Here is a 57,671-nt window from a genome sequence, read left to right as displayed (position 1 = left end):
TGTTGTTTTTAAAATAGCGGAATAAATTAGATTTTGATATAATGGGCCTATGCTAAAAATGTACTCTTTTTTCTTTGGAATCTTGCAAAAAATCATGTTACTTGTGTGCTTGCATTGGTTTTTTACTGCGATTATTCATCTAGGGACAATTTCTAGTCTGGCTTTGATTGGAGTGACAATACTAGCGTTTCTGGCTTATCGTTATCTAGAAAATTTTAAAAAATGCTACCACTACCTGATGAAGCACAAAGTTGCTATTATGATAGCGGTGATTATATTTCAGTTAGCAATGCTTTTGTCTGCTCAATTGTTGATTCGGCGAGATGCAGCAGTTGTTTTTAACGGCGCTTTTAAGTACTTAAAAGAATCTTCTATTTCCAGCTATTTGACACGCAATCCGAATAATCTGTTTCTCTTTTTGTATGAGCGCTTTTTTTATAATATCTTTGGAAGCTCAGCTTTATGGATTTTGCAGGGATTAAATATATTTTATGCCGATATAACGGCACTCATTTTGTACAAGGGAATGAAAAAATATGTGAGTGAGTCTGCTGCTGATGTGACATTTAGTTTGTATGTGTTGCTAGTTGGCTTTTCACCTTATTTTTATTCGATGTACACGGATATATGGCCTCTTCCGCTCATTGCTTTACAAATATTCTTACTTTTTGATTTACTTGGGCTTCGATGGCAGGATAAGAGGGTACTCTTCATAAAGACAATCAGATTAGGTTTGATAAGTGGGCTTGCAGTGCTGATACGACCAACTGTGTTGATTGTTATTATGGCAGGTTTTATTTTGCTGTTGTTCAAAAAGGAATGGAAGAAATTTATCCTAATCTTTTTCACCTTTCTCCTATCGTTTGGCGTAACTTCTATCGGCGGAAACTATCTGAAAGCGACGCAAACAGAAGTGACATTGATACAAGAGAAAGGATTGTCTAAAAGTCCTCTGCTCTTTATTGACTTAGGGTTGACTTTTATTGGACACGATCAAGAAGACATGAAAGAGGGTTTGCTTCAATACATTGATGTGGATCAGAGAGAACAGTATAATAATGGAATGTTTAAGCAAGAAAATGTAAAAAAAGAAATCAAACGACGTTTAAAAGAGTATTCATTTTTTGGATTTCTCAATCATCTTTACTATAAGCATTCATTAACTGTTTCAGAAGGAACTCTAGGCTGGTTGTATCGAGATGTGGAATATGAAAAAACGCCCTATATTTCTCCTCTTTATCCTTATACAAAAAAGAATCCTGTGGCGCAGTTTATCAGAACTTATTTTCTGAGTGTCGATAAGAATGAGTATCGGTATTATGAGATTGTGAAGCAGGTTATTTGGATTGTGATGAGTCTGGGACTTGTTTTTGCCTTGTGGAAATATCGTGCAAATGATAAATTGAATTGTATCAGTCTTGCAGTTTTTGGAGGTTTGTTGTTTTTGCTCATTTTTGAAGGTGGAAAGACGCGGTATTTGATTCAATTTTTACCCCAAATCATCATATTGTCTGCATTAGGTTTGACTGAATATTTACCAGATTGGTTAAAAAGTAAGAAAGGAGAAAAGATAGAATGAGAAAATCGTTTTACACTTGGTTGATGACGGAGCGTAATCCCAAAAGCAAAGCGCCCAAGGCAATACTCGCCGATTTAGTTTTTCATGAACCGACTTTTCCTAAGCATACGGATGATTTTGATGAAGTTAGCCGCTATTTAGAAGAGCATGCTGACTTTTCCTTTAATCTTAGCGATTTTGATGTGATTTGGGAAGAATATCAGGCTCATTAGTTCAGAGAAATGATAGAATTTTCCGAGTTACTTTGCTATAATAATAGTAAATAATGTGAAGAAAGAGGTTCTTTATTTGCAAGAACATTCAGTAGAAATTACCTTACAGCATCCGGATGATGCTTTTCATCTTTTTGGTTCCAATGAACGTCACTTGCGTTTAATGGAACAGGAGTTACAGGTAACTATTCATGCAAGGACGGAGGTTGTCCAGATTATCGGTAGCGAAGCAGCTTGTGAGGAGACTCGCCAGGTGCTTCAAGCTCTGCTAGTTTTGGTGAATCGCGGGATGACGATTGGGACACCAGATGTAGTGACGGCTATTACCATGGTCAAAAATGGTGAAATTGATAAGTTTGTGGCTCTGTATGAGGAAGAAATTATCAAAGATTCTTATGGCAAGCCCATTCGTGTCAAGACCCTAGGGCAGAAAGTGTATGTCGATAGCATTAAGAATCATGATGTTGTCTTTGGGATTGGACCAGCAGGGACAGGGAAGACCTTTCTTGCGGTGACCTTGGCGGTGACAGCTCTCAAACGCGGTCAGGTCAAGCGGATTATTTTGACTCGCCCGGCGGTTGAAGCAGGGGAAAGTCTTGGTTTCTTGCCAGGAGATCTAAAAGAAAAAGTAGATCCTTATCTGAGACCCGTTTACGATGCACTCTTCCAAATTCTTGGGAAAGAACAGACTACGCGCCTTATGGAGCGAGAAATCATTGAGATAGCCCCTTTAGCTTATATGCGTGGACGAACATTGGATGATGCCTTTGTCATCTTAGATGAAGCGCAAAATACGACCATTATGCAGATGAAGATGTTTTTGACCCGACTTGGTTTTAATTCCAAGATGATTGTCAATGGAGATATTAGTCAGATTGACTTGCCGAAGAACAGTAAATCAGGCCTCATTGATGCGACAGAGAAATTGAAACATATCAAGCAGATTGATTTTGTGTATTTATCTGCAAAAGATGTTGTGCGTCATCCTGTGGTTGCAGAGATTATCCAAGCTTATGAACATTCTACTGAAATGGCGCATCATCATTTTTCTAAAGAAGAGAATTCAAGTTTAGCTAGCCACGAAATCGTCGGCGAGCCAGTCAAGGAGTCGGAAGATGATGAAGGGCTATCTCTTGACTAATCTGAACAAGTTGCACACGACTAATTTTGGGGAAGTACGCTTGCAAAAGAATCTGCTACGTGACTGATGGCTATCAATGCATCTTCCTATGTCATAATCACAGGACACAGAAAGTAAGAATTAAAAAATGATTGACCAACTATCTAAGCATTACAGCTGTAGAATACTAACTGAAAAGGATATTCCAAGTATTTTATCTTTATATGAAAGCAATCCTCTATATTTTCAGTATTGTCCACCAAAGCCAAATTTGGCAAGTGTAAAAGAGGACATGCTTCGTCTACCTGAAGGTAAAGCTAAGGCTGATAAGTTTTATGTTGGCTTTTGGGATAGCTCTAACCTTGTAGCTGTTATGGATTTTGTCTATGCCTATCCTGATGAGGAGACAGTTTTTATTGGTCTATTTATGGTTAATCAGACCTATCAAGGGAAAGGTATTGGCAGCCAGATTGTGACAGAAGCGCTAACCTATTTTGCTAAAAACTTTCGAAAAGCACGTTTGGCTTATATCAAGGGGAATCCACAATCTCAGCATTTTTGGAAAAAGCAGGGCTTCAAACCAATTGGAAGTGAGGTCAAGCAAGAACTCTATACGGGTGTTATCGTTGAACAGAGCTTAAGAGGTTAGAAATGGCATCAAGTAAAAACTATTTGGAATTTGTTTTGGAGCAATTATCGGGATTAGATGATGTGGCTTACCGTTCTATGATGGGAGAGTATATTCTTTACTTCCGTGGTAAGATTATTGGTGGTATTTATGATAATCGCTTTTTAGTTAAACCTGTGCAAGCAGTTTTAGATAAGATTGACCAACCTTCGTTTGAGTTTCCATACGAAGGTGCCAAAGAAATGATTTTAGTGGAAGACCTTGAAAATAAGGTGTTTCTAGAAGATTTAATTTTAGCCATGTATGATCAACTGCCAATGCCCAAACCTAAAAAGAAAAAGCAAATGTGAACAAAGCAACAAAGAAGCCTGCTAAGGGCTTTTTTGTTATGGCTAAAAAAGGAAACCAATTTACCAGATATAGCTCCGAATTTAAATGATAGGTGGTGGAAGATTACCCCAGTGGATAAAACGTGGAAATGCATTTTTTATCTTATCAAAGTTTCAAAAGCTAAAAACATTTCGCTTGATGACTTTGAAGAGGTTGTTGCTAGTCTCTAGCTTAGCGTTGGGGTATGGGAGTTCAAGAACGATGTTAGTATTGTTTTGGCCTTTCAGAAAGTTCATAATCTCCAGTGGACTTACTCGTTGTATGAATTTTATAGCACTTTTATTGTTTTGTTTCGTGAAATAGTCTTAATTACTTTATTCTTATCATAATAAAAATAAATCAAAGGGTGACAATCTGTCAAGAAAACTTCCTTAAAAGATATGTTTTTTTTAACTGATTTGAAGTATAATAGTAATTGTAGTATAGTATTGAAATTTATACTATTAGCTTATAAAAAATTAGAAAAAGGAGAAATTAATTATGAAGACAAAGAAGTGGATAATTTTCTTTTTATCTTTATTCACGGTCTTTACTGTTATAGGTTTCTGGAACGTCCAGCGGGTTTCTGCTGTCGACGTTACCGATAAGGCTAAAATCGAGGACTTGAAGATTACCATAGCATCTACAGGAAGTGAGACTGAAGGAATTCATGGTTCAAACGATACTTTGATGAAATTGAAATATTCAGGTAAATTCTCATTTCCCAATGTGGCAGCTAATGAAATCGAGAATGGTGATTACTTTATCGTAAAGGCTCCAGATAACTTGAGTTTGACAGATAGTAGTCTGGATCTCATCGATAAAAATTCAAATACAAAGATGGGAACTGTGAAGGTAGAAAGTGCCAACCATCGGCTAGTATTTACCTTCAATGACAAGGTGAAGGACAAGCAAAATATCCGTGGGGACTTTGTTGCAGAAGCAACTGAAACGCTCAAAAAAGAGGGGAAAACGGTTACCTATGTTTTACCAGATGGTAAAAAACAGACCATCACGTATAAAGTGAATAAATATCAACAGACTGAAGTGATTGGAGAAACTATTACAAAGTACGGTTATAACGATAACAATAAGGCGAGGGCACATTTTCAAATGAAAATTAATCGCGCTAAGAAAGATATGACTGGACATGTGGTAAAAATTACGGATGATGTTTCAAAGGGAGCCTTCGCTAACTATGTGGAAGATACTTTCTATATGTATGAAGCAGAATTTGAGACGACGAATACGAATTCATCTGCTCTTAAACATATAGGTGATAAATACGAAATCACAACCGATCCGGAGGCATACAAGGCTGACTCAGATAAAAAGGCTTTGTTGACCTTTGTCAATGGGAAACGAGGATTTGAGTTGCTCATGCCGACCAATATGGGAACAAAGAGCTTTTTCTTAACGTATGATACGTCCTCACCAGCAGATACTTCAACGATAAGTAACTCAGCGCAGTACTTGATTGATAACCAACCACAACTTATTTGGGAAAAATACGGAGGTAGTACTGGAACCAAAACAGAAGCAACGTTTAATGTAAAGACGGTTAAATCTGTAGGTGCAACTGTTACTGCTGATATTGCTGGAAAGATCAAAATTACTAAATTCGATGAAGCTGATGCAGATGTTAAGTTGAAAGATGTTAAATTTGACATTATTGATAAAGCGACTAATAAAGTAGTTGATACAGTGGTAACGGATGAAAACGGTATTGCTCTTTCAAAGGCTCTCAATGATGGGAAGTATATTGTCAAAGAAAAGAAAACGAAGTCGGGTTACATTGTTAATAGTCAAGAGTTTGAAGTAGAATTGAAAGAAGGAAAAGGTGTTCCGCTCAACATCTCTAATAAACGTGTGACAGTTGATTTTAAAGCAACCAAGACTTGGGTAGGCGGAAAGAAAACTGACTACAAAGAAGTCAAACTTGGCTTGTATGTCCACAAGAAAGGACAAACTGTTGCAGATTCAAAACCTGTCTCAGGGAACTATACTCCTGAGGTAACTGAGTCCAATGGTGTTTATACTTACGAGTGGAAAAATCAACTACCTAAGTATGATGTAGATGGAACCACAGAGTTAGTCTACTCTGTTCGCGAACTTCAAGATGAGACAGCTTTGCCTTTGGAAGGAAATGAAAAAGTCGAAATAGGTAGCCACAACTACGTTGTCTCTTACAATGACGAGATGACCAAAATCACCAATACTTATCTTCCTCCACAGACAAATGTGACTGCTAAGAAAGTCTGGACTGGTGGTAAGGCTGATGCCCGTCCAAAATTCTATTTCAAACTGTATCGTACATTAGAAGGTGGAACTGAGGAAGCTGTAGCTGATGCTGAGAAGAAAGAAGTTCCAAAGACAGATGGAACTGTTGAATGGACCAATCTTCCTGCGACAGATGCAAATGCTACGAAGTACACTTATAGTGTTAAAGAAGTAGATGCTCAGGAAAAACCAGTCACTACCGTAGGCGGCTACACAGCCAATCAAACAGATGCTACGACTGTCACAAATACATATAAATTATTACCAACTAAAACTGATATCTTCGTTGATAAAGAATTGACTGGTAATCGTCCGACTCCTCTTCAAGCAGATGAATTTGAATTCATCTTGAAAGATGAGAAAGGAACCGAAGTTCAACGCGCTAAAAATGATGCCAATGGTCATGTTGTCTTCAAGGATATTCCTTTCGACAAGGAAGGACAGTACAAATTCACTATTGTTGAAGCTCATGCTGGTCAAACGATTAACGGTGTGACTCACGATTCAAGAAGTGTTCACGTCACCGTTTCTGTGTATGATCCTGGACAAGGTAAACTTGTTGCAACCCCTCTTTATAACCAGATTTCTGCTTTAATAGCTCCTTTTGCGAATTTCGCAAGTTCTGACTCATTGCTTCCTCCTGGAGCCATTTCTGTCATTGATAATGGTGGAATTCAGAAATTCGTAAATACTTATAAAGCAACTAAAGTGAAAGTTCCTGTTGCTGCAACGAAAACGTTGATCAATAAGAACACAAATGAACCGATTCAGCTTCAAGGTGACGAGTTTGAATTCACTTTGACTGACTCAAACGGTGTGGTTCAAGATACTAAGAAGAATGACAAGGACGGAAAAGTTAAGTTTAAAGAGTTGACCTTCAATGAATCAGGCACTTATACTTATAAGATTGCTGAGAAAGCGGGTAATGCTACAGGTATCAAGTACGATACTAAAACCATCACAGCCACAGTGACTGTAGTGGACAATGGTAAAGGTGTCCTTAAAGCAACTGTTGCTTACGACGATGAAAAAGCATTCGAGAATACCTACACTCCAGCAGGTACTACATCAGTTACTCTTGGAGCGAAGAAAGTTCTAAAAGATAAAGCGCTAGAAGCAGGTAAGTATAGTTTTGTTCTAAAAGAAGGTGACAAAGTCCTTCAAACAGTCACTAATGAAGCAAATGGCAATATCTCATTTGCCCCATTGACTTACGACGAAAATCAAGTTGGTACACATAAGTACACCGTTTCAGAAGTTTCTGGAAATGAAGCGGGAGTAACTTATGATTCAACGGTTTACGAAGTAGAAGTCAGGGTTGAAAAAGTCAGTGCTACTGAATTAAAAGCAACCGTTTCTAAACAAGCCAGTGACCTTGTCTTCACGAACAAATACACTCCAGCTAAAACACAAATTCCAGTGAAAAAAGTATGGAATGATGCCGATAACCAAGATGGCAAACGCCCAGCTTCTATCACAGTAAAACTCCTCGCAGATGGCACGGATACTGGAAAAACACTTGAATTGTCAGAAGCTAATGGCTGGGCAGGTAGCTTCACAGATTTAGATGCAGATAAAGGCGGAACTTCGATTGATTATAAAGTAGTTGAAGTTAGCTCAGTAGCTGGTTATACAAGTGAAATCAGCGGAGATGCAGCAACTGGCTTTACAATCACGAACAAATATACTCCAGAAACGATTGACATTAAAGCCACAAAGAACTGGGATGATGCCAATAACCAAGATGGCAAACGTCCGAAATCGATTACGGTCAACCTCTTGGCTGACGGTGAAAAAGTAGCTTCCAAAGAAGTGAAAGCGGCAGCTGACGGCGCTTGGTCTACAGTCTTTACAAAACTTCCTAAATTCAAAGCAGGCAAGGTGATTAAATATAGCCTGACCGAAGAAGTCGTTTCTGAATATACTAGCGAAATCAATGATTTCAATATTACCAACAAATACACACCAAAAATGATTGATTATCAAGTGACGAAAACTTGGAATGACAATAATAACCAAGATGGCAAACGTCCAGACCATATCACGGTTCACTTGATGAAGACAGTTGGTGGTGTGACTACCGAAGTTGAGAAATATGATATCAAAGTCGCTGAAGCAGACCCAGCGAATGGCAATGTTTGGAAACATACCTTTACTAATCTTCCAAAATACGAAGCAGGTCAAGAAATTGTCTATTCTGTCAAGGAAGATGCTGTAGCAGGATATGAAACATCTATCAAGGGTCAAGAAATCACAAACACCCATGAACCAGAAACAATCGTCATTTCTGGTAAGAAAGTCTGGGAAGATGCTAACAACCAAGACGGCAAGCGAACCAAAACAGTCAAGGTTCAAATTCTGAAAGGCGGCACAATCGTTGATGAAGTTGAAACTTCAGAAGAAAAAGGTTGGGCTTTTGAATCCAAACCATTACCGAAGTATGAAAATGGTAAAGAAATCGAATATGATGTCAAAGAAGTTGCCGTAGAATCTTACGAAAAGCCAATAGTTGAAAAATCTCAAGACGGCAAATACACAATTACCAACAAGCGTACCCCAGAAAAGGTAAACTTGACAGGTCAAAAGACTTGGAATGACAGTAATAACCAAGACAGAAAACGTCCTACTGAAATCAAAGTTCGCTTATTGGCAGATGGCAAAGACACAGGTAAAGTAGCAACAGCGAGCGAAGCAACTGATTGGAAATACAGCTTTGAAGGTTTGGATCGTTACAAGGATGGCAAAGAAATTGTTTACTCTGTTAAGGAAGTAGATGTACCAAAAGGCTATACCTCTAAAGCAAATGGCATGAATCTTGTCAACAGCTACATTCCAGCTACTACTTCAGTTAGCGGTCAAAAGACTTGGAATGACAGTAATAACCAAGACAGAAAACGTCCTACTGAAATCAAAGTTCGCTTATTGGCAGATGGCAAAGACACAGGTAAAGTAGCAACAGCGAGCGAAGCAACTGATTGGAAATACAGCTTTAAGGATTTGGATCGTTACAAAACTGGAAAAGAAATTGTTTATTCTGTTGAGGAAGTAGATGTAGCAAAAGGCTATACCTCTAAAGCAAATGGCATGAATCTTGTCAACAACTACACTCCAGCTACTACTTCAGTCAGCGGTCAAAAGACTTGGGAAGATGACAATGACAAAGACGGTCTTCGTCCAAAAGAGATTCAAGTAAGATTGCTTGCAAATGGTAAAGATACGGGCAAAGTAGCGACAGCAAGCGAAGCAACTGGATGGAAATATAGTTTTGAACAACTTGCCAAATATGAAGCAGGTAAGGAAATCACTTATACGGTGGAAGAAGTTGCGGTACCGAAAGGTTACACACCGAAGGTAGATGGTATGAATATCACGAATCGTCATACACCAGAGAAGCCACAAATTCCACAAACCCCACCAAGTACACCAGAGAAATCGAAGAAGAAAATTCTCCCTTCAACAGGTAGTCAAAATTCATTCTTTGCATTACTTGCAGGTCTGTTCACCTTAAGTGGAGCTGCTTACTTGTTAAAGAAGAAGGTGTAATTCTATCATCAGATAGAACAATGAAAGTCCATTAGAGAAATCTAGTGGGCTTTTTCAGGCTCATTGTCAACTGTAGTGGGTGACTAGATCTAAGATCGAGAGAGGGACGAAGTTCTCTCTTTTTGCTTGTTTTCACTCTGAAGCGACAGGGAGGCTACCAAGAGGGTCAGAAGGGAGCCAATAGAGGAAAGAATAGAGATTAGCAGTCCAAAGCTTCTTCGTTCATGATACTCTAAAGAGGTAAGAACAAGGAAGGAGAAGGAAATGGAGTTCAAGGAGTTGTATAGGAAGGTAAGGGGGATTGTTATAATAATGCTTTGTGTGAAAATTTCCTCTCACACTTCAAAAGTAAGTCCTTATGGTTACATCCACCGTTAGACAGAGAGGAACTGCTCAACCAAATCAAAAGTTAGACTGGTATAATAATGATAGACCATAAGAAAGATTAAAAGGTATGACTCCTAGGGAATATCAGGAGTCATACCTTTTAACAGTTACTTTTTTATCTGTCCATTTTAGATGGGGATTGACACCAAGAGTTTTTTATTATACAGACTCAATTTTTATATAAAAAGAGTCTAAGACACTATTTTTCTCAGACTCAAATTGTTCTTATAATAAAAGCAATGGTAGGTGATTATACAAAGCATTACTTTGAGGTGGTGGGTAGGACTTGGCGAAGCCATCCTTTTCGAAATTTATACTAATAAATCATTGATATCGGTGTAGTCACGCTTAAGCCCTTCTGCGACAGGTCGGTTAGTAATATATCCTTTATAAGTAGTAACTCCTTGTTGTAGACCCAAATCATCTGCAATAGCTTGTTCAAACCCTTTGTCCGCCAAAGCTTCAATGTAAGGAAGTGTTACATTTGTTAAAGCAAGAGTTGATGTGCGAGCAACAGCACCAGGTATGTTGGCAACTGCATAATGAAGCACGCCATGTTTTTCATAGACAGGTTCATCGTGAGTGGTTACACGATCAGCAGTTGCAACAACTCCACCTTGGTCAACGGCTACATCCACAATAACAGATCCAGGTCGCATTTTACTGACCATTTCATCAGTAACGAGCTTGGGAGCTTTGGCACCAGGGATTAATACTGCTCCAATCACTACATCGGCCTCTTTGACACTTTCAGCAATATTGAAAGAATTAGACATAAGGGTCTGGATTTGGTGGCCAAAAAGGTCTTCGAGTTCGGACAGGCGTTTAGCGCTGATATCAAGAATAGTGACCTGCGCTCCCAGTCCTAAAGCGATGCGAGCTGCGTGTGTTCCAACAACGCCCCCTCCAATGATAGTGACTTTTCCTTTAGGAACACCTGGCACACCGCCCAGTAGTACACCAGAACCACCTTCTTGTTTGGTTAGAAAGTGAGCTCCAATCTGTACAGCCATACGTCCTGCCACTTCACTCATGGGCACAAGCAAGGGGAGATGCCCCTCTTGGTCACGAACGGTTTCGTAAGCAATTCCTATTGTCTTGCTAATCGTCATAGCATCAGCTAATTCAGGTGCAGCAGCCATGTGCAGATAAGTGAAAAGCAAGAGATTGTCACGTAAGAAAACATATTCAGCAGCTAAGGGTTCTTTGACTTTGACAACTAGATCAGCTGTCCAAGCTTCGGCTGCAGTTGTAACAATTGTCGCTCCCTGTGCTTTGTAGTCAGCGTCTGTAAATCCAGAACCAAGACCAGCTTTGGTTTCAACCAAAACCTGATGACCTTTTTGGACGAGACTGTGAACGCCAGCTGGTGTTAAAGCAACACGATTCTCATTGTTTTTAATTTCTTTTGGAATACCGATTAACATAGATTTACTCCTTTTTTGAGATGTTTTTATTGTATATGAAAACGTTTTAAAAATCAAGGAAAAATTAGAAACATTGATTTCAGTGAGTATTTATGTTATGCTATGAGGCAACATAGGAGGTTCGTGCAAAATGGAAAGTATTTATCTAAAGCTAGCTGAAAACCGAACTTTGGAAACAGAGCGCCTGCTCCTACGACCTGTGACCTTAGATGACGCTGAGGCTATGTTTGAATATTCTTCTGATGAAGAAAATACTCGCTATACTTTTTTACCTAATAAAGATTTGGAAGAAACTAAAAATATTATTGCTCGTTTGTTTATGGGTCGACCACTTGGAAATTGGGGGATTGAGCTGAAGGAAAGTGGTAAACTGATTGGCAGCATTGACCTACACAAGCTGGATCCGGTCCTCAAAAAGGCAGCTATCGGCTATGTGATTCATAAGAATTACTGGAATCAGGGCTTGGCAACGGAAACATTGAAAGAAATAATTCGACTGGCTTTTGAAAGTTTGGATATGAATATGTTAGTAGCTCTCCATGATGTTGAAAATCCCGCTTCAGGACGAGTTATGGAAAAGGCTGGTATGAAGTTTTCCCATATTGACCCATACGCAGCACTCGATGAGCACGAGGAAGGTCGAATTTCTCAGAGAGCTTATTATCGTTTGACAAAGGAAGATTATTTTAAAAAATATTGATGTGAACGTGATATTTATAGGAAATTTTAATGGTGATTAGGTTCTTTTTGGGACGTTCTAACAAAAAGTTCTTTCTCTTATGATGAAAACATTTTTCAAATCTATTGACAAGAATCTGTCTGCATGATATAGTAGATGGGTACTGCTGATTTAGCTCAGTTGGCAGAGCGCATCCATGGTAAGGATGAGGTCGCCGGTTCGATCCCGGCAATTAGCATGATGAACAGGAAAAAGCCCAATTTTAATGGGCTTTTTTGCATTGGTGACGATATTAAGACATCAAATTCATCAGCTATTATAGGTGATGGTATTCTCTTAGGTCAAAGCGTTGGCACAGACCTAGTCGGTTTGGACTTCTATCAAATAATGCCGGAAAATAATGCTGGTATCTGACCCGATTACAGGCGCCTCCGGCTAACTTCATCATGGTCAATACTTAAGGAAAACGTTTTGTAGATGAGTACGGTAGTCGAGATAAATTGGACCAAGCAGCGATTGACAATGGCGGTCTTTTCTATCTGATTGCAGACGAAAATATCAAAGAAACGGCTTATAATACCAGTCAAGAAAAGATTGATGCGCAGGTAGCACATGGAATGATTTACCGATCAGATAGTTTGGAAGAGTTGGCTTAACAGCGACAAATGGAGCTACAGGTCTTTATCAAGACGATCACAGCTTATAATATTTATGTTGATGCGGGCTATGATCCTGAATTTGAAAAGGAAGCTTTCGATCTCAAGGTTGAAAAAGCACCGTTTTATGCCACTCTTCGAAAACCAGCCGTTCACCACACTATGGGTGGGCTTAAGATTGATACGGAAACACATGTTATCAATAAACAAGGACAAGTTATCCAAGGTCTCTATGCAGCTTGAAAGTAGCTGGCGGATTGCATGCCGGAAACCGTTTAGTTGGCAATTCTCTTACTGATATTTTCACTTTTGGACGTATCGCAGCCGAAACCGCTATTGCAGAGAAATGTTAATCTTGATTTTTAGGTAGAAATCCTCTCAGTTTTGGGAGGATTTTTTGTAAATATTCTTGACATGCATTTCTTTTAATGTTAAAGTATTAACTAATTAAAAGTAGAAAGGAGAATGTATCATGAATGATGTAAAACAAAACAGTACTCAGGTATATCATACGACAGAACTCCTTTTTAGCACAGCACTGTAATTTATTTTTGATGAAAAAATAAATAAAACAAGTAAGCTCAGGACAGGTTTATTCTGTCTTGGGCTTTTTTGTGCGTTTCGGGAAGGATTAGGATGATTAAAAGTTTGTTTGGATATATAAAAGAGCATAAATGGTTATATTTATCCATTGCTCTGGTTTTACTATTGTATGATTTTACCATGTTGATTCCAACACAGGTGATTCAGCGTTTGGTAGATCATCTGTCGCATCATACTTTGACACAGCAGAATTTAATTAGAGACGTTGGTTTGTTAGCTTTGGTGACAATTTGCAACTATCTGTCGGCTTACTATTGGCATTTAAAAATATTTCAGTCGTCTATTGACTATAAGTTTCTCATGCAAAGAAGAGCTTTTGAGAAATTGGTAGCTATGAGAACGCCTTTCTACGAAAAATTTCGTTCTGGCGATATTCTAACGCGTTTTTCAACAGATGTTGAGGGAATGATGGAGATGGTTGGTTATGGGATTGTCATTCTCTTATATGCTGGAGGCATGATTGCCTTTGTCATTCCGACCATGTTTTTTATCTCATGGGAAATTAGCTTACTGGCTATGCTTCCGCTTATGATATTGATGATATGGATTTATTTTCTTGGAAAAAAACAAGATAAATTAGTCGAAAATAATCGTGAAGCAGTGGCATCTTTGAATGATGAGGTACTGGAAACGATAGAGGGAGTCCGAGTTGCGCGTGCTTATAGCAAGAAAGCAACCCAGAAAGAACAGTTCCAATTGCGCACGAAAGCTTTATCTAAGGTCGGCGATCAAATTGCTGGCATTCAGTATCTTTACGCACCGCTCTCCTCTGTCTTTATCGCTTTATCAACGGTTATTGTGCTTCTTATTGGCGCTGCTTTTATAAAAACGGGACAGTTAACAATTGGGCAAGTGATTGCTCTTCAATTGTATATGATTAGCCTGATTGAACCTTTTTGGATGCTGTCGGATTTTATTTTGGTCTACCAAACAGGGAAAACGTCTTTTAAAAAGGTAACAGAACTGATTGAAACGACAGATGATATGGAAATGAGTGGAAAAGAGGAGCTGCAACATCTTATCTCTATTCGTTTTCAGGATTATCATTTCACTTACCCACAAGCAGAAAGGCCCAGCCTGCGTAATATAACTTGGCGAATCGAAGCAGGAAAAACGTATGGTATTGTTGGAAAAACTGGCTCTGGTAAAACGACCTTAGTTCGTCAGCTTCTTCAGCAATATCCTGTTGGACAAGGTGTATTTCAGATAAATGGAAAATCTGTCAGTCACTATTCACGTCAATCGATTGAAGCGATGATTGGTTATGTCTCTCAGGAGCATATTTTGTTTTCAAAATCCGTCAAAGACAATATTGCCTTTGGCAAAAGAAATGCGACATTAAGTGATATTGAGCAATCTATTGAAACAGCGGCATTTTCAGAAGATTTAAAACGAATGCCAGACGGGCTGGAAACTCTTATTGGTGAGAGGGGAGTGTCAATATCTGGCGGTCAAAAACAAAGAATTTCTTTAGCACGCGCCTTTATTAGACAACCAGAAGTCCTCATTTTGGATGATTCTTTGTCAGCAGTTGACGCTCAAACAGAGCGTCGAATTATCCAAAATCTTCAGGATATGCGAGCGAATCAGACAACAATCATTGTGACGCACCGTTTGTCAGCTATCCAGCAGGCAGACTGGGCTCTTGTCTTAGAAGATGGACAAATTGTAGAAGAAGGGACTCCGAACCAGTTGCTAAATAAAGGAGGCTGGTATGCCGAACAATATCAGCGGCAGCAACATCAGAAAGGAGGGAGCGAATGAGTATCATTAGCCGTTTATTAAAAGAACTAAAAGTTGTTCGAATTGCATTCTTTCTTGCGGTTGGAATTGCTGTCTTAGCAACAGTGACTAGTCAACTGTCCCCTCTCTTTTTGAGAAATATGATAGACGGACCGCTTACACAGATTGGAAACGGAAAAGATAGTCAGGATCAGCTTTTGCAATTAGCTGGATTATACATAATTGCTGTAGTTTTGGGGAGCGCCTTGACTTACTTAGGCGACCGACTTTTAGCGCATTGTGGCAACAAAGTAGCCGAACATCTGAGAAATGAAGCTTATCAAGTCATGCAAAATTTGCCGATTTCTTACTTTGATGATAAGCCGGCAGGTAAGATTGCAACCAGAATTGTAAATGATACGGAAACCTTACGAAGACAATTTTATGCTAGTTTAGTTAGTGTTTTGATTCAAGTTCTTCGGATTGTTTTTACCTACGCTTTATTGTTTTACCTTAGTCCGCTTGCTGCCTCGGTACTTTTGCTATTGCTTCCTGCTTTTTATGGGATACAAGTATTTTATAAAAAACTAACGGACAAGCCGATGAAAGACTTTTATGATTCACGGAGTGACATCAATAATCAAGTGAATGAATTGATGCATGGAGCTAGTCTGATACAGCTATATCATCAGGAAAAAATAGTTCTTTCAGAATTTGATGCAACTGCCCGAAAAATGAGCCAAGCTGATAAACAAATTGTATGGGTAAGCGCTCTTTCGTCTTGGCCGTTAACGGAATTTTTGAAAAATGCAGTGCTTGCTGTTATTTTGACGATAGTTGGCCAGCAATTTTTAGGCGGTCATAGCGTTATTACCGCAGGTGTACTGTTTGTCTATCTAAATTATATTATTGATTTATTTGAGATGATGGGTTTTCTGGTTCGGCTTTTTCCGAATGTACAACGATCATTGGAAACAGGAAAACGAGTTTTAGAATTGCTAGATCAACCTCAGGAAGCGGATGAGAAAACGCAGTTAACAGTCAATAAAGGTGAGGTTGTGTTTGAACATGTGAGCTTTGCGTATGAGAAAGGCAAGACTATTCTGCATGATATTAGCTTTAAGGCAAAGCAAGGGGAGACGATTGCTTTGGTGGGACATACCGGCTCTGGAAAATCTTCTATCATGAACCTACTTTATCGTTTCTACGATCCTCAAAAAGGGAAAATATATATTGATCAACAAGACATCCAACAATATTCTCGGGAAAGTCTTCGTAGTCACATGGGAATTGTCTTGCAAGATCCTTATCTATTCACGGGAACGCTAGCAAGCAATGTAGCGATGACTCATTCAGGCATCAATCGTGAAAAAGTCCTGGAAGCTTTAGAAAAGGTCGGTGCAGGGGACTTGCTGGCTCGTTGTAAAAAAGGAATTGATGAACCTGTAAGGGATAAAGGGGCAGCATTTTCGAGCGGTGAACGGCAATTGATTTCATTTGCTCGAACTCTCTACGCTAATCCCAAAATTTTAATATTGGACGAAGCAACTTCTCATATTGATACAGAAACCGAAGAAATGATTCAAAAAGCAATGGCTGTGGTAAAGGAGGGGAGGACAACTTTTATCATTGCTCACCGTTTGTCCACCATTCAAGATGCAGACCAAATTTTGGTTATTTCTGAAGGAAAGATTGTGGAGAGAGGGAAACATGATACATTGGTAAAACAAAATGGAATCTATGCTCAAATGAGCCGTCTCCAGCAACAAGTATAAGTTTTGAAAGAAAAAATGTGCAATAAAGAGCAGAACTAAATAGTAAATGATTTATAAATCAGGCATCCCTATCTGAAATATGGTATAATGAAGTGATACTAATAAAGTGGGTGTAATATGTATATAGAAATGGTCGACGAGACAGGGCAAGTTTCAGAAGAAATCATCAAGCAAACACATGATATACTGGAATTTGCTGCTAAAAAGATTGGCAAAGAAGAAAAAGAAATGGCAGTGACATTTGTTACCAACGAGCGCAGCCATGAGCTGAATTTGGAATATCGAAATACAGATCGTCCGACAGATGTTATCAGCTTGGAGTACAAGCCTGAGCTGGACATTGCCATTGACGAGGAGGATTTACTAGAAAATCCTGAGCTGGCGGAAATGTTAGAGGATTTTAATGCCTATATCGGAGAACTCTTTATTTCCATAGATAAGGCGCGTGAACAAGCAGAAGAGTATGGTCATAGTTTTGAGCGGGAAATGGGCTTTCTTGCAGTACATGGTTTTCTGCATATCAATGGATACGATCACTATACGCCGGAAGAAGAGGCGGAAATGTTTGGCTTACAGGAAGAAATTTTGACTGCTTATGGACTTACAAGACAATAATACAAACAAACGCAAATGGAAAAATCGAGATGTGATTTCGAGTTTAGAATTTGCTCTGACAGGGATTTTTACGGCAATCAAAGAAGAGCGCAATATGCGCAATCATGCTGTTTCAGCAGTTGTAGTGGTCCTTGCAGGGTTGATTTTTCAGGTATCTGCGATAGAGTGGCTCTTTCTCTTTTTGAGTATTTTTCTAGTCATTTCTTTTGAGATTATGAATTCAGCTATTGAAAATGTGGTGGATTTAGCTAGTGATTATCACTTTTCCATGCGAGCTAAAAATGCCAAGGATATGGCAGCTGGATCTGTTTTGGTTGTTTCCGGTTTTGCGGTTATAACAGGACTAATTATTTTCGTTCCGAAAATTTGGAATTTACTTTTTTAACATGAAAATCGGAGAATCCTTTCCGATTTTCTTATATTAGACTAATAAGGAATAAACGAGGTGAAAAATGACCTTTAAATCAGGATTTGTTGCTATTTTAGGACGTCCAAATGTTGGAAAGTCTACTTTTTTAAATCACGTTATGGGGCAAAAGATTGCTATTATGAGTGATAAGGCTCAGACGACTCGTAACAAGATTATGGGAATTTACACGACAGACCAGGAGCAGATTGTCTTTATTGATACGCCAGGGATTCATAAACCAAAGACTGCCTTGGGCGACTTTATGGTGGAATCCGCTTACAGCACGTTGCGTGAAGTGGATACGGTCCTCTTTATGATATCTGCTGATGAAGCTCGTGGTAAGGGAGATGACATGATCATGGAGCGCTTAAAAGCAGCTAAGGTTCCTGTCATCTTGGTGGTCAATAAGATTGACAAGGTGCATCCTAATCAGCTGCTGAGTCAGATTGATGATTACCGCAAGCAGATGGACTTTAAGGAAGTTGTGCCGATTTCTGCTCTTCAAGGCAATAATGTTTCGCATCTGGTTGATATTTTAAGTGAAAATTTAGAGGAAGGCTACCAGTACTTCCCAGCTGACCAGATTACTGACCACCCTGAGCGTTTTTTGGTTTCTGAGATGATTCGGGAAAAGGTTTTATTGCTGACACGTGAAGAAATTCCGCATTCGGTGGCGGTGATCATTGACAGTATGAAGCGTGATGAGGAGACTGACAAGATTCATATCCGTGCTACCATTATGGTGGAAAGAGACAGTCAAAAGGGTATTATTATTGGCAAAGGCGGCTCTATGCTTAAGAAAATTGGCTCCATGGCTAGGCGGGATATTGAACTCATGCTAGGTGATAAGGTCTTTCTTGAAACTTGGGTTAAAGTCAAGAAAAACTGGCGGGATAAAAAGCTAGACTTGGCAGATTTTGGGTATAATGAGAAAGAATATTAGAGGCTGAGGAAGATAAGGTCATTATTTGTTGTAGAAAAAGGACAGCAAAATGATAAAAGTATTGTCCTTTTGCATGCATCTGGTTCTAGCAGTCAGATGTGGGCACATCATATCACTGAGTTAAAAAATGATTTTCACTATATAGCTGTTGATTTGCCTGGACATGGTTCTAGCCGCGACATTGGGTGGACAAATTTTAATGATGTTACAGAAATGATTGCTGATATCATCAAAAACAGGGCTCACGGCAAGCAACACCTTGTTGGATTATCGTTGGGAGGCAGTCTCGTTCTTAAATTGTTGGAAAAACATGCTGATTTATTTGATAGAGCGATTGTTGATGGTGTTAGTCACCACCCTATAAAAGGCTACCGCAAAGTCATAGCTGGTGTTTACATCATGTCGCTGTTTAAAAACACGAAAATAGTTGCTAATTTGATGACCAAGATGATGCAGGATGATGGGGTCACTGAAGAGAGCTATCGTCGTTTTATAATGGATTTGCAAAGGGCTTCTGCTAAGTCTTTTCGCCGAGCAATGTTACAGGCAAATCTGCTGAGGATTACTGCAAATTTCGACAATCCTGTTTTCTTTGTTTCGGGCGGTAAAGAATTTGAGACTATTCATGAATCTCATAAAGAATTTGCAAGAAAAAACAGACTGAGTGATTGTGCCTATTATCCAAATAAAGGGCATGCTTGGTTGTTTAGTGATATTGACACGCATATACAATTACTCCGTTACTTTTTTCAAGACGGATCATTTCCAGATAAATTGAAAGATTTCTAAATATGGACTACATTTCCTATATCCGATCAAAGGTTGGGCATGACAAGGTTATTCTGACCTTTTCTGGCGGTATTTTAGCAGATGACGAGGGACGCGTGCTGTTACAACTACGCGGTGATAAGAAAACATGGGCTATTCCAGGCGGAGCAATGGAACTTGGTGAGTCCACTCTTGATACTGCTAAGCGTGAGTTTTTTGAAGAAACAGGCATTGAGGTAGAAGCTACTCGTTTTCTAAATGTTTACAGTAATTTCGAGGAAGTTTATCCGAATGGTGATGCGGTGCAGACGGTTGTTTTTATCTATGAGCTGACGGCTGTTTCACCAGTGAATATTGCAGATTTTCACAATGAAGAAACTCTACGCCTGCGTTTCTTTTCTAAGGAAGAAATTGAGAAATTAGAATCTGTGAGTAGTAAGCATCGCCTGATGTTAGCTGAGTATTTTGATGACAACTTTGCGATGGGACATTGAGTTGAGATTGCCATAATCAGTGATTAGTTTAATTTTTTAAGGAGGTAGGGCAATGGAATTTGTAAATCTTTTAGTAGAAAACGTAGAACGAGTCGAGGAGCGTTTTTTATCGGTGCTGGATAATTTATCTGTGGAAGAAGTAAATGCTTTTCCGGTTGCAAATACAGTTCCGTCCATTAAGTCTGTGACTTGGCTGACTTGGCATACGGCGCGGGAGCTGGATTTTCAGATTGCTGATTTAGCTAAGACCGAGCCAGTCTGGTTCTCTAAAGGTTGGAAGAAAAAGTTTGCCTTGGATTTGCTAGATGATACGGAAGATTGGCACCATACTCCTCAAGAAGCGCATAAAGTTGTGGTGACAGATATTGAGTTGCTCAAAGGCTATCTGTCTGATGCGGTTGCGGCAACAATTGCTTATTTATCAGAGGTGAATGAAGACAGTTTGGACGATGTTGTTGATGAGAATTGGTTCCCAGCAGTTAAGCGTGGGAATCGCTTAGTATCGATCATCGACGATGCTGCTATGCATTCAGGTCAGGCAATCTATGCTCGCCGCTTGTTAGAAAGAGAAGATTGAAAAAGGTAATGGTAGGGGAAGTTCGAGCGGTCGAAAAATCTCATCTAGCTGACTGGGCTTACTTTGCTCATTTAGCTTGGAAGACAGAGAAAAAGAAATTACTAGCAGCATTTTCTGAAGGAAAATTTCCTAATGAATTTTTATACTACTTAGAGGGAGAAGCTGTTGCTTGGATCAGCTTATCTATGCGTTCGGAGTATGTGGAAGGAGCAGAGCAACTTCCTGTCGCATATATTGAAGGCATAGCGGTAGCACCTGTTTTTCAAAGACATGGTATCGCTACTCAGCTTCTTGACTTTGCTCAGTCGTGGGCGACAGAAAAAGGAGCATCTCAGCTAGCTTCAGATTGTGATATAGACAATGCAGTCAGTCAAGCTTTTCACAAGAAGACAGGATTTGAAGAAATAAGTCGAACGGTGCATTATATGTTACATTTGGATAAGAAAGGATAAAGATTTCATGCCCGAACTGCCAGAAGTAGAAACGGTACGCCGTGGTTTAGAGCGGCTGGTTAAAGGAAAAGAGATTGAAAAGGTAGATGTCCGTTACGCCAAGATGATTGGAACGGGGGCAGATCCTTTTGTCTTAGAATTACCGGGGCAAAGCATTGATGCTGTTGGGCGTCGGGGCAAGTATCTGATTTTTTATTTGACGAATTGGGTGCTGATTTCGCATTTGCGCATGGAAGGAAAGTATCTTTTCTATCCTGAAGAGGTCCAGTTGACGAAGCATTCTCATGTAATTTTTCATTTTACAGATGGCAGCAGCCTCGTTTATCAGGATGTTCGGAAATTTGGCACGATGGAGTTGTTGAGAAAAGAACAAATAACATCCTATTTTACTGAGCGAAAGCTAGGACCAGAACCGACTGAATCAGATTTTCATTTACTGCCATTTGAAACCGCTCTGAAAAAATCTAAGAAATTGATTAAACCTTACCTGTTGGATCAAACTTTAGTAGCTGGTCTTGGCAATATCTATGTAGATGAAGTATTATGGCGGGCGCAGATTCATCCGGCAAGAGCAGCTCAAAGTTTGACTGCTGGAGAAGCAGAGGAATTACGCAAGCAGATTATTGCAGACTTGCAGTTAGGTATTGAAAAAGGCGGTTCAACCATTCGCACCTACCGCAATGCGTTGGGAGAAGACGGCACCATGCAAGATTTCCTGCAAGTCTATGGAAAAACAGGTCAACCTTGTACTAGATGCGGTCACGAAATTGAAAAAATCAAACTAGCTGGTCGTGGAACTCACCTTTGTCCACATTGTCAAAAAATGAGGTAGGACATGGCAAAAATAATCGGAATTACAGGCGGTATTGCTTCTGGCAAATCGACAGTCACAAATTATCTCAGGCAAAAGGGCTATCAGGTCATTGATGCGGATCAGGTGGTCCATGAATTGCAGAAACCGGGAGGTCGACTTTATCAAGTTCTGTTGTCAGAATTTGGAACAGAAATTTTATTGGCAGACGGTCAATTGGATCGAAAAAAGCTAGGAGCTCTTCTCTTTAGTCGTCCCAATTTACTAGAGAAGTCCAGTCGCTTACAAAATAATATTATTCGAGAAGAATTAGCTTTAAAACGTGAGCAATTGGCAGCAACAGAAGAGCTTTTCTTTATGGATATTCCACTCTTATTTGAACAGGAATATGAAGATTGGTTTGACCAAGTTTGGCTAGTAGATGTGAGTAAAGATACTCAATTAGAACGTTTAATGACTCGAAATAATCTTAGTCAAGAAGAGGCTCAACGACGCATAGCAGCCCAACTTTCTTTGGCAGAAAAAAGACAAAGAGCTGAAATTGTGATTGACAATAATGGTGCGCTTTCGGCTACTTTAAAGCAGGTGCAGGCATTTTTAGACAAAGAAAGAAGATGATTTTATTAAGAATCAAGTGAATTGGAAACGGAATTTATGGATTGCTTGGCTAGGGAACTTTTTTGTAGGTGCTAGCCTGTCACTGGTGGTTCCCTTTATGTCTTTGTATGTGGAAGAATTAGGTGCTAGAGGCTCCATGGTTGAATTTTATTCAGGTTTGGCGGTTTCGAGCACAGCTTTGACAGCCGCTCTTTTATCTCCTGTATGGGGAAGTTTAGCTGATAAATATGGCCGCAAGCCCATGATGATTCGAGCTGCTTTTGCAATGACTTTTACCATGGGAGGCTTGGCTTTTGTGCCAAATGTATTTTGGCTCATTGTATTGAGACTGTTAAATGGGGTGTTTTCTGGTTATGTACCAAATAGCACGGCATTGATTGCTAGTCAAGCGCCTAAAAAGCACTCTGGATATGCTTTGGGAACATTGTCAACAGGTGTCGTAGCGGGGACGCTGATGGGACCTCTTTTAGGAGGAATGATTGCTCAGAGTTTGGGAATGAGAAATGTCTTCCTTTTGGTTGGATTTTTCTTGTTTGTTGTTACTTTGTGGACCATTTTTGGGATAAAAGAAGATTTTCATCCTGTTTCTAAGGAAAAAGAAGTTTCGACCAAGCAACTATTTCAACGAATTCCTCAAAAATCAATCCTTTTTGGTTTGTTCATTACTAGCATGGTGATTCAGATGATTGGGCAGTCCATTTCCCCTATTCTGACGCTTTATATCCGTTCTTTAGGGCAAAAAGAAAATCTGCTGCTAGTATCTGGTGCAATCGTTTCAGCTATGGGGGTCTCAAGTATATTTTCTTCTAGTTGGTTAGGAAAATTAGGGGATAAAATAGGAAACCACCGTTTGCTCTTGCTGGCTCTCTTGTATAGTTTTGTTATTTATATTTTTTGTGCGAGGGCTGGTACGCCGCTTGAATTGGGAATTTATCGTTTCCTGTTTGGTCTGGGAACGGGGGCGCTTTTGCCTGGAGTTAGCTCTCTGCTAAATAAAATCACTCCCAAAGAAGGTATTTCCAGAATTTTTAGTTACAATCAAACATTCTTCTATATTGGAGGTGTTATTGGTCCTCTAATGGGCTCAATGATTTCTGTACATTTTGGCTATCATTGGGTTTTCTATAGTACAGCAGGCTTAGCATTATTGAATTTTTTCTTTTTATTATTTAGTTTTAGAAAGTATTTAGGAGTGAGAGAAATCAGTGCGGGTAAAGATTAATTTAAAATGTTCAAGTTGTGGCAGTCAGAATTATTTAACAAGCAAAAATATGAAGACTCATCCAGAGAAAGTTGAAGTCTTAAAGTATTGTCCTAAGGAAAGAAAAGTGACCTTACATCTTGAATCAAAATAAATTTTATGGTAAAATAGATGAGATTTTAAGGAGTTTGATATGTATAATTTATTATTAACCATTTTATTGATTTTATCAGTATTTATTTTAATTGCAATTTTTATGCAACCTACAAAAAATCAATCAAGTAATGTATTTGACGCAAGTGCAGGAGATTTGTTTGAACGACCAAAAGCAAGAGGCTTTGAAGCAGTTATGCAGCGTTTGACGGGAGTGATGGTTTTCTTTTGGTTGTTGATTGCACTAATGCTGACAATCTTATCTAGTAAATAAAATGGGCTCTGACTTTGTCTTTGCCTATTTTTTCTGTAGTAGATGAGAAAAGGCAACTTAAAGTTTAGAAAACATAAGAGAAAAGGAAAGAATGAAAGAAGAAATTTTAAGCTATTTAAGAGAGAAAAAAGAAGCTAGCATAGATGAACTGGCGCAGGGGTTAGGGAAAGAAAAGGCAAAAGACTTTAGAAACCTAGTTAAAACGATTTCTGAAATGGAGCGAAAACGTCAGTTGAGCTTTAGCAATGCAGGCAAAATCCAGCTTCACAAAGAAAAGCAAATGCTTACCTTGAAAGGAACCTTTCATGCCCATAAAAATGGCTTTGGCTTTGTTACCTTAAATGAAGAAGAGGATGATCTTTTTATTGGTCGCAATGATGTCAACTATGCGATTGATGGTGATACGGTAGAAGTTGCAATTACTAAGGTTGCAGATCGCAGCAAGGGAACATCTGCTGAAGCGAAGGTTATTGATATTTTGGAACACAGCTTAAAAACAGCAGTGGGTCAGCTTATCTTAGACGAAGAGAAGCCTAAGTATGCTGGCTATATTCGATCAAAAAATCAGAAAATCAGTCAACCTATTTATATCAAGAAGCCTGCTTTGGTTTTGGATGGAACAGAGATTTTAAAAGTAGAGATTGATAAATATCCAACTAGAAAGCATGACTATTTTGTAGCTACTGTTTTAGATGTGGTCGGTCATAAGGATGATCCAGGGATTGATGTTCTGGAAGTTTTGGAGTCCATGGACATTGTGTCTGAGTTTCCAGAGAGAGTGTTGAAGGAAGCATCAACGATTCCAGAGACGTTGTCTGAAAAGGATTTAGAAGGACGTTTAGATCTACGTAATGAAATTACCTTTACCATCGATGGGGCAGATGCGAAAGATTTGGACGATGCAGTTCATATCAAGAAGCTATCAAATGGACATTTTGAACTGGGAGTTCATATTGCAGATGTTTCTTACTATGTTCAAGAAGGTTCTGAATTAGATAAGGAAGCGCTCAATCGAGCAACATCTGTTTATGTGACGGATCGAGTAGTACCTATGCTGCCTGAACGCCTATCAAATGGCATCTGCTCGCTCAATCCTAATGTAGATCGACTGACGCAATCGGCTATCATGGAGATTGACCAAAAAGGTCGAGTTGTCAAGCATACCATTACACAAACAATCATTAAAACCACTTTTCGTATGACCTATAGCGATGTGAATGACATGATTGCAGGAGATAAGAAAAAACGAGCAGCTTTTAAAGCAATTTTACCGAGTGTTGAAGCAATGGCGGAACTTCATGCAATTCTTGAGCGGATGCGATACAAGCGCGGAGCTCTTAATTTTGATACGAAAGAAGCTAAAATTTTGGTCAATAAGACTGGGCGTCCAGTAGATATTGTTTTGCGGCAGCGTGGACTTTCGGAGCGTATGATTGAGTCCTTTATGCTAGTCGCCAATGAAACAGTAGCAGAGCATTTTGCTAGATTAAACCTGCCCTTTATCTATCGGATTCATGAAGAACCTAAAGCTGAGAAAGTGCAGAAGTTTATTGATTATGCTTCTACTTTTGGCGTTCGAGTTTACGGAACTGCTAATTCTATGAGCCAATCTGCCCTTCAGGATATTATGAAAGCAGTCCACGGTCAGCCTTATGAAGAAGTGCTGTCTATGATGCTTTTGCGCTCCATGCAGCAGGCTCGTTACTCAGAGCACAACCACGGTCATTATGGCCTAGCTGCCGAGTTTTATACGCACTTTACTAGTCCGATTCGCCGTTATCCAGACCTTTTGGTTCATCGCATGGTGCGTGATTATGGCTGTTCTAAGGAAATAGCAGAGCATTTTGAGCAAGTCATTCCAGATATTGCCAGTCAGTCTTCCAGCAGGGAACGGCGAGCTATTGAAGCAGAGCGAGAAGTAGAAGCTATGAAAAAGGCTGAGTTTATGGAAGAGTTTGTCGGAGAAGAATTTGACGGTATCGTGTCTAGTGTTGTTAAATTTGGTCTTTTTGTTGAACTCCCCAATACAGTTGAAGGCTTGATTCATGTAACCAACTTGCCAGAATTTTTTCACTACAATGAACGCAATCTAACTTTGCAGGGCGAAAAGTCAGGTGTTGTTTTCCGTGTCGGTCAACAGATTCACATTAAGCTAGTTCGGGCTGATAAGGCTACGGGAGAGATTGACTTTGAATACCTACCTAGTGAATATGATGTGATTGAAAAGAGAAAGCAATCCAATCGTGATAGGCATCAACAGTCGCATCAAGATAACAGAGGACGAAGAGACAAGTCTCCGAAAGGAAAAGTTTCTAGGGATAAGAAATCAAAGAAAAACAAGGGCAAGAAACCCTTTTATAAAGAAGTGGTAAAGAAAGGATGCAAGAATGGCAAAGGGAGAAGGAAAGGTCGTAGCGCAAAATAAAAAAGCACGACACGACTATACCATTATTGATACGATTGAAACAGGCATGGTTCTGACCGGAACTGAAATCAAAAGTGTGCGGGCTGCACGAATTAACCTGAAAGACGGCTTTGCTCAAGTCAAAAACGGAGAGGTCTGGCTCAGTAATGTTCATATCGCTCCCTATGAAGAGGGCAATATCTGGAATCAAGATCCTGAACGTAGGAGAAAATTGCTATTGCATAAAAAGCAAATCCAGAAATTAGAGCAGGAAACGAAAGGAACTGGAATGACTTTGGTTCCCCTCAAAGTTTATCTTAAGGACGGTTATGCCAAGTTACTTTTAGGATTGGCTAAAGGGAAACACAACTATGATAAGCGTGAATCCGTTAAACGTCGTGAGCAAAATAGAGACATTGCTCGGACGATGAAGGCTTATAATGTGAGATAATGTACAAGATATAAAAATCGGAAGTTGTTTCCGATTTTTTAGTAGTTCGAGGTAGTTGATTGGTCAATCTTTCTCAAAAACCCTTTTCTAACATGGCAAAAGCTGAAAAAATTTTTCAGCCTTTTTATTTATTTTACGAATAAACAGATAAAGTAAATTTTCATTCAGTTTAGGAGGAAAAATGTTAGAGGTAATCATCACAAAAATAAAAGAGTATAAAATTTTAGTTGGTTTAAGCCTGATTGGTTTGATAATAGCAGGATTTTTTATGATAAATGGTCAATCTAGTAGACAATCAAATGTAGCAGAGCTCGCACAGGAAACAGTTACGAGTTCGGAGGCAGAATCAAAAGAAATTTCAACTAGAACGAAGAAAAACTCACAGAAAGAAAAAGCAGAGACTCAAACGAGTTCAAGTGAAGAATCAGAATTTTTAACCGTAGATGTCAAGGGTGCAGTCAAAAATCCAGGTATTTATCAACTGAAAAAGACTAGCCGTATCAATGATGCAATTCAAAAAGCGGGTGGTTTAACGACAGACGCTGACAGCAAGTCTATCAATTTGGCGCAAAAACTAACAGATGAAGCTGTTGTTTATGTGGCAACTGTTGGCGAGAATGCGACAAGTGTTGCAAGCGGAACAGGACAATCTTCAACGTCAGGAACTAGTAAAGTCGCATCGCAAAAAGGGAATAAGGTCAATCTAAATACAGCTGATTTATCTGAGTTGCAGACCATTTCTGGCATCGGTCAAAAACGTGCGCAAGATATTTTAGATTATCGTGAGGCAAACGGGAAATTCAATTCAGTTGATGACCTGAAAAATGTATCAGGAGTTGGTGCCAAAACACTAGAAAAATTGAAAGAATATGTCACAGTGGATTAAAAGATTTCCGATTAAGCCAATTTACATAGCTTTTTTGCTTGTCTGGTTATATTTTGCAATCTACCAAAGTAGTTGGTTAGCTTGTCTTGGTTTTATCTTTCTGGTGATTCGTCTTTTTCGCTTTTATTCACCGAAAGAATGTTTCATGACCTTCATGATCCTCTCTTGTTTTGCTGGTTTTTTCTTTGTTCGTAGGGAAATGGTAGAGCAGAAGACGAAAGTAGAACCCTCTCCCGTAAGACAAGTAGCAGTTCTACCTGACACGATTAAGGTAAATGGAGATTCACTTTCTTTCCGTGGTAAAACAAATGGGCAGACTTATCAAGTTTACTACAAATTGAAATCAAAGGAAGAACAGTTGGCTTTTCAAAATCTCTCTAGTCTGGTTATATTGACCGTTGAAGGGGAATTTGAAATCCCTGAGAAGAAGCGTAATTTTGCTGGTTTTGATTACCAATCCTATTTAAAAACGCAAGGGATTTATCGAATTTTAAAAGTGGATACCATTTTATCGAGCCAAGATCGAATCAGCTTGCACCCTTGTGAGTGGCTTTCTAGCTGGCGAAGAAAAGCTCTAGTATTTATCAAGAAGCATTTTCCAAATCCGATGAGTAATTACATGACAGGACTCTTATTTGGTGCCTTGGATACAGACTTCGATGAAATGAACAATCTTTACTCTAGCTTGGGGATTATTCATTTATTTGCGCTGTCTGGCATGCAAGTTGGCTTTTTTATGGAGGGTTTTCGTAAGTTGCTGTTAAGGCTGGGTCTTACACAGGAAATGGTTCATAAATGCCAATATCCATTTTCTTTCTTCTATGCGGGAATGACTGGATTTTCAGTATCCGTTGTACGGAGCTTAGTTCAGAAATTATTGTCGCAACATGGTATCACTAAGTTAGATAATTTTGCTTTAACGATGATGATATTGTCCTTGATTATGCCTTCCTTTCTTTTAACGGCGGGAGGAGTTCTCTCTTGCGCCTATGCTTTTGTTATTAGTGTGATAGATTTTGAAAGTCTGACTTCTTGGCGAAACATTGTTGTAGAGAGCAGTGTCATTTCGCTTGGTGTTTTACCGATTCTAATCTTTTATTTTGGTGAATTTCAACCTTGGTCTATTTTGTTGACATTTGTTTTTTCACTGATTTTCGATGCAATGATGTTGCCAGGATTGACGTTGATTTTTCTTTTTTCGCCTTTGATAAAGCTAACTCAGGTCAATTTTCTATTTGAAGGGTTAGAAAATAGCATTCGTTGGATAGCAAGTGTCTTTGGCAGACCAATCGTTTTTGGGCAACCCAGTCCGCTTTTGCTGATTGTTATGCTACTTGTACTGGCTATTTTGTATGATATTAGAAAAAATAAAAAATGGGTAATATTTCTTAGTCTGCTTCTTTCATTACTCTTTTTCATAAATAAATTTCCCTTGCAAAATGAGATCACAATGGTTGATGTTGGGCAGGGAGATAGTATTTTTCTGAGAGACTGGAAAGGACGAAATGTATTGATTGATGTTGGTGGACGTGAGGAAATTAGAACAAAAGAAGCTTGGCAAAAACGAGCAACTAGCTCAAATGCAGAGAAAACTTTGATTCCTTACCTAAGAAGTCGTGGCATAGATATGATTGATACTTTAGTCTTAACAAATCCTAATCCAGATTATGCAGGAGATGTATTAGAAGTTGCTAAAAAATTTGCAATAAAGAAAATTTATATTTCCAGAAGTAGTCTAAGCAATGCAGATTTTCTAAAGAAATTAAGGGAGACAAACACATTCATTCATGTCGTAAAACAAGGCGACAAACTTCCTATTTTTGATCATCATTTGCAAGTTCTTTCGGGTGCTAGCAAGAACGACCATTCGATCGTTTTATATGGTCAGTTTTTCCGTACAAGATTTTTATTTGCGAGCGACTTGAAAGAAGAGGGCGAAGCAAAGTTAATGCAGCATTATCCAAAGTTGAAAACAGATGTTTTGAAAGTCGGACAGCATGGAGCTAAAAGTTCATCAAGTTCAAAGTTTTTGCAACAAATAGAACCAACGGTTGCGCTCATTTCTGTCGGGAAAAATAATCAATCTAAGCAACCTAGTCAAGATACAATAGAGCGATTTGCACAATTGCCTGCTAAAGTCTATCGGACAGATGAACAAGGGGCAGTTAAATTTTCAGGGTGGACAAACTGGCGATTAGAGATGGTCAAGTAATTGTTCTCTAAAAATTAATTTCCGTTGATTTATTAGGAAAAGTATGGTATTCTATTAAAAATTTAAAAATTAGGAGATTTATGATGTTTACCGCTTATAAAAAATTTTGGACTCACTATGCTGATTTTGAAGGAAAATCAACTAGATCTGACTATTGGTGGTCTGTTTTATGCAATGCTTTAATTACCCTTCCATTTGTGATAATAGCTTTTGGAGCGATTATGACAGCGATTTTCAGTGCTATTCAACAAGCAGCTTACTATGAAGGAGGGAGTGGTTTTGATCCAAGCGTCTTTATAGCTGGATTAGGTTCTACACTTTTCGTCTTTGTTTTATTGAGTTTATTTGGGATAGCAACTTTAATCCCAAATTTGGCGATTATTGTGCGTCGTTTGCGGGATGCTGGCTATCATTGGGCATTTATCTTTTTATATGCAGGTCCTATACTTTTGATGTGGGTTCCAATTTTAAATATTTTGGCTGCCGTTGCTATGTTACCATGTTCTATCGCTCTAATTGTCCTACTTTGTATGCCAACTAAAGTACAACCTATGGTTTACCAAGGACAATTTACAGCACAACAAGCAAAACCTCAGCAACAACCTGTTCAAGCACAACAATTTACTCAACCACAAGAACAAGCAGTTGAACCTGAAATAACACCAACTCAACCTCAACAAGAATCTGCGATTACCACTGAAACTCCAGAACAAGTTGTTCAATCAGATGAGAAAGAGTTGGACTCAGCTATCTCTGAAGATAACTAAACTAGAAATGCTCCAATAATGTATTGGGGTGTTTTTTAGAAATGACGATTTTTTTTAATAACATTTTTAGGATTTACTCCTGAATAAGCCAATCTTGCATCTTATTTATCCCATTAGAAAAATGACCTATTTAAGCCAATTTTTAGTCTTTATTTGGATCATTGTGAAAATCAATGATAAGGCAAATGATAGCAATCGCAAAAATAAATAATCCAAATCCGATAATAGTTTTTATTATGATATTTGAAAAGTAAAATAAAGCAATAATCAAAAGTAAAAATACAATAAACCAAGACCACATAATAAACTTCCTTTCTGTCTTCATTATAACACAGGTGAATCTTTTTATATTATTTGAGATAATGTATGTCGCCTGTAGAGAGTTATGTTAGATTTCTTTTGAATGTAAAAAAAGATTGGTTTAAACGTTGAAAAGAAGTACTACTTTTCTTTCACTAAAGCAATTGATTTCTACACAAAAAGTCAGCTAAATGAAGGAAAATTTGGTATGATAAAGATAATTATGTAGATAGGAGAATGACCATGGAAAATAAGGTACGCTATAATTGGGCAACTTTAGGTACAGGTGTGATTGCTAATGAATTGGCACAGGCTTTGCAGCAGCTAGGTGGAAAGCTCTATTCTGTTGCTAATCGAACACATCAGAAAGGCTTGGACTTTGCACAAAAATACGGTATTGAAAAAGTTTATGATCAGATTGATGACGTATTTAAGGACGAAAATGTGGATATTATTTACATTTCCACGCCACATAATACGCATATTGATTTTTTACGAAAAGCATTAAAAAACGGAAAACATGTTCTATGCGAGAAGTCCATTACGCTCAATTCAGAAGAATTGGAAGAAGCGGTTTTATTAGCCGAGCAAGAACACGTCGTTTTGGCAGAAGCGATGACGATTTACCACATGCCAATCTATCGACAATTGAACAACATCATTTTTAGTGGTCAATTGGGTGATTTAAAAATGATTCAAATGAACTTTGGTAGTTACAAAGAATACGATATGACCAATCGTTTCTTTAATCGTCAGCTTGCAGGCGGTGCACTGTTAGATATTGGCGTGTATGCCTTGTCATTTGTTCGGTGGTTTATGACATCTAGCCCTCATCAAGTCCTTTCGCAAGTAAAATTTGCACCAACAGGCGTTGACGAGCAAGCAGGGATTCTTCTAACGAATGCCCAAGGAGAAATGGCGACTTTGACCTTGAGTCTTCATGCTAAACAGCCCAAGCGTGGAACAATTGCTTATGATAAGGGCTACATTGAAATGTATGAATATCCTAGAGGGCAAAAGGCGGTTATTACTTATACTGAAGATGGGCATCAAGAAATCATTGAAGCTGGAAAGACGAGTGAAGCTTTAATGTATGAAGTTCTTGATATGGAAGCAGCAGTAGCTGGTGACAAAAATGAGATGCATTTGGATTACAGCTGTGATGTCATGAAAATCATGACGGATTTGCGAAAAGAGTGGGGCATGGCTTATCCAGAGGAAGAAAAATAACGATACAGAACAGGAGAAACAATGGGGCATTCAGCTTGGCATAGTTTGATTAAGCAGCAGTTGCCTGACGGCTATTTTGGTAAAATCAATTACTTTTTAAATCAAGTTTATTCATCAGGGACAATCTATCCACCGCGTGAAAAAGTTTTTAATGCGATTCAGACGACGGATTTAGCAGATGTAAAAGTAGTGATTTTGGGGCAAGATCCCTATCATGGTCCGCGTCAAGCTCAGGGGTTGAGCTTTTCAGTACCAGATGATATTCCGGCACCGCCTTCTCTTCAAAATATTTTGAAAGAGTTAGCAGATGACATAGGCATCAAAGAATCTCATGATTTGACACCATGGGCACGACAAGGAGTCTTGCTGCTGAATGCCAGTTTGACCGTTCCTGCTGGGCAAGCAAATGGACATGCTGGTCAAATCTGGGAACCGTTTACGGATGCTGTGATTAAGGTTGTCAATGAAAAAGATACACCTGTTGTCTTTATACTCTGGGGCTCTTATGCACGCAAGAAAAAAGCCTTGATCACTAATCCTAGACATCTCATTTTAGAATCTCCTCATCCAAGCCCTCTCTCAGCTCATCGTGGATTTTTTGGTAGCAAACCTTTTTCTAAAACAAATGCCTTTCTAACGTCTCAAGGGATAGAACCGATAAATTGGTTATTGTGAGTAGTTTTATATAGTGGTACTTTCGAAAGGAGAAAAATGGTTAAATTAGCAACGATTTGCTACATTGACAACGGCAAAGAATTTTTATTGTTACATCGAAATAAAAAGCCTAATGATGTCCATGCTGGTAAGTGGATTGGTGTTGGGGGTAAGTTAGAGAAAGGTGAAACGCCGCAGGAGTGTGCTGTAAGAGAAATCTTAGAAGAAACAGGCTTGCGAGTCAATAAGCCAATATTAAAAGGTATTATCACGTTTCCAGATTTTACACCTGATAATGATTGGTACACGTACGTATTTAAAGCGACAGAATTTGAGGGAGAACTGATTGACTGCGATGAAGGTACTTTGGAATGGGTACCTTATGAAGAAATCTTATCCAAGTCAACTTGGGAAGGAGATTATACGTTTCTATCTTGGATTTTAGAAGATAAACCATTCTTCTCGGCTAAATTTTCTTACAAAGGAGAGAAGTTGGTGGAGAGTCATGTTGATTTTTATGGAGAATAAGGAGAAAAGTGCATGTTGTTAATTAAAAATGGTCGCGTTATGGATCCAAAATCTGGTTTTGATAAGGTTTGCGATGTCCTAGTTCAGGATAAAAAAATTCTTCAAATTGGTCAGGATTTGAAGGCAGAAAATGCTCGGGTGATTGATGCGACTGGATTGGTGGTAGCGCCAGGGCTGATTGATATTCATGTTCATTTTCGTGAACCTGGTCAGACGCATAAAGAAGACATTCATACGGGTGCTTTAGCTGCGGCAGCGGGTGGATTTACAACGGTTGTCATGATGGCAAATACCACTCCAACGATTTCAACAGTAGAGACGTTGAAAGAAGTAATAGAATCTGCCCATCGTGAAAACATTCATATTAAGTCTGTCGCGACCATTACAAAGAATTTTGATGGACAGCATTTGACAGATTTCAAAGCGCTTTTGGAAGCGGGAGCTATTGGTTTTTCAGATGACGGAATTCCATTAAAAAGTACAAAAGTGGTACGCGAAGCTTTGGAAGAAGCTGACAAAAATGGTACATTTATCTGCCTTCACGAAGAGGATCCAGAACTCAATGGTATCCTTGGATTTAATGAACAGATTGCCAAAGAACATTTTGGATTTTGCGGTGCGACTGGGGTCGCTGAATATAGTATGATTGCGCGTGACGTGATGATTGCTCATGCAACCAATACTCATATTCATATCCAGCATTTATCAAAAGCAGAAAGTGTGAAAGTCGTGGAATTCGCTCAGCGATTGGACACTCACGTAACAGCAGAAGCAGCGCCCCAGCATTTTTCTAAGACAGAAGAGCTATTGTTGTTAAAAGGTAGCAATGCCAAAATGAACCCGCCACTTCGTTTGGAATCAGATCGTTTAGCTGTCATTGAAGGACTTAAGTCTGGAGTTATTTCAGTCATTGCGACAGACCATGCACCTCATCACGCTGATGAAAAGAATGCAAAAGACATCACCAAAGCACCGTCTGGTATGACAGGTCTAGAAACGTCACTTTCGCTTGGTTTGACTTATTTGGTGGAAGCAGGTCATTTGACACTCATGCAGTTGCTGGAAAAAATGACAATTAACCCAGCGCAACTCTATGATTTTGAAGCGGGCTATCTTGCTGAGAATGGTCCAGCCGATCTCACGATTTTTGATGCAAATGCCGAACGCATGATAACAGAAGATTTCGCCTCAAAAGCGGCTAATTCACCATTTATCGGTGAAAAATTAAAAGGTGTTGTTCACTATACGATCTGTGATGGGCAAATTGTCTATGGAAGCAAATCATCATAACAAGCATAAGGTTGGAAGTGTTTTTCAACCTTATTGTATTTTAAATTTCTTATAATTTTTAGAAAATTTTCTGTTTATTAGGATAAAAAATGATACAATAGAGAAGTTAAAATAGTCCCGAAAAGGTAGTCAAAGGTTAAATATTAACCATAGAGACTAGTGCTTTGTAACTTTTTAACGTAAGTCTGTTTACAGATTTTCAAGTAACTTCCTAGCAATAATAGAATTTTTAGGAGGGAATATTTCATTAAAAGGGGGACATGAATATGTCAGAACGTAAACTTTTCACGTCTGAATCTGTATCTGAAGGACATCCAGATAAGATTGCAGACCAAATTTCAGATGCTATTTTAGATGCTATCTTGGAGCAGGATCCAGAAGCTCATGTGGCTGCTGAGACAGCTGTCTATACAGGCTCTGTCCATGTTTTTGGGGAAATCTCTACCAATGCTTATGTGGATATTAACCGCATAGTTCGCGATACAATTGCAGAGATTGGTTATACAAAAGCTGAATATGGTTTTTCAGCAGAAACGGTGGGGGTGCATCCGTCGCTTGTTGAGCAATCACCAGATATTGCTCAAGGGGTAAATGAAGCCCTTGAAATTCGTGGAAATGCTGAACAAGATCCGCTTGATTTGATTGGTGCCGGTGATCAGGGGCTGATGTTTGGTTTTGCTGTAGATGAAACACCTGAACTAATGCCGTTGCCTATTTCTCTCAGTCACAAATTAGTCCGTCGTTTAGCAGAGCTTCGCAAATCTGGAGAAATTTCCTATCTTCGTCCGGATGCAAAATCTCAAGTAACGGTTGAATACGATGCAAACGACAAACCTATACGTGTGGATACTGTTGTTATTTCCACTCAACATGACCCAGAAGTAAGCAATGAGCAGATTCATCAAGATGTGATTGAAAAGGTGATTAAAGAAGTGGTTCCAGCAGAGTATTTAGATGAAAAAAGTAAGTTTTTCATCAATCCAACTGGTCGCTTTGTTATTGGCGGACCTCAAGGAGATTCTGGTTTAACTGGACGTAAAATTATCGTTGATACATATGGCGGTTATGCACGCCACGGAGGTGGGGCTTTCTCTGGAAAAGACGCCACAAAAGTCGATCGTTCCGCTTCTTATGCAGCGCGTTATATTGCCAAGAATATTGTTGCAGCAGGATTAGCTAAGAAAACAGAAGTTCAGCTAGCCTATGCTATCGGAGTCGCACATCCAGTATCAGTCCGCATTGATACTTTTGGCACAGGTACAGTTTCAGAAAGCAAGATTCAAGAAGCAGTTCGACAAATCTTTGATCTTCGTCCAGCGGGTATTATTCAAATGCTTGATTTGAAACGACCAATTTACCGTCAGACTGCTGCCTATGGGCACATGGGACGTACAGATATTGACCTGCCGTGGGAAAAACTTGATAAAGTAGATGCTTTGAAAGCAGTTGTTGCAAAATAAAGAAGAAGTTAGGATACAAGTCTCTTGTTTATAAATTTTTTATGAGGCATTTTATAATCAGCCGCAGTTGCAATCTGACTTAAAACGTATTTATTTGTGCCGATTATATTAGTGTTATCTGCAAACTCCAGCAGTTCCCTAGATTGTCGGATCTAGTTATCATTTTGAGGAGCGGGACAAAATTGATTTTTGTCCCGCTCTTTTTAGAATGCCACCAAAATAAAAGAGTTTTGTAATCATTATATAACAAGAATAACAAGTTAAAAGAGATTTCTTTAAAAGGATAGGATTTTCACAGAAACTGTGTTATAATAAAGTGCAGTATATTTGATTATAAATTCCTTGAAAGAGCTAAAAATGAAAAAAATTGTAATTAATGGTGGTCGCCCCTTAAAAGGAGAGGTGACTATTAGTGGTGCTAAAAATAGCGTAGTCGCTTTAATTCCGGCAACAATTTTATCCGATGAAATCGTGACATTGGACTGTGTGCCAGATATTTCCGATGTTGTGAGTTTGATTGACATTATGGAAGCTATGGGAGCTACTGTTGAGCGCCAAGACGATACGCTGAAAATTGATCCTCGTGGGATAAAAAATATGCCTATGCCTTATGGTAAAATCAATAGCTTGCGTGCTTCTTATTACTTTTATGGCAGTTTGCTTGGACGCTATGGCGAAGCAACAGTTGGCTTGCCTGGTGGCTGTGATTTGGGACCTCGACCGATTGATTTGCATATCAAAGCTTTTGAAGCTATGGGGGCTACCATGACCTATGAGGGAAATTCCATGAACCTTTCGACAGGTGGCGAGCGGCTTCATGGAGCTAGTATTTACATGGATACAGTAAGTGTCGGAGCTACCATTAACACCATGCTTGCAGCAGTAAAAGCAAAAGGGCGCACCGTTATTGAAAATGCGGCTCGTGAGCCTGAAATCATTGATGTAGCAACACTTTTGAATAATATGGGAGCACACATTCGAGGAGCTGGTACGGATATTATTGTCATTGAAGGTGTTGACAAACTTCATGGTACTCGTCATCAAGTCATTCCAGATCGAATTGAAGCAGGAACTTATATCTCAATGGCTGCTGCAATTGGTGAAGGTGTGCAAATCAACAATGTCCTTTATGAACACTTAGAAGGCTTTATTGCGAAATTAGAAGAAATGGGAGTCCGCATGACTGTTTCTGAAGATAGTGTGTATGTCGAAAAGCAACATGATTTGAAAGCAATCAATATTAAGACGGCTCCTTATCCAGGCTTTGCTACAGACTTGCAACAGCCTATTACGCCACTTTTGTTGACAGCTAAAGGACGTGGCTTAATTATTGATACGATTTATGAAAAGCGAGTAAATCATGTCCCTGAGTTAGCAAAAATGGCAGGAAAGATTTCAACGAGTACCAATCATATTGTTTATGAAGGGCCTAATCAATTGCAAGGTGCAGCGGTCAAAGCGACTGATTTGCGGGCAGGAGCAGCTCTTGTAATTGCAGGCTTGCTAGCTCATGGAAAAACCGAAATTACAAATGTAGAATTTATTTTACGAGGTTATTCAAATATTATTGAAAAGTTGACGAGTTTAGGAGCAGATATTCAGCTTGTCGAAGAATAGATTCGAAACAACGTTGACATGATGAGGTGAAATAGCCCAGTTGGCGTACCAACTGGGTCTTATCTTTAGAGGTAAGATATGAATTTGTGGACAAAATTGGCGGAATTCGCCTTTATAGAAACAGAACATTTAGTATTACGTCCATTTTCCTTTATGGATAGTGAAGATTTTTATAAAATTGCCTCCAATCCTGAAAATCTACGCTTCATTTTTCCTGTGCAGGCTAATTTACAAGAAAGCCAACATGTATTGGCTAATTATTTTATGAAACATCCTCTTGGAATTTGGGCGATTTGTGATAAAGCTTCTGAGAAAATGATCGGATCTATCAAATTTGAAAAGATAGACGAAATCAAGGGCGAAGCAGAGCTTGGTTATTTTCTTCGGCATGATTATTGGGGACATGGTCTGATGACTGAGTGCGTCAAAAATATTGTTTATTTGGCATTTACACAGTTTGATTTGAAGCGACTTTATATTATAACTCATCTGGAAAACAAAGCCAGCCAAAGAGTTGCCGAGAAGACAGGATTTTCTTGTAGGCGGCAGTTCAAGGGGAGCGACCGTTATACACGTAAAATGCGGGATTATTTAGAGTTTTGCTATGAAAAAGGAGACTTTCATGAGTAAACATCAAGAAATTATCGCTTATTTGGAAGAATTACCAGTAGGAAAGCGTGTTAGTGTACGCAGTATTTCCAATTATTTAGGAGTAAGCGAGGGGACTGCTTATCGTGCGATTAAAGAAGCTGAAAATCGTGGATTGGTAGAAACACGTCCTCGTAGCGGCACGATTCGCGTAAAATCTCCCAAAGTAGAGCTGGAGCACTTAACATTTAAAGAAATTGCTGAAATTACGAGATCAGAAGTCTTAGCTGGTCAAGACGGACTTGAAAAGGAATTCAGTAAATTCTCAATCGGGGCAATGACCGAGAAGAATCTTTTGCGTTACTTAACGGAAGGAGGTCTCTTGATTATTGGAGACCGCACCCGTATTCAGTTATTGGCTTTGAAGCATGAAAATGCTGTTTTAGTGACGGGTGGCTTAGAAGTGAGTTCTGATGTTTTAAAATTGGCGAACCGCTTAAGCATTCCTGTTCTAAGATCCCAACATGATACCTTTACAGTTGCAACGATTATCAATCGTGCTCTATCCAACATGCAGATCAAAACAGATATTTTAACCGTGGAACAGGTTTATCGTGGTAGTCATGAGTATGGTTTCTTAAAAGATACAGATACCGTTCGTGATTTTATGGATTTGGTTCGGAAAAACCGTAGCAGTCGTTTTCCTGTTGTTAATCAGCATAATATGGTCGTTGGCGTGGTGACTATGCGTGATACTGGTGACAAGTCTCCTCACACTATTTTGGACAAAGTTATGACAAAAAATATCTATGCCGTTACTTTAAACACCAGCATTGCCAATGTTAGCCAGCGCATGATTACAGAAGACTTTGAAATGGTGCCAGTCATTCGGAGCAATCAAACTCTTCTTGGAGTCATTACGCGTCGCGATGTCATGGAAAAAATGAGTCGGGAACAAATCTCCAGCCTACCGACTTTTAGTGACCAAGTCTCTCAAAAACTTCGTCATATCAACAATGAATTTTCTTTTGTTGTGGAACCTTTTATGTTAGAAAGTAACGGTGTTTTATCTAACGGGATTCTAACAGAGATTTTAACGACAGCAACACATCAATACATGACATCTGGCAAGAAAAATATTATTATTGAGCAGATGATGATTTATTTCTTGCAAGCTGTTCAGATTGATGAAACTTTGACGCTTCGACCAAGAATTGTCCGACAAACACGGCATTCTGCTATTTTGGATTACGATATTTACCTAAAACTTCAACTGGTTGCAAAAGCAACAATTACAGTAAAAATAAATTAATACCTCAGATATTAAGGAGAAAGAATGATAACTTTAAAATCACAACGTGAAATTGATTTAATGGAAAAAAGCGGTGCATTTCTCGCCAGTATTCATATCGGTTTAAGGGATTTGATTAAGCCAGGTATTGACATGTGGGAAATTGAAGAATACGTCCGCAGACGTTGTCAGGAAGATAATGCTCTTCCGCTTCAAATTGGTGTAGAAGGGAGCATCATGGACTACCCTTATGCCACTTGCTGCTCATTGAATGACGAAGTGGCACATGCTTTTCCACGCCACCAAAAATTAGTTGAAGGTGACTTAATCAAAGTAGATATGGTCGTTGGCTTAGTTGATAAAGCTGAGTTAGATGTTTCTAAACTCGATTTCAACAACGTAGAACAAATGAAACACTATACAGAAAATTTCCGTGGAGGTGTTGCAGATTCTTGCTGGGCTTATGCAGTTGGTCAAGCGAGTGAAGAAGTGCACCAACTGATGGACGTGACAAAAGAATGCCTTTATCGTGGAATTGAGGCTGCTCAAGTTGGCAATCGAATTGGTGACATTGGTGCAGCGATTCAAGAGTATGCGGAAAGTCATGGCTATGGTGTTGTTCGTGACTTGGTAGGACACGGTGTTGGACCAACTATGCACGAAGAGCCAATGGTGCCTCATTACGGACGCGCTGGACGCGGATTGCGTCTTCGTGAAGGCATGGTTTTGACAATTGAGCCGATGATTTCAACAGGTACTTGGGAGATTGACACAGATTTTGAGACGGGTTGGGCTCACAAAACGCTGGACGGTGGACTTTCTTGTCAATACGAACATCAATTTGTGATTACCAAAGATGGTCCTGTTATCTTAACCAGCCAAGGAGAAGAAGGAACTTATTAAAAATAAGAATGGAAAGGGGCTTTTTGCTCTGTATTCTAGTAGGAGACGAGATGAAAAAGTTTGTTTCTAAGATTGGACAGAACCCGTTTTTACAATCCTTTTTTAAATTTTATCAAGCATCAGAGATTGATTTGACAAGCATTGCGGTGGCATATTATTTGCTGATTTCGATTTTTCCGTTGCTATTGATTGTTGTGAATATATTGCCTTATTTTCAAATTCCGATAGCAGAATTTTTGGAAGCAATGGAAGATGTTCTGCCTGAATCGCTGTATGAAGTCGTTGCAAAGATTACCCGAAATTTGCTAACTCAGCCTTCTTCTGGCTTGTTGAGTTTTTCCATCCTTTCGGCTCTATGGGCATTTTCACAATCAATGTCATTTTTACAAAAAGCATTTAATAAAGCTTATGGTGTTGCAAAAGATAGAGGTCTGATATCACATAGATTATTTAGTTTAGTCATTAGCTTGGGGTTGCAATTTCTCTTTGCCTTGTCTCTTTTACTGACAATGTTTGGGAGAATGTCGCTTCGCTTGCTTCATAGCTTTTGGGAGTTTGACGATCAACTATATGCCAGTTTACAAAGAATGACCCAGCCGACTATTTACACCTTGCTGTTTCTTTCTTTACTGATGCTTTATTACTTTTTACCCAATGTAAAAATCAGGAAAATCCGCTATGTTCTGCCAGGAACGATTTTTGTAGTTTTTACGATTGGGGTATTGTTAAATTTATTTTCTGTTTATTTGGACACTTATGTAAATCACTTAATGGATGTTCGATTTTTTAGTTCCATTTTTGTTGTCGTCGTCATGATTTGGTTTACCTTCATTGCCCAAATTATGATTATTGGGGCAATCTTAAATGCAAGTTACCAAGGATGTCACGAAAAAGAATTTGAAACGAGACACAAACAACTGACAACGAGACTTATAAAAAATAAAGAGAAGTTCAAATGAAACTTCTTTTTTTGTGGTTATTTTATTGCATTTGCAATAAAATGTGGCAAAATATTGCTTAAGGAGGCAATATGACGATTTTGCGAGAGATTTGGTATTATCGCCCGAGCGTTGGATTCAATGGCGAATATTGAATTTCGCCATGTTGATTTGGCCAAAGGGCAGTATCTTTATTTGGTTCGTATCGTAGAAAATCCCGGTATTATTCAAGAAGAACTTTCGGATTTGCTGAAAGTTGATCGGTCAACCGTTGCTCGCTCCGTCAAAAAATTAGAGAATAAAGGTTTGATTGAAAGAAGAAGTGCAGCTGGAAATTTAAAAAATAAAGAGCTTTTTGCGACGGATACAGGAAAAAAACTTTATCCGTTTATCTTAGCAGAGCACATTTATTCTGAGCAGCAAGCTTTGACAGGATTTTCAAAAGAAGACGCCCAAATGTTAGAAGATATGTTAGCAAAGGTGCGACAGAATATTACTGATGATTGGGAATTGGTTAAAAAAGGACAAAAAAGAAATTATTGAGAGGTGTAAAATGAAAGTCACAGTTGAAAATGAATTTTGGGAATTATTCCCTCAAGCGCAAATTAGCATTATGGTTGTTAAAGGTTTGGATAATAGCGTTGACGAAAGCAAAGACCCTTATTTTAAATCTTTGTTAGACAAGGGAAGCAAGCGTGCAGAAGATTTTATCGTAGATGAAACCTTTACGCAAAATGACGTGATTCAAGAATGGCGTGGTGCTTTTAGTAAGTTTAAAACTAAAAAAGGTGCGCGTTCTTCTATTGAAGCTCTTTTAAAAAGGGTAAGTCAAGGTCGTGAGTTCAATCCAATCAATCCATTGGTGGATATTTATAATAGTGTATCACTTTCCTATGCCGTTCCTTGTGGTGGTGAAGATGTTGCTAAGATTCAAGGAGGGTTGCATCTTGGAAAAGCGCAAGGAGGCGAACCCTTCTTTCCACTTGGTGCAGAGACGGATGCACCAGCTCTTCCAGAAGAGATTATCTATTATGATAATGAAGGAGCGGTTTGTCGCTGCTTTAACTGGCGGGAAGCGCAACGGACAATGCTGACTGAAGGCACAACGGACGCAGTACTAGTCATCGAGGCTATCAATGAAGATCAAGCCAAACGCGCGCAAGCGGCTATGCAGGAATTGCAAAGTTTGGTTGAAGATTATTTTGGAGTCAAAGGAGAAATCACTCATCTAACAATTGACAATCCAAGTGTAGACATTTAAGAAAAAAAGAGCCTTAAAGCTCTTTGAAATTGCAGACAAACCACCATTGAGGTAGGTTTGTCTTTTTAATTCGTTGATTTATTTTTAAATACAAAGACTTTACTAAAAACATAATTGAGCACAATAATAACAATTTGAGCAAATAAGGTTTCAATGGTATTAACTGCTTTGATGTCATTGTGGACAAATTGACCAATAATGCTAGGAAATGTTGTGACAAAAATGAATGTGAGCCCCATGTCCAACAGAAAAGTGGAAAGTCGCGCAAGAGCAAATTTGACAAAACGAGCGTCCCAGCCTTTTCTTTGTTGCTTAAAAACAATCGTGTCATTTGTCGCAAAAGCAAAAAGGATTCCAGCGATATTGCCTATCGCTGTAGAAAGTAATTCATTACTCGTGAAAGCATAACAAAGCATACGTGTAAGAACTGCAACAGCAGTTGTAGCAACACCAAAAAACAAATAGGATAAGATTTCGTTATCGAAAAAGCGTTTTATATAATTTTTCATAGATTTAGTCTATCATATTTGAAAAAAATATGCTATACTTGAAAAGCTGTATTCGTTTTGTCAATGCAGCCCTTGGTGCTTAGTTCCCTTTCGCCAAGCATATTACACGCGGTTTGGCCGCTAAAGGAGAAAACATGGAAAAAATTACTGTTCGTGATATGGCTCAGATTGCTCTTGTTGCTGCGATTTATATCGCACTAACAATGACACCGCCCTTGAATGCTATTAGCTATGGTGCCTACCAATTTCGGATTTCTGAAATGATGAACTTTATGGCTTTTTATAAACCTAAGTACATCATCGGAGTCACCCTGGGTTGTATGATTGCAAATTTATTTAGCTTTGGAATCATCGATGTCTTTGTCGGTGGTGGCTCAACTTTGGTCTTTTTGAGCTTAGGTGTGTATTTCTTTAGAAAATACATGAATGAATACTTGTTTAATGGACTGATCAATAAAGCTTTCTTTTATTTTGCGATTTTCTTTTCACTTTCTATGGTGACCATTGCAGCTGAATTGTATCTTGTCGCTAAAGCACCGTTTTTCTTGACTTGGTTTACGACAGCGGTAGGAGAGTTTGCTTCACTCATTATTGGTGGAATCTTAATGGATAAGCTAAATAAACGGATTGATTTAGGAAGATAACATATCAACAAAACATGCCAAGGGATTTCTCAGCATGTTTTTTTATATTTCATGAATGACAGAAATGAGTCATTTCCAATGAGCAAGAAGCATAATCAATAGTAAAATCTATTGCAAGTTTGATGTTATTTGGCACCAAGTAATTGTTCTTTACAGTGAACGAGTTCGGTTATAAGGGCACAGTATGGCGTGTCTACACCATATTGTTGTCCCTTTCGTGCAATAGCTCCGTTGATATAATCAATTTCTGTCAAACGATTGTGCTCGTTCAAATCTTGATACATGGAAGGATAATGCAAGCCAATTGTATCGCGATTATAGCAGTTCTTTTCAATATAGTCCACGGTTTCTGTGACATTCAAGTCTACATTTTCGTGTTTTGCAACTGCTGCAAACTCACTCACAATCTTTTCAACGATAGCATGTGCAGGAGTAGTGTCTCCAAAGTCTGCCATATTAGCAAGCAAAAGGGTACACAAACTATTCATCGTTCCGTTGACACAGGCTTTTTTATAAATGGCATATAAGATATTTTCTGTATATTGCGCATTTAATCCAGCAGAATTCAAGGTTTCAATGACTTTATAAGCTACTTGTGCAGCTTTTGGATCTGCGACTAAATTCTTCAAAGCGATTGAGCCGTTTCCGAATAATTTTGCACGTCCAGGTTTTTCCATACCAGCAGTCCACATGGTGTTTCCAATCATAATTTGATTTCTTGGGACATATTTTTCAATGACTTCTTCGTGACCAATCCCATTTAATAGGCAGAGAACAGCTGTATCATCATGTATCAAAGGTTGAATATCTGCTAACATCGCTTCTAGCTGCATAGCTTTCGTAAATAGAATAATTAAGTCATTAGATAAACTTGGATCTACTTGACTTTGCAAATAGATGGGCAACTTGGCAACAACTTCTTCGCCGTTTAAGTTCGCTTGTAAACCATCTTTTTGAATAGCTGTGACATGTTCTTCCCAGCCATCTACTAAAGTCACTTTATGTCCTGCTCGATGCAACATCAGAGCAAAGCGGCTACCCATGGCACCGACACCTGCAATTGTAATATTCATACTAACAATTCTCCTAGCTTTTTTATTTATAGTATATTTTACTTCTTTTATGTATTTTAATCAATTAAATTTTTGAAATTTATCATATTTGATGTGATGAAGATTATTTTTCTGCTATTTTACATTTTTGTCTAATTTTTTGTAAAGAATATAGGTAAGAATGCTGTAGAAACGCATGAATTATGATAAAATAGAAATATGAAAGACAGAATGTTAGAACTGGTGAAGCTGCTCAATCAGTATGCTCATGAATATTATACCACCGATAATCCAAGCGTATCGGATAGTGAATATGATAAGTTGTATCATGAATTATTAGATTTAGAAAAGCAGTATCCAGAGTTCGTTCAGCCTGATAGCCCAACTCATCGTGTGGGAGGTAAGGTTTTAGAAGGTTTTGAAAAATACCAACACCAGTATCCGCTCTATAGTTTGCAGGATGCTTTTTCACGTGAAGAGTTAGATGCATTTGATACACGGATTCGGAAAGATTTTCCAGATGTTAGCTATCTATGTGAACTAAAAATTGACGGCCTCTCTATTTCTCTCATGTATGAAAAGGGGATTTTAGTTGCAGGAGCGACTCGCGGAGACGGTTCTGTCGGGGAAAATATCACAGAAAATTTGAAAAGAGTGAAAGATATTCCTTTAAAGTTGCCAAGCGAAGTTGATATGACTGTTCGTGGTGAATGTTATATGCCACGTAGCTCTTTTGATGCGGTGAATCAGCTACGTCAGGAAAACGGAGAACCAGAATTTGCTAATCCGAGAAATGCAGCGGCAGGAACGTTACGCCAGTTGGATACGGCAATTGTAGCCAAACGTAATCTTGCAACCTTTCTCTATCAAGAAGCCAGTCCGACAAGTGTGACGAGCCAAGAAGCTGTTTTAAATCAGTTATCTAAAAATGGCTTCAGTGTGAATGAGCGGCATATTTTAGCACATTCGATGGATGAAGTGTGGCAGTTTATTGGACAAATCACTCAAGAACGCGACCAGTTACCGTATGATATTGACGGTGTTGTAATCAAGGTAAATGATTTGGTTATGCAGGAAGAACTCGGTTTTACTGTAAAAGCACCAAAATGGGCGATTGCTTACAAATTCCCAGCTGAAGAAAAAGAAGCGCAGCTTTTATCAGTTGACTGGACAGTTGGACGGACTGGAGTTGTTACGCCAACCGCCAACTTGGCGCCTGTGCAATTAGCGGGGACAACGGTCAGCCGAGCTACTTTGCACAATGTGGATTACATTGCTGAAAAGGACATTCGCAAAGGCGATACGGTCATCGTTTACAAAGCAGGTGACATCATTCCAGCTGTTTTGCAAGTGGTTGAAAGTAAGCGCCAATCAGAAGAGAAATTGGAGATTCCAAAGAATTGTCCAAGTTGCAACAGCGAGTTGATTCACTTTGAAGATGAGGTTGCTTTACGCTGTATCAATCCACGTTGTCCTGCACAAATCAAAGAAGGCTTGATTCATTTTGCTAGTCGCGATGCCATGAATATCACAGGTCTTGGTCCTGCTGTTGTAGAAAAGTTATTTGATCAGCAGTTGGTAAATGATGTGGCTGGCATTTATCGCTTGACTGTTGAAGATTTGCTGCAATTGGAAAATTTTAAGGAAAAATCAGCTAATAAGTTGTATACTGCTATTCAGACTTCTAAGGAAAATTCTGCCGAGAAATTATTATTTGGCTTGGGCATTCGCCATGTTGGAAGTAAAGCCAGTCAGATTTTGCTAGAGCATTTTCATGATTTGGAGCAATTAGCAAAAGCAGAAAAAGAAGAAATTGCTGCGCTGGATAGTCTAGGAATGGTGATTGCTGAGAGTCTTTCTAGCTATTTCGCACAAGAAGGAACTCATATTTTATTGTCGGAATTAAAAGAAGCGGGGTTAAATTTCACTTACCTTGGCGAAAAAGTGGCAGCAGATGCAGCGCTTTCTGGATTGACCGTTGTTTTAACAGGAAAATTGGAGCGTCTCAATCGTTCAGAGGCGAAAAAGAAATTAGAAAGTTTAGGTGCAAAGGTGACGAGCTCGGTCTCTAAGAAAACAAGTCTAGTCGTTGCCGGAGCAGATGCAGGAAGTAAATTAACAAAGGCTCAAGAGTTGGGCATAACCATTCGTGATGAAGCTTGGCTTGAGAGTTTATAGAGGTTTGTATGGAAACAGCTAGAAAAAGAGCACGATTGATTTATAATCCGACCTCTGGTCAGGAAATTATTAAAAAAAATATCGCAGAAGTTTTAGACGTTTTAGAAGATGTGGGTTATGAAACAAGTGCTTATCAGACAACCCCAGCTCCTTTATCAGCTCAAAATGAAGCAGAGAGAGCAGCTAAAGTAGGATTTGATTTAATTGTGGCGGCTGGTGGAGATGGGACAATCAATGAAGTGGTCAATGGGGTAGCACCGTTGGAAAATCGACCTAAGTTAGCCTTTATTCCAACTGGTACGACCAATGATTATGCACGTGCTCTCAAGATTCCAATGGGGGATCCGGTGGCAGCTGCGCGGATTATTGAAAAAAATCAAACCATAAAAATGGATATTGGTCAGGCTTATGGGAAAAAATATTTTATTAACATTGCTGCAGCGGGAACTTTGACAGAATTGACCTATAGTGTTCCAAGTGAAGTCAAGTCACGTCTAGGCTACCTTGCCTATGTCGCAAAAGGAGCAGAAATGCTGCCAAAATCTAAATTACGCAAGGTACACATTGAACATGACCACGGTGTGTTTGAAGGTAAAGTTTCTTTAATCTTTGTTGCCTTGACAAATTCAATCGGTGGCTTTGAAAAATTAGCGCCAGATACAGTGTTAGATGATGGTAATTTTACCTTAATTTTGGTGAAAACTGCTCGGTTGTTTGATATGTTGGCGTTGATGATTCAAGCAATCAATGGTGGTCAACATGTGACAGATGTGAATGTAGAATATTTAAAAACAAGTAAGTTAAAGTTAGAAGTTTTAGACAAAAAAGCCCCATTCATGTTAAATCTGGATGGCGAATATGGTGGAGATACTCCTGTTGAATTGGAAGTTCTTCATAACCATTTAGAATTTTTTGCAAATATTGATGAGATTAGCGATAGTGCTTTGTCATTGGAGAATAAAGAATAATCAGGAGAATGTGATGTTAAACTATCGTGTCTTAATCCATTACCATAATCAATTAGGAAATTATGCAGCCTATAATATGTGGAAATGGCAAATGAATAAATGGGGAGAAGAGAGTGCTTTTTTCCAGTATGATGATTTTGGGATTCAAGGAACCTTGTCCTATACAAGCGAACAAGCTTTGAGTAATGTCCATGTCATTGTAAAAACAACCGATTGGTCTCACCAGTCGGTTGACTACTCCATTCAGTTGTTACCGCCTCATTTAGTGACTGAGGTTTGGATTATCGAAGGAGACAGTCAAGTTTATTATTCTAGGCAGGCTGCTATGACTAGTCCGTATTACGCAAAGTGTGATCCTCACGCCTTTGATATGGCATTGGACAGCAAACATTTTGACCAGCATTGGGGGTACCAAGGTTGGTTGGGATGCCGGTATAATGGTGAGCAAGCAGAATTCAAACTCTGGGCACCGACTGCAAAAAAAGTTCAGTTAGTAGTCTATAAGAATAGCACTAACAAAGCGAAAATCTGGAAGGTCTACGACTTACAAAGAGGAAAAGATTTTTCCAAAGATCATGCTAAAAATACAATCGGAGTCTGGTCTCGGGTGATTTCGGATGACTTGGCAAATAAAGCCTATCAGTATCAGCTAGAGTTTGAACATCACAAAACAGTAACACGCGATCCGTATGCGGAAGCCGTAACGGAAGATGGAAAGCGTTCTGTCATTTTATCGCCTGCGGAGCGAAATCCAAAACATTTCCAAGTGAAACAAGGGCAACAAGCAATTTGGCGTCTAGAGAATCCTTGTCAAGCTGTTATTTATGAGATGCATGTACGAGATTTGACGAAGTCTAACAGTTCTGGCGTGTCTAAAAAACACCGAGGGACCTTTTTAGGGGCTTGTCAAAAAGGAACAAAAAATAGAACAGGTCAAGCGACAGGATTTGATTATATTCAATCATTAGGTGTCAATGTCGTACAATTGCAGCCCATCTCTGATCGACACAAAGAGTATGACCAAGATGGAAATGTAATGTATAATTGGGGCTATGACCCTCAAAATTACAATGCTCCTGAAACGAGTTTTTCAACAGATCCAGCAAACCCGTCTCAAGGAATGCGGGATTTAAAAACGATGATTCAAGCCTATCATGATGCGGGCATTTCCGTAGTGATAGATGTTGTATACAACCATATTTATTCGACTCATGATTCACCGTTTCAACAAGCAGTGCCTGATTATTACTATCGGATGAATCCAGACGGATCTTTCCAAAATGGAACAGGTGTGGGGAGCGAGACAGCCAGCGAGCATGAAATGTTTCGTAAATATATGATTGATTCTATCCTTTATTGGGTAAAAGAGTATAATATTGATGGTTTTCGTTTTGATTTAATGGGCATTCATGATATTGAAACGATGCGTCAAATTCGGGAAGCGTTAGATGAAATTGACTCGAGAATTCTCACATACGGTGAAGGTTGGGATATGGGGACAGGATTGCTTCCGCTTGACAAAGCAAAAAAAGACAATGCCTTTGAATTACCTAATATCGGATTTTTCAACGATACTGAACGTGATGCTATCAAAGGAGCAGAAGTCTACGGCGGCTTAAAAGCCGGCTTTGTAAGTGGTCAAGCGACAGAGTCAATTGTTGCCAAGGCAATTCTGGGAAGCAGTGAGTTAGGAACCTATCTAGAGCCAAAACAAGTCGTTAATTATGTAGAAGCACATGATAATTACAATTTGCACGATTTGTTAGCCGAACTTCATCCAAATGATGATGAATTGACTCGTACTAAGCGGATTGAATTAGCGACTGCGATGAATCTCCTCTTGCAAGGTATGAGTTTTATGGAGCTGGGACAGGAATTTTCACGTAGCAAACTAGTGGCAACTGGAGCAAATGGGAATACCATTCAGGCAGATCATAAGCGTGCTATGAACAGTTATAACGCTCCTGACGCTGTCAATCAAGTAGACTGGGATTTATTAGCTCATCATCAAGAAAGTATCAACTATATCAAACAGATGATTCATTTAAAAACGACAACAAAAGAATTTTCTTACCAGCATTATGATGACATTTACCAGCATGCCTTTGTACATTCAGCGCATTCCGGAAGTGGAATTGTCATTTTTGAAGTGAAAGATGATAATTATTACCTCGTAATTTTTAATGCAAGTGGTGATAGATACAATATTGAAGATATTGGAAATTTGAAACTTGTAGCTGGAAATAGTCGTCAAGTTAGCGATTCTTTTGTTGAAGATCTGACAGCTACAGTCTTTGAAGTCGTAGAATGGTAATATCAAAAGATGTCAAGATTTTTTCTTGACACCTTTTCTTTCTTGTGATAAGATAGAGTATGTTGGGAGTAGCTCTGCTATTCCTAAAAATAAAAAAGAGAAAAGAGAAATTTTTAAAATGGCAGTTAAAATCCGTTTAACTCGTATGGGTTCTAAGAAAAACCCTTTCTACCGTATTAACGTAGCAGACTCACGTTCACCTCGTGACGGACGTTTTATCGAAACAGTTGGAACATACAATCCACTTGTTGCTGAAAACCAAGTAACTTTAAAAGAAGATCGTATTCTTGACTGGTTGTCAAAAGGTGCTCAACCTTCTGATACTGTTCGTAACATTCTTTCAAAAGCTGGTGTGATGAAGAAATTCCACGATTCTAAATACTCTAAATAATAGAAGTGCAGGTTGACTATGGATACGATTGAAAATCTTATTATTGCGATAGTGAAACCTTTGATTTCACAACCAGATGCTTTAACTATCAAGATGGAAGATACACCAGAATTTTTGGAATATCACTTAGATCTTGACCCTAGTGATGTTGGACGTGTAATCGGTCGTAAAGGTCGCACGATCTCTGCGATAAGAACGATTGTTTATTCTGTCCCAACCGAAGATAAAAAAGTCAGAATTGTTATTGATGAGAAATCATAACCACCCGTCAAACGGATGGTTTGAACAAGGGCTATAAGCCCACATCACCAGCCAGCGCCTAAAGACGCTGGCTTTCACTTTGTTCAAGCCTAATCGCTTTTGACTCGTCACTTGCCTCTTAAAGAGGCGTTAGTATTTCTTACCATCATCCCTAAAGGGATCTTCGTACTCTTTCACACTCAATTTATCAAGTGCAATGTCATGTTTTTCCTGTTCTTGGATATATTTTTTTATCGTGGCTTCGTTAAGTTCTACCGTGCTTACATAATAACCCTCTGCCCAAAAATGGCGATTGCCAAATTTGTATTTGAGATTCGCGTGTTTATCAAACATCATAAGAGCACTTTTACCTTTTAAATAACCCATGAAACTTGAAACACTTACTCTTGGTGGAATACTGACAAGCATATGAACATGGTCTGGCATCAGATGCCCCTCGATTATTTCAACCCCTTTGTAACTACATAAACGGCGAAATATTTCTCCTAAACTGCTTCTATATTGATTATAAATAACTTTTCGTCTATACTTAGGTGTAAACACAATGTGGTATTTACACATCCACTTTGTATGTGATAAACTATGTGCCTTATGTGCCATATTTTTCTCCTTTCGCTTTGCAATAGGCTTGAACACCTTTATTGTATTACGTTTGGAGTTTTTTGGTATAACCTGCGATTCGCACCCGCATAGCGGGTGGTTTATTTGTCTCGCACCTTACGGAGCGAGACGGACTAAAAGTCATATAATAAAAATGGAGCCATTCAGGCTCTATTTTTTTGCAATCTATATAGAAAGCATGTTTGAATTTTATATTAAAAATCCCATTTCTTCTAATGCTTTTTCGACATAGTCTAAATCTTGTTGCGAATCAGCTTCTACTAGATGATAATGGACACCGTCTGTCAATTCAGATAAACCGCGGAAATTGGTCTCGTGAATTTGTTGGATGAAATGCCGAACATCTCTGCGACAAGTTAATTTCAGATAGGTTTGAATTTCCCCATAAACGGGATGCTCTACCATAATATTTTGAACTCGTCCACCGTTATCTACAATTGCCAGTAATTCCGCTTCAATATCTTTAATCGTATGCTTAACTTTAAAAAGTTGGTGATAATATTTAGCACTATCATTCGTTTTGTAAATATAGCCTCGATTTGTACTAATAATAGGGGCACCATCTGCTCGTAAAACGGCAATGTCTTGCACAATGATTTGCCGAGTAACATGGAATTTCTCAGCTAAAATTTGTCCATTCAAGGGAGTTTCTGCAGTTTTTAAAAGCTGTAATAAATCTGTTCTTCTTTGTTTTATCATAAATTCATTGTAGAATAAATCTGTTAAATATTCAAGATTTAGCGGATTTTTTGTAGAGCTTTATAGATAAATTGTGCAATGATAAAATCAACGATACTATGAATGATAGTTCCAACTCCTACGAGTATGAAAAGCAGATAAAACATATTTGCTGGAAAAGAAGTTGAGGCGTAAAAGATGAGGCAAGCAAGGACTTCAGCAATCGCATGAATAAAAGCAAGGACAATATTAAGAATCCAAGTCTGGATTGGTTTATCTAAAGCTTTAGGATATTTTTTAAGATAAAGAGCGCCTACCAAGCCGAAGAATAGGTGTGACAGGGCGCGAAGAACGATAACAATGGGATAACCAGCTACTAAAAAACCAAAAGTAGAACCTAAAATAACAATCAAAGTCATTAACGGCGAGATAAACATGGCTAAGAAAATAGGAACGTGGCTTGCTAAAGTATAAGAAGCAGGTGGAATAATAATTTTTGCAGGCATAACCATTGGAATAACAATAGCTAGTGCAGTCAAGAGAGCTGTAAGAGTTATAAATTGATTTTTTGTTTTAGGTTTCATAATTTCCTCCTTTTAACTGTATATACATAAGTATAGTATACTGTTTTTGCAGATAATGTCAAGAGAAAATTTTGATAGAATAGGACAGAATTTCTAAACAATCCGTCTAATTTCTGTTAGAATGTCAGTAGTAGGAGAATATTATGATAGATGTAAAGAAACAACCGGAGTATATTTTCATTGATTCTTCCTTACGTTTGCGAAAGTATGATGGACAAGCTCATCTTGCCTTTTCTTGGTATCAAGACCCTGAGGTAATCCGTTTGATTGATGGTAGTCGAGAGCCTTACACACTTCAACGAATCAAGAAAATGTATGACTATCTTACTCGTCATGGAGAAGTGTATTTTATTGAAGTTTTGACAAATGCAGGTTGGCAGCCGATTGGTGATGTGAGTTTTTGGCAAGAGGACATGCCGATTGTGATTGGAGACTCAGCTTATCGTGGTCAGGGAATCGGGAGGACAGTTGTTCAGGTATTGGTTGAACGCGGACGCAAGTTGGGCTATAAGCGCTTGTATGTTCAAGAAATCTATGATGACAATGAAGCTTCTAAGAAGATGTTTGAGTCAGTAGGATTTTATCCTTTGGAAAAGACTGAAAATGGGCATCGCTATGCTTTGGATTTGATGCTTCCTTTGTCAGCTATTCAACCAAGTCAATTTTATCTTTCTGAAAAGAAATTAGAGCAGGTACAGACATGGTTCGATATAAAGGACATAAACGCCTTAAAGCCTTTACCAATTAAGCGATTGAAAGATAAAATCTTTTTCACTGATGGACATAGCAGAGTATTTATAGCTTATCAAGCTGGTTTTGAAGAGATTCCAGTTTGTGCAGAAGAGGATGATTTGAATTGGGATTTTTATTACTATTGCCTTCAAACTTGTGAAAAAATGGGAATTTTTACGATAAAAGATTTAGAAAAACGTATTTTAACAGAGAAAGACTACAAAATAAAGTGGTTAGATTGGTGCCAGCGAGTCGCGAAAGATTTTGAAGAATAAATAGTGATTATGTTATAATAAACAAGAAAACACTTTCACATAGAAGAGGTCAAAAATGATTTATGAATTTTGTGCAGAAAATGTGACTAATTTGGGAAAAGCCATGCAGGCTGGTGCTCGACGAATTGAACTTTGCGATAATCTAGCAGTTGGCGGAACAACGCCTAGTTACGGTGTCATAAAAGCGGCTGTTGAGCTAGCAAAACCTTACAATGTGACCGTTATGACGATGATTCGTCCACGCGGGGGAGACTTTGTATACAATGACTTGGAAATGGAAATCATGCTAGAAGACATTCAAATGGCGCGCAGCGCTGGGACACACGGACTTGTTTTTGGTGTTTTGACAACTGCTAATAAAATTGATTATCCAAAAATGGAAAAATTATTAAAAGCCTCGCAAGGGCTGGAAATCGTCTTTCACATGGCTTTTGACGCCATTCCAAGAGAACATCAATTTAGTGAAATGGACTGGCTAATGGAACATAGCGTGAAACGGATTCTAACTCACGGTGGACTGGCAGAAGAGCCGATTCAAGAGCATTTTTCTTGGTTATATGAATTGATAAATCATGCAGCTGGTCGGATTGATATTTTACCAGGAGGCGGTATTACGGTTGATAATCGTGATGAAATTGTTGCAAAGCTTGGGGTCAATCAACTTCATGGCACCAAGATTGTATTTTAGAAAGTGAAGATCATGCTAGACTTATTTGAGAAATACCAAGCAAATCCAGAAAAATTACAAGCTTTTGGTTTTGAAAAAAGAGGAGAAGAGTTTGTTTATTCTCAGGAAATAATGAATGGTGATTTTCTGTTACAGCTAAAATTGCAGGGTGAGAAGCTGGACTATCAAGTGTTTGATCAAGAGACTGGTGATGAATACGTGCAAGTCAAAATAGAGACTATGACGGGTGAGTTTGTCGGTCAAGTCCGTGAAGCCTGTCAGGAGATTTTTTTGACGATTCGAGCTAATTGTTTTGAAGAAATTGGTTTTCTTTATGAACAGAGTAGCCGCTTGCAGGAGTACGTAGCGAAGACCTATGGCGGACGACTGGAATATCTCTGGGAGAATTCTTCAAAAAATAGCAATCTTCATGCTGGTGTTTTTCGACATCAGGATACTAAAAAATGGTATGGCATTTTTATGACGATAGACTGGTCGAAGTTTGAAAATGGCAAAACTGGTCCAATAGAAGTGCTGAATGTCAAAAACAATCAAGTAGCTAATTTACTTAAAAAAGCAGGGATTTACCCAGCCTTTCACATGAATAAAAAATATTGGCTGAGCCTGCCCTTGGATGATACTTTGACGGATACAGAACTTTTTTCCCTTTTAGATAAGAGTTTTGAATTGACCCAAAAGAAATGAGGAACACAGTTAGGTTGCGCTAGCTGCGTTTTATTTTTACAGATAATGCAACAAAATAGTGTATAATGGTAATCAGTAATAGCAGAGGAGAGAGCATGAATCTTATTAGAAAATTGGGCTGGTTTTTCAAACTGGAGAAAAAACGTTATATTATCGGAATTCTAGCCTTGTCTTTGGTTAGTGTTTTTAATTTAATTCCTCCTAGAGTAATCGGTGTGGTGATTGACCGCATTGCTAGCCGAAATCTAACGTCAGACCAGTTGCTTTTAAATCTTTTACTTTTGGTTGCTTCAGCCTTTATTATGTATGGTCTGCGTTATCTTTGGCGTCTATATATTTTTGGTACAGCAAATCATTTGGGACGACTTTTGCGTTCTCAGCTTTTTGAGCACTTTACCCAAATGGCACCGTCTTTTTACCAAAAATATCGAACGGGAGATTTGATGGCGCATGCAACAAATGATATTAATGCAGTTGTGAACGTGGCAGGTGGAGGCGTTATGTCGGCGGTAGATGCCACTATCACAGCTCTGGTAACGCTGTTGACTATGTTTTTTGTTTTAGACTGGCGCTTGACTTTGATTGCTATTTTGCCATTGCCATTTCTTTCTTGGGGAACCAGTTTAATTGGACGAAAAAATCATGAGAGCTTTAAAGCGGCTCAGGAGGCCTTTTCTGACTTGAATAACAAGGTACAGGAAAGCGTTTCAGGGATTAAAGTAACGAAATCTTTTGGCTATCAAAAAGCAGAAAGTCACTCTTTTGCTAGGACAAATCAGGATGTCTATGAGAAGAATATTTTAGCTGCTAAATATAATTCCCTCTTCGACCCTATGGTTCTGATTTTCATTGGCTTATCTTATGCATTAACCTTGATTTTTGGGGGAATGTTCATCTCTAGAGGACAATTTACAGTTGGAGAGTTAGTGACATTTATTACTTATCTAGATATGCTGGTATGGCCTTTGCAGGCGATGGGCTATCTCTTCAACATCAGCCAAAGAGGAATGGTTTCTTATGAACGGATTGAGCGACTATTGGCAGAAAAATCTGATGTCAAAGAGACCAAAAATCCCGTTTCCTCTATACAAAATGGTCGTTTGGTCTATGATATTCAGCGTTTTTCTTATGAGAAAGCAGCCACTTTATCCAATATTCATTTTGCATTAGAAAAAGGGCAGACGCTAGGAATTGTTGGACAAACAGGTTCTGGCAAAACAACACTATTACGCCTGCTCATGCGAGAACGGGATATTCAAGAAGGTGCTATTTATCTGAATGATCATGATATTCGAGATTATAGCTTAAATGATTTTCGGAGTTTGATTGGTTACGTACCACAAGAACAGATTCTTTTTGCAATGTCGATTGCGGACAATATTCGTTTTGCAAATCCAGACTTGTCAGATGACGAAGTGATTCAAGCTAGTAAACTTTGTGGTCTTTATGAGGATATTATTGCCATGCCAGAAGGCTTTCAGACGATTGTCGGTGAACGAGGGGTATCGCTTTCAGGAGGTCAAAAGCAACGATTAGCGATGAGTCGAGCGCTCGTTTTGAAACCAGATATTTTAATCTTGGATGATTCTTTGTCTGCTGTTGATGCTAAAACAGAGCATTTGATTTTGGAAAATCTCAAGGAAGAAAGAGATGGTAAGACGACGATTATTACTGCTCACCGATTGTCAGCAGTTGTTCATGCAGATTTGATCTTAGTTATGGAAAATGGGCGCATTAAAGAGCGAGGCACACACCAAGAATTGCTGGCTCAAAACGGTTGGTATGCGCATACTTATCATAATCAGCAATTGGCAGAAAGTCTGAAGGAGGAGTGATTATGAAAAAACAAGCAACTTTTCATCGCCTTCTGACTTATATGTGGCGTTATAAATGGGTGAGCATTTTGGCACTTACTTTTATCTTTGCAACAACTTTGATAACGACAGCTTTGCCACTTTTGGCTCGGTATTTCATTGACCATTTTATCAGTCGTCATCAGATTATGGCGGGATTTTAT

Annotated in this window: 54 protein-coding genes, 1 tRNA gene, 2 pseudogenes and 1 riboswitch (1 of these 58 only partly in view); of the genes and pseudogenes, 51 read left to right on the top strand and 6 right to left on the bottom strand. The window is 38.7% G+C overall.

The features are described from left to right. Positions 1-49 precede the first annotated feature (49 nt). The 6 genes from HMPREF2984_RS03835 to HMPREF2984_RS03810 all read left to right on the top strand — a co-directional run bounded on the left by HMPREF2984_RS03835 (position 50) and on the right by HMPREF2984_RS03810 (position 9,731). Positions 50-1,579: a glycosyltransferase family protein gene (locus HMPREF2984_RS03835; RefSeq protein WP_049533909.1), complete on the top strand. Its 1,530-nt coding sequence runs from the start codon at positions 50-52 to the stop codon at positions 1,577-1,579. Beyond that, the gene (locus HMPREF2984_RS03830; RefSeq protein WP_070670545.1) at positions 1,576-1,791 is read left to right on the top strand and encodes a YozE family protein; all 216 of its coding nucleotides are present in this window, start codon (positions 1,576-1,578) and stop codon (positions 1,789-1,791) included. Before HMPREF2984_RS03835 ends, HMPREF2984_RS03830 begins: the two co-directional genes overlap by 4 nt. A gap of 76 nt (positions 1,792-1,867) precedes the next feature. Beyond that, positions 1,868-2,932, top strand: a complete 1,065-nt coding sequence (locus tag HMPREF2984_RS03825) for a PhoH family protein (protein WP_003042311.1) — start codon at positions 1,868-1,870, stop codon at positions 2,930-2,932. Between the two features lie 127 nt (positions 2,933-3,059). Beyond that, a complete protein-coding gene (locus HMPREF2984_RS03820) occupies positions 3,060-3,560 on the top strand; it encodes a GNAT family N-acetyltransferase (RefSeq protein ID WP_037607742.1) in 501 nt (166 codons plus the stop codon). A 2-nt stretch (positions 3,561-3,562) separates the two neighbouring features. After that, positions 3,563-3,889 (top strand): TfoX/Sxy family protein, encoded by a 327-nt coding sequence (locus HMPREF2984_RS03815; protein WP_049533911.1) that lies wholly within the window; start codon positions 3,563-3,565, stop codon positions 3,887-3,889. Between the two features lie 520 nt (positions 3,890-4,409). After that, positions 4,410-9,731: a Cna B-type domain-containing protein gene (locus HMPREF2984_RS03810; protein ID WP_070670542.1), complete on the top strand. Its 5,322-nt coding sequence runs from the start codon at positions 4,410-4,412 to the stop codon at positions 9,729-9,731. Positions 9,732-10,429: 698 nt separating this feature from the next. On the opposite strand, the gene ald is transcribed toward HMPREF2984_RS03810, so the two are convergent. Beyond that, entirely contained in the window at positions 10,430-11,545 is a 1,116-nt protein-coding gene (gene ald / locus HMPREF2984_RS03805; RefSeq protein WP_059220675.1) for an alanine dehydrogenase, read from the bottom strand. 130 nt (positions 11,546-11,675) lie between these two features. Here ald and HMPREF2984_RS03800 point away from each other — a divergent pair, with 130 nt between their 5' ends. The 34 genes and pseudogenes from HMPREF2984_RS03800 to HMPREF2984_RS03635 all read left to right on the top strand — a co-directional run bounded on the left by HMPREF2984_RS03800 (position 11,676) and on the right by HMPREF2984_RS03635 (position 43,075). After that, positions 11,676-12,245: a GNAT family N-acetyltransferase gene (locus HMPREF2984_RS03800; RefSeq protein ID WP_059220678.1), complete on the top strand. Its 570-nt coding sequence runs from the start codon at positions 11,676-11,678 to the stop codon at positions 12,243-12,245. 144 nt (positions 12,246-12,389) lie between these two features. Beyond that, positions 12,390-12,462, top strand: a tRNA-Thr gene (locus HMPREF2984_RS03795). Between the two features lie 41 nt (positions 12,463-12,503). Further along, positions 12,504-13,233 (top strand): annotated as a pseudogene (locus HMPREF2984_RS03785) (FAD-binding protein); the annotation flags it as partial. Between the two features lie 283 nt (positions 13,234-13,516). Further along, on the top strand, positions 13,517-15,247 hold the full coding sequence (locus tag HMPREF2984_RS03780; RefSeq protein ID WP_049533923.1) for an ABC transporter ATP-binding protein: 1,731 nt from the start codon (positions 13,517-13,519) through the stop codon (positions 15,245-15,247). Next, positions 15,244-16,980 (top strand): ABC transporter ATP-binding protein, encoded by a 1,737-nt coding sequence (locus tag HMPREF2984_RS03775; RefSeq protein ID WP_049533926.1) that lies wholly within the window; start codon positions 15,244-15,246, stop codon positions 16,978-16,980. Before HMPREF2984_RS03780 ends, HMPREF2984_RS03775 begins: the two co-directional genes overlap by 4 nt. 117 nt (positions 16,981-17,097) lie before the next feature. Further along, positions 17,098-17,595: an rRNA maturation RNase YbeY gene (gene ybeY / locus HMPREF2984_RS03770; protein WP_003032841.1), complete on the top strand. Its 498-nt coding sequence runs from the start codon at positions 17,098-17,100 to the stop codon at positions 17,593-17,595. After that, positions 17,576-17,980 carry a diacylglycerol kinase family protein gene (locus HMPREF2984_RS03765; protein WP_049533928.1) on the top strand — a complete coding sequence of 135 codons (405 nt, stop codon included), beginning with the start codon at positions 17,576-17,578 and terminating at the stop codon, positions 17,978-17,980. Before ybeY ends, HMPREF2984_RS03765 begins: the two co-directional genes overlap by 20 nt. Before the next feature lie 67 nt (positions 17,981-18,047). Continuing rightward, the gene (era, locus tag HMPREF2984_RS03760) at positions 18,048-18,947 is read left to right on the top strand and encodes a GTPase Era (protein WP_049533930.1); all 900 of its coding nucleotides are present in this window, start codon (positions 18,048-18,050) and stop codon (positions 18,945-18,947) included. Between the two features lie 12 nt (positions 18,948-18,959). Continuing rightward, positions 18,960-19,736, top strand: a complete 777-nt coding sequence (locus tag HMPREF2984_RS03755) for an alpha/beta fold hydrolase (RefSeq protein ID WP_070670539.1) — start codon at positions 18,960-18,962, stop codon at positions 19,734-19,736. A gap of 2 nt (positions 19,737-19,738) precedes the next feature. Further along, positions 19,739-20,209, top strand: coding sequence for an NUDIX hydrolase (locus tag HMPREF2984_RS03750; protein WP_049533934.1), 471 nt, complete (start codon positions 19,739-19,741; stop codon positions 20,207-20,209). Positions 20,210-20,261: 52 nt separating this feature from the next. Next, positions 20,262-20,786: a DinB family protein gene (locus HMPREF2984_RS03745; RefSeq protein WP_049533936.1), complete on the top strand. Its 525-nt coding sequence runs from the start codon at positions 20,262-20,264 to the stop codon at positions 20,784-20,786. An 8-nt stretch (positions 20,787-20,794) separates the two neighbouring features. Beyond that, a complete protein-coding gene (locus HMPREF2984_RS03740; RefSeq protein WP_049534079.1) occupies positions 20,795-21,238 on the top strand; it encodes a GNAT family N-acetyltransferase in 444 nt (147 codons plus the stop codon). A gap of 7 nt (positions 21,239-21,245) precedes the next feature. Beyond that, a complete protein-coding gene (mutM, locus tag HMPREF2984_RS03735) occupies positions 21,246-22,070 on the top strand; it encodes a DNA-formamidopyrimidine glycosylase (RefSeq protein WP_049533937.1) in 825 nt (274 codons plus the stop codon). A gap of 3 nt (positions 22,071-22,073) precedes the next feature. Then, positions 22,074-22,667 (top strand): dephospho-CoA kinase, encoded by a 594-nt coding sequence (coaE, locus tag HMPREF2984_RS03730; RefSeq protein WP_049533939.1) that lies wholly within the window; start codon positions 22,074-22,076, stop codon positions 22,665-22,667. A gap of 16 nt (positions 22,668-22,683) precedes the next feature. Next, complete coding sequence (locus HMPREF2984_RS03725) at positions 22,684-23,889, top strand: multidrug efflux MFS transporter (RefSeq protein WP_080977797.1); 1,206 nt, start codon at positions 22,684-22,686, stop codon at positions 23,887-23,889. Then, a complete protein-coding gene (gene rpmG / locus HMPREF2984_RS09365) occupies positions 23,873-24,022 on the top strand; it encodes a 50S ribosomal protein L33 (RefSeq protein WP_003024746.1) in 150 nt (49 codons plus the stop codon). The genes HMPREF2984_RS03725 and rpmG overlap by 17 nt, the downstream gene beginning before the upstream one ends. 39 nt (positions 24,023-24,061) lie before the next feature. Continuing rightward, positions 24,062-24,295, top strand: coding sequence for a preprotein translocase subunit SecG (gene secG / locus HMPREF2984_RS03720; protein WP_003024744.1), 234 nt, complete (start codon positions 24,062-24,064; stop codon positions 24,293-24,295). A gap of 91 nt (positions 24,296-24,386) precedes the next feature. Then, positions 24,387-26,720 (top strand): ribonuclease R, encoded by a 2,334-nt coding sequence (gene rnr, locus HMPREF2984_RS03715; protein ID WP_059220686.1) that lies wholly within the window; start codon positions 24,387-24,389, stop codon positions 26,718-26,720. Further along, positions 26,683-27,150, top strand: a complete 468-nt coding sequence (gene smpB / locus HMPREF2984_RS03710) for an SsrA-binding protein SmpB (protein WP_049533944.1) — start codon at positions 26,683-26,685, stop codon at positions 27,148-27,150. Before rnr ends, smpB begins: the two co-directional genes overlap by 38 nt. A gap of 181 nt (positions 27,151-27,331) precedes the next feature. Next, on the top strand, positions 27,332-28,036 hold the full coding sequence (locus tag HMPREF2984_RS03705; protein WP_049533946.1) for a helix-hairpin-helix domain-containing protein: 705 nt from the start codon (positions 27,332-27,334) through the stop codon (positions 28,034-28,036). Beyond that, positions 28,020-30,248 carry a DNA internalization-related competence protein ComEC/Rec2 gene (locus HMPREF2984_RS03700; RefSeq protein WP_070670536.1) on the top strand — a complete coding sequence of 743 codons (2,229 nt, stop codon included), beginning with the start codon at positions 28,020-28,022 and terminating at the stop codon, positions 30,246-30,248. Before HMPREF2984_RS03705 ends, HMPREF2984_RS03700 begins: the two co-directional genes overlap by 17 nt. Before the next feature lie 80 nt (positions 30,249-30,328). Then, on the top strand, positions 30,329-31,015 hold the full coding sequence (locus HMPREF2984_RS03695) for a DUF805 domain-containing protein (RefSeq protein WP_257362399.1): 687 nt from the start codon (positions 30,329-30,331) through the stop codon (positions 31,013-31,015). 543 nt (positions 31,016-31,558) lie between these two features. Then, positions 31,559-32,545 (top strand): Gfo/Idh/MocA family protein, encoded by a 987-nt coding sequence (locus HMPREF2984_RS03690; protein ID WP_070670529.1) that lies wholly within the window; start codon positions 31,559-31,561, stop codon positions 32,543-32,545. Positions 32,546-32,566: 21 nt separating this feature from the next. Then, positions 32,567-33,220 carry a uracil-DNA glycosylase gene (locus HMPREF2984_RS03685; protein WP_003029851.1) on the top strand — a complete coding sequence of 218 codons (654 nt, stop codon included), beginning with the start codon at positions 32,567-32,569 and terminating at the stop codon, positions 33,218-33,220. 36 nt (positions 33,221-33,256) lie between these two features. Continuing rightward, entirely contained in the window at positions 33,257-33,727 is a 471-nt protein-coding gene (locus tag HMPREF2984_RS03680) for an NUDIX hydrolase (protein WP_049533957.1), read from the top strand. Positions 33,728-33,739: 12 nt separating this feature from the next. Beyond that, a complete protein-coding gene (locus tag HMPREF2984_RS03675; protein ID WP_070670526.1) occupies positions 33,740-35,017 on the top strand; it encodes a dihydroorotase in 1,278 nt (425 codons plus the stop codon). A gap of 266 nt (positions 35,018-35,283) precedes the next feature. Continuing rightward, positions 35,284-36,477, top strand: coding sequence for a methionine adenosyltransferase (gene metK, locus HMPREF2984_RS03670; RefSeq protein WP_022525427.1), 1,194 nt, complete (start codon positions 35,284-35,286; stop codon positions 36,475-36,477). A 357-nt stretch (positions 36,478-36,834) separates the two neighbouring features. Next, a complete protein-coding gene (locus tag HMPREF2984_RS03665) occupies positions 36,835-38,094 on the top strand; it encodes a UDP-N-acetylglucosamine 1-carboxyvinyltransferase (RefSeq protein WP_049533963.1) in 1,260 nt (419 codons plus the stop codon). A gap of 78 nt (positions 38,095-38,172) precedes the next feature. Further along, complete coding sequence (locus HMPREF2984_RS03660; RefSeq protein ID WP_049533965.1) at positions 38,173-38,724, top strand: GNAT family N-acetyltransferase; 552 nt, start codon at positions 38,173-38,175, stop codon at positions 38,722-38,724. Continuing rightward, complete coding sequence (gene spxR / locus HMPREF2984_RS03655; protein WP_059220694.1) at positions 38,717-39,994, top strand: CBS-HotDog domain-containing transcription factor SpxR; 1,278 nt, start codon at positions 38,717-38,719, stop codon at positions 39,992-39,994. The genes HMPREF2984_RS03660 and spxR overlap by 8 nt, the downstream gene beginning before the upstream one ends. A gap of 24 nt (positions 39,995-40,018) precedes the next feature. Then, complete coding sequence (locus HMPREF2984_RS03650) at positions 40,019-40,876, top strand: methionyl aminopeptidase (RefSeq protein ID WP_049533967.1); 858 nt, start codon at positions 40,019-40,021, stop codon at positions 40,874-40,876. A 50-nt stretch (positions 40,877-40,926) separates the two neighbouring features. Next, entirely contained in the window at positions 40,927-41,835 is a 909-nt protein-coding gene (locus tag HMPREF2984_RS03645; protein WP_070670523.1) for a YihY/virulence factor BrkB family protein, read from the top strand. Between the two features lie 71 nt (positions 41,836-41,906). After that, positions 41,907-42,357 (top strand): annotated as a pseudogene (locus tag HMPREF2984_RS03640) (MarR family winged helix-turn-helix transcriptional regulator). A 10-nt stretch (positions 42,358-42,367) separates the two neighbouring features. Next, positions 42,368-43,075 carry a B3/B4 domain-containing protein gene (locus tag HMPREF2984_RS03635; protein WP_049534082.1) on the top strand — a complete coding sequence of 236 codons (708 nt, stop codon included), beginning with the start codon at positions 42,368-42,370 and terminating at the stop codon, positions 43,073-43,075. A gap of 65 nt (positions 43,076-43,140) precedes the next feature. Here HMPREF2984_RS03635 and HMPREF2984_RS03630 read toward each other — a convergent pair whose 3' ends face one another. Continuing rightward, positions 43,141-43,584, bottom strand: a complete 444-nt coding sequence (locus HMPREF2984_RS03630; protein ID WP_049533969.1) for a GtrA family protein — start codon at positions 43,582-43,584, stop codon at positions 43,141-43,143. A 28-nt stretch (positions 43,585-43,612) separates the two neighbouring features. After that, positions 43,613-43,721, top strand: a riboswitch (PreQ1 riboswitch). On the opposite strand from HMPREF2984_RS03630, the gene HMPREF2984_RS03625 reads away from it, so the two are divergent. Next, positions 43,719-44,228, top strand: a complete 510-nt coding sequence (locus HMPREF2984_RS03625) for a QueT transporter family protein (RefSeq protein WP_049533971.1) — start codon at positions 43,719-43,721, stop codon at positions 44,226-44,228. Its footprint overlaps the riboswitch before it by 3 nt. A 125-nt stretch (positions 44,229-44,353) precedes the next feature. Here HMPREF2984_RS03625 and HMPREF2984_RS03620 read toward each other — a convergent pair whose 3' ends face one another. Beyond that, the gene (locus HMPREF2984_RS03620; RefSeq protein WP_049533973.1) at positions 44,354-45,301 is read right to left on the bottom strand and encodes a 2-dehydropantoate 2-reductase; all 948 of its coding nucleotides are present in this window, start codon (positions 45,299-45,301) and stop codon (positions 44,354-44,356) included. A gap of 198 nt (positions 45,302-45,499) precedes the next feature. Between HMPREF2984_RS03620 and ligA the strand changes: the two genes are divergently transcribed. From ligA to kphA, 5 genes are all read left to right on the top strand, one after another. After that, positions 45,500-47,458, top strand: a complete 1,959-nt coding sequence (ligA, locus tag HMPREF2984_RS03615; RefSeq protein ID WP_049533975.1) for an NAD-dependent DNA ligase LigA — start codon at positions 45,500-45,502, stop codon at positions 47,456-47,458. Positions 47,459-47,466: 8 nt separating this feature from the next. Then, complete coding sequence (locus tag HMPREF2984_RS03610; protein ID WP_003030800.1) at positions 47,467-48,426, top strand: diacylglycerol kinase family lipid kinase; 960 nt, start codon at positions 47,467-47,469, stop codon at positions 48,424-48,426. Positions 48,427-48,439: 13 nt separating this feature from the next. Further along, entirely contained in the window at positions 48,440-50,740 is a 2,301-nt protein-coding gene (pulA, locus tag HMPREF2984_RS03605) for a type I pullulanase (RefSeq protein ID WP_059220701.1), read from the top strand. 118 nt (positions 50,741-50,858) lie between these two features. Next, positions 50,859-51,131: a 30S ribosomal protein S16 gene (rpsP, locus tag HMPREF2984_RS03600; RefSeq protein ID WP_049533980.1), complete on the top strand. Its 273-nt coding sequence runs from the start codon at positions 50,859-50,861 to the stop codon at positions 51,129-51,131. Positions 51,132-51,149: 18 nt separating this feature from the next. Beyond that, complete coding sequence (gene kphA, locus HMPREF2984_RS03595) at positions 51,150-51,392, top strand: RNA-binding protein KphA (RefSeq protein WP_049533983.1); 243 nt, start codon at positions 51,150-51,152, stop codon at positions 51,390-51,392. Between the two features lie 129 nt (positions 51,393-51,521). Here the strand turns inward: kphA and tnpA are convergent, their stop codons facing one another. From tnpA to HMPREF2984_RS03580, 3 genes are all read right to left on the bottom strand, one after another. After that, positions 51,522-51,992 carry an IS200/IS605 family transposase gene (gene tnpA, locus HMPREF2984_RS03590; RefSeq protein ID WP_049533985.1) on the bottom strand — a complete coding sequence of 157 codons (471 nt, stop codon included), beginning with the start codon at positions 51,990-51,992 and terminating at the stop codon, positions 51,522-51,524. 210 nt (positions 51,993-52,202) lie between these two features. Further along, on the bottom strand, positions 52,203-52,712 hold the full coding sequence (locus HMPREF2984_RS03585) for a transcription repressor NadR (RefSeq protein ID WP_049533988.1): 510 nt from the start codon (positions 52,710-52,712) through the stop codon (positions 52,203-52,205). Positions 52,713-52,750: 38 nt separating this feature from the next. Then, positions 52,751-53,275, bottom strand: coding sequence for an ECF transporter S component (locus HMPREF2984_RS03580; RefSeq protein ID WP_003029805.1), 525 nt, complete (start codon positions 53,273-53,275; stop codon positions 52,751-52,753). Between the two features lie 143 nt (positions 53,276-53,418). Here HMPREF2984_RS03580 and HMPREF2984_RS03575 point away from each other — a divergent pair, with 143 nt between their 5' ends. The 5 genes from HMPREF2984_RS03575 to HMPREF2984_RS03555 all read left to right on the top strand — a co-directional run. Continuing rightward, positions 53,419-54,282 (top strand): GNAT family N-acetyltransferase, encoded by an 864-nt coding sequence (locus HMPREF2984_RS03575; protein ID WP_070670520.1) that lies wholly within the window; start codon positions 53,419-53,421, stop codon positions 54,280-54,282. 55 nt (positions 54,283-54,337) lie between these two features. Beyond that, positions 54,338-54,970 (top strand): copper homeostasis protein CutC, encoded by a 633-nt coding sequence (locus HMPREF2984_RS03570; RefSeq protein WP_003029801.1) that lies wholly within the window; start codon positions 54,338-54,340, stop codon positions 54,968-54,970. Between the two features lie 12 nt (positions 54,971-54,982). Continuing rightward, complete coding sequence (locus HMPREF2984_RS03565; protein WP_003029799.1) at positions 54,983-55,654, top strand: MmcQ/YjbR family DNA-binding protein; 672 nt, start codon at positions 54,983-54,985, stop codon at positions 55,652-55,654. 95 nt (positions 55,655-55,749) lie between these two features. Then, positions 55,750-57,489: an ABC transporter ATP-binding protein gene (locus tag HMPREF2984_RS03560; RefSeq protein ID WP_070670517.1), complete on the top strand. Its 1,740-nt coding sequence runs from the start codon at positions 55,750-55,752 to the stop codon at positions 57,487-57,489. 2 nt (positions 57,490-57,491) lie between these two features. After that, on the top strand, positions 57,492-57,671 hold the 5' portion of the coding sequence (locus tag HMPREF2984_RS03555) for an ABC transporter ATP-binding protein (protein ID WP_070670514.1). Its footprint extends 1,563 nt past the window's final position; the window shows 180 of its 1,743 coding nt (coding positions 1-180); it begins with the start codon at positions 57,492-57,494; the stop codon falls past the right edge of the window.

Source organism: Streptococcus sp. HMSC066E07, assembly GCF_001814695.1.
Lineage (GTDB): Bacteria > Bacillota > Bacilli > Lactobacillales > Streptococcaceae > Streptococcus > Streptococcus hominis.
The sequence above is the reverse complement of the archived record's forward strand: the minus strand, read 5'-3'. Positions and strand labels throughout refer to the sequence as shown.

Bases quoted from the DNA above. Each gene is read 5' to 3' on its own strand.
- HMPREF2984_RS03835 (WP_049533909.1), top strand. From the start codon at position 50: ATGCTAAAAATGTACTCTTTTTTCTTTGGAATCTTGCAAAAAATCATG.
- HMPREF2984_RS03830 (WP_070670545.1), top strand. From the start codon at position 1,576: ATGAGAAAATCGTTTTACACTTGGTTGATGACGGAGCGTAATCCCAAA.
- HMPREF2984_RS03820 (WP_037607742.1), top strand. From the start codon at position 3,060: ATGATTGACCAACTATCTAAGCATTACAGCTGTAGAATACTAACTGAA.
- HMPREF2984_RS03815 (WP_049533911.1), top strand. From the start codon at position 3,563: ATGGCATCAAGTAAAAACTATTTGGAATTTGTTTTGGAGCAATTATCG.
- HMPREF2984_RS03810 (WP_070670542.1), top strand. From the start codon at position 4,410: ATGAAGACAAAGAAGTGGATAATTTTCTTTTTATCTTTATTCACGGTC.
- ald (WP_059220675.1), bottom strand. From the start codon at position 11,545: ATGTTAATCGGTATTCCAAAAGAAATTAAAAACAATGAGAATCGTGTT.
- HMPREF2984_RS03800 (WP_059220678.1), top strand. From the start codon at position 11,676: ATGGAAAGTATTTATCTAAAGCTAGCTGAAAACCGAACTTTGGAAACA.
- HMPREF2984_RS03780 (WP_049533923.1), top strand. From the start codon at position 13,517: ATGATTAAAAGTTTGTTTGGATATATAAAAGAGCATAAATGGTTATAT.
- HMPREF2984_RS03775 (WP_049533926.1), top strand. From the start codon at position 15,244: ATGAGTATCATTAGCCGTTTATTAAAAGAACTAAAAGTTGTTCGAATT.
- ybeY (WP_003032841.1), top strand. From the start codon at position 17,098: ATGTATATAGAAATGGTCGACGAGACAGGGCAAGTTTCAGAAGAAATC.
- HMPREF2984_RS03765 (WP_049533928.1), top strand. From the start codon at position 17,576: ATGGACTTACAAGACAATAATACAAACAAACGCAAATGGAAAAATCGA.
- era (WP_049533930.1), top strand. From the start codon at position 18,048: ATGACCTTTAAATCAGGATTTGTTGCTATTTTAGGACGTCCAAATGTT.
- HMPREF2984_RS03750 (WP_049533934.1), top strand. From the start codon at position 19,739: ATGGACTACATTTCCTATATCCGATCAAAGGTTGGGCATGACAAGGTT.
- HMPREF2984_RS03745 (WP_049533936.1), top strand. From the start codon at position 20,262: ATGGAATTTGTAAATCTTTTAGTAGAAAACGTAGAACGAGTCGAGGAG.
- HMPREF2984_RS03740 (WP_049534079.1), top strand. From the start codon at position 20,795: ATGGTAGGGGAAGTTCGAGCGGTCGAAAAATCTCATCTAGCTGACTGG.
- mutM (WP_049533937.1), top strand. From the start codon at position 21,246: ATGCCCGAACTGCCAGAAGTAGAAACGGTACGCCGTGGTTTAGAGCGG.
- coaE (WP_049533939.1), top strand. From the start codon at position 22,074: ATGGCAAAAATAATCGGAATTACAGGCGGTATTGCTTCTGGCAAATCG.
- secG (WP_003024744.1), top strand. From the start codon at position 24,062: ATGTATAATTTATTATTAACCATTTTATTGATTTTATCAGTATTTATT.
- rnr (WP_059220686.1), top strand. From the start codon at position 24,387: ATGAAAGAAGAAATTTTAAGCTATTTAAGAGAGAAAAAAGAAGCTAGC.
- smpB (WP_049533944.1), top strand. From the start codon at position 26,683: ATGGCAAAGGGAGAAGGAAAGGTCGTAGCGCAAAATAAAAAAGCACGA.
- HMPREF2984_RS03705 (WP_049533946.1), top strand. From the start codon at position 27,332: ATGTTAGAGGTAATCATCACAAAAATAAAAGAGTATAAAATTTTAGTT.
- HMPREF2984_RS03700 (WP_070670536.1), top strand. From the start codon at position 28,020: ATGTCACAGTGGATTAAAAGATTTCCGATTAAGCCAATTTACATAGCT.
- HMPREF2984_RS03695 (WP_257362399.1), top strand. From the start codon at position 30,329: ATGATGTTTACCGCTTATAAAAAATTTTGGACTCACTATGCTGATTTT.
- HMPREF2984_RS03690 (WP_070670529.1), top strand. From the start codon at position 31,559: ATGGAAAATAAGGTACGCTATAATTGGGCAACTTTAGGTACAGGTGTG.
- HMPREF2984_RS03685 (WP_003029851.1), top strand. From the start codon at position 32,567: ATGGGGCATTCAGCTTGGCATAGTTTGATTAAGCAGCAGTTGCCTGAC.
- HMPREF2984_RS03680 (WP_049533957.1), top strand. From the start codon at position 33,257: ATGGTTAAATTAGCAACGATTTGCTACATTGACAACGGCAAAGAATTT.
- HMPREF2984_RS03675 (WP_070670526.1), top strand. From the start codon at position 33,740: ATGTTGTTAATTAAAAATGGTCGCGTTATGGATCCAAAATCTGGTTTT.
- metK (WP_022525427.1), top strand. From the start codon at position 35,284: ATGTCAGAACGTAAACTTTTCACGTCTGAATCTGTATCTGAAGGACAT.
- HMPREF2984_RS03665 (WP_049533963.1), top strand. From the start codon at position 36,835: ATGAAAAAAATTGTAATTAATGGTGGTCGCCCCTTAAAAGGAGAGGTG.
- HMPREF2984_RS03660 (WP_049533965.1), top strand. From the start codon at position 38,173: ATGAATTTGTGGACAAAATTGGCGGAATTCGCCTTTATAGAAACAGAA.
- spxR (WP_059220694.1), top strand. From the start codon at position 38,717: ATGAGTAAACATCAAGAAATTATCGCTTATTTGGAAGAATTACCAGTA.
- HMPREF2984_RS03650 (WP_049533967.1), top strand. From the start codon at position 40,019: ATGATAACTTTAAAATCACAACGTGAAATTGATTTAATGGAAAAAAGC.
- HMPREF2984_RS03645 (WP_070670523.1), top strand. From the start codon at position 40,927: ATGAAAAAGTTTGTTTCTAAGATTGGACAGAACCCGTTTTTACAATCC.
- HMPREF2984_RS03635 (WP_049534082.1), top strand. From the start codon at position 42,368: ATGAAAGTCACAGTTGAAAATGAATTTTGGGAATTATTCCCTCAAGCG.
- HMPREF2984_RS03630 (WP_049533969.1), bottom strand. From the start codon at position 43,584: ATGAAAAATTATATAAAACGCTTTTTCGATAACGAAATCTTATCCTAT.
- HMPREF2984_RS03625 (WP_049533971.1), top strand. From the start codon at position 43,719: ATGGAAAAAATTACTGTTCGTGATATGGCTCAGATTGCTCTTGTTGCT.
- HMPREF2984_RS03620 (WP_049533973.1), bottom strand. From the start codon at position 45,301: ATGAATATTACAATTGCAGGTGTCGGTGCCATGGGTAGCCGCTTTGCT.
- ligA (WP_049533975.1), top strand. From the start codon at position 45,500: ATGAAAGACAGAATGTTAGAACTGGTGAAGCTGCTCAATCAGTATGCT.
- HMPREF2984_RS03610 (WP_003030800.1), top strand. From the start codon at position 47,467: ATGGAAACAGCTAGAAAAAGAGCACGATTGATTTATAATCCGACCTCT.
- pulA (WP_059220701.1), top strand. From the start codon at position 48,440: ATGTTAAACTATCGTGTCTTAATCCATTACCATAATCAATTAGGAAAT.
- rpsP (WP_049533980.1), top strand. From the start codon at position 50,859: ATGGCAGTTAAAATCCGTTTAACTCGTATGGGTTCTAAGAAAAACCCT.
- kphA (WP_049533983.1), top strand. From the start codon at position 51,150: ATGGATACGATTGAAAATCTTATTATTGCGATAGTGAAACCTTTGATT.
- tnpA (WP_049533985.1), bottom strand. From the start codon at position 51,992: ATGGCACATAAGGCACATAGTTTATCACATACAAAGTGGATGTGTAAA.
- HMPREF2984_RS03585 (WP_049533988.1), bottom strand. From the start codon at position 52,712: ATGATAAAACAAAGAAGAACAGATTTATTACAGCTTTTAAAAACTGCA.
- HMPREF2984_RS03580 (WP_003029805.1), bottom strand. From the start codon at position 53,275: ATGAAACCTAAAACAAAAAATCAATTTATAACTCTTACAGCTCTCTTG.
- HMPREF2984_RS03575 (WP_070670520.1), top strand. From the start codon at position 53,419: ATGATAGATGTAAAGAAACAACCGGAGTATATTTTCATTGATTCTTCC.
- HMPREF2984_RS03570 (WP_003029801.1), top strand. From the start codon at position 54,338: ATGATTTATGAATTTTGTGCAGAAAATGTGACTAATTTGGGAAAAGCC.
- HMPREF2984_RS03565 (WP_003029799.1), top strand. From the start codon at position 54,983: ATGCTAGACTTATTTGAGAAATACCAAGCAAATCCAGAAAAATTACAA.
- HMPREF2984_RS03560 (WP_070670517.1), top strand. From the start codon at position 55,750: ATGAATCTTATTAGAAAATTGGGCTGGTTTTTCAAACTGGAGAAAAAA.